The 57,671-nt window shown below is 59.0% G+C and carries 29 protein-coding genes and 3 tRNA genes (1 of these 32 running past the window's edge); 13 read left to right on the top strand and 19 right to left on the bottom strand.

Features of this window, described 5'->3' with window-relative positions; translation table 11 throughout:
- From ACTNBB_RS02935 to ACTNBB_RS02905, 7 genes are all read right to left on the bottom strand, one after another.
- Positions 1-255: the start of a polysaccharide biosynthesis C-terminal domain-containing protein gene (locus ACTNBB_RS02935; protein WP_441056226.1), read on the bottom strand. The gene continues 942 nt to the left of window position 1, outside the view; the window shows 255 of its 1,197 coding nt (coding positions 1-255); its start codon is at positions 253-255; its stop codon lies off the left edge, out of view.
- The gene (locus ACTNBB_RS02930; RefSeq protein ID WP_441056225.1) at positions 255-1,316 is read right to left on the bottom strand and encodes a polysaccharide biosynthesis protein; all 1,062 of its coding nucleotides are present in this window, start codon (positions 1,314-1,316) and stop codon (positions 255-257) included. The genes ACTNBB_RS02935 and ACTNBB_RS02930 overlap by 1 nt, the downstream gene beginning before the upstream one ends.
- On the bottom strand, positions 1,309-3,756 hold the full coding sequence (locus tag ACTNBB_RS02925; RefSeq protein ID WP_441056224.1) for a glycosyltransferase: 2,448 nt from the start codon (positions 3,754-3,756) through the stop codon (positions 1,309-1,311). Before ACTNBB_RS02925 ends, ACTNBB_RS02930 begins: the two co-directional genes overlap by 8 nt.
- A 73-nt stretch (positions 3,757-3,829) precedes the next feature.
- Positions 3,830-4,375 (bottom strand): antiterminator LoaP, encoded by a 546-nt coding sequence (gene loaP / locus ACTNBB_RS02920; RefSeq protein ID WP_441056223.1) that lies wholly within the window; start codon positions 4,373-4,375, stop codon positions 3,830-3,832.
- A gap of 786 nt (positions 4,376-5,161) precedes the next feature.
- A tRNA-Ala gene (locus ACTNBB_RS02915) sits at positions 5,162-5,237 on the bottom strand.
- 212 nt (positions 5,238-5,449) lie between these two features.
- Entirely contained in the window at positions 5,450-6,118 is a 669-nt protein-coding gene (locus tag ACTNBB_RS02910) for a thiamine diphosphokinase (protein WP_441056222.1), read from the bottom strand.
- Between the two features lie 9 nt (positions 6,119-6,127).
- A complete protein-coding gene (locus ACTNBB_RS02905; RefSeq protein WP_441056221.1) occupies positions 6,128-6,817 on the bottom strand; it encodes an HAD family hydrolase in 690 nt (229 codons plus the stop codon).
- 332 nt (positions 6,818-7,149) lie between these two features.
- On the opposite strand from ACTNBB_RS02905, the gene glgB reads away from it, so the two are divergent.
- From glgB to ACTNBB_RS02870, 7 genes are all read left to right on the top strand, one after another.
- Positions 7,150-9,408, top strand: a complete 2,259-nt coding sequence (gene glgB, locus ACTNBB_RS02900; protein WP_441056220.1) for a 1,4-alpha-glucan branching protein GlgB — start codon at positions 7,150-7,152, stop codon at positions 9,406-9,408.
- Between the two features lie 115 nt (positions 9,409-9,523).
- Positions 9,524-11,950 (top strand): glycogen/starch/alpha-glucan phosphorylase, encoded by a 2,427-nt coding sequence (locus tag ACTNBB_RS02895; RefSeq protein WP_441056219.1) that lies wholly within the window; start codon positions 9,524-9,526, stop codon positions 11,948-11,950.
- Positions 11,951-12,055: 105 nt separating this feature from the next.
- A complete protein-coding gene (locus ACTNBB_RS02890; protein WP_441056218.1) occupies positions 12,056-13,204 on the top strand; it encodes a glucose-1-phosphate adenylyltransferase in 1,149 nt (382 codons plus the stop codon).
- 4 nt (positions 13,205-13,208) lie between these two features.
- A complete protein-coding gene (gene glgD / locus ACTNBB_RS02885; protein ID WP_441056217.1) occupies positions 13,209-14,336 on the top strand; it encodes a glucose-1-phosphate adenylyltransferase subunit GlgD in 1,128 nt (375 codons plus the stop codon).
- A 90-nt stretch (positions 14,337-14,426) separates the two neighbouring features.
- A complete protein-coding gene (gene glgA / locus ACTNBB_RS02880) occupies positions 14,427-16,829 on the top strand; it encodes a glycogen synthase GlgA (RefSeq protein ID WP_441056216.1) in 2,403 nt (800 codons plus the stop codon).
- Between the two features lie 219 nt (positions 16,830-17,048).
- Positions 17,049-20,345: a 4-alpha-glucanotransferase gene (locus ACTNBB_RS02875; protein WP_441056215.1), complete on the top strand. Its 3,297-nt coding sequence runs from the start codon at positions 17,049-17,051 to the stop codon at positions 20,343-20,345.
- 88 nt (positions 20,346-20,433) lie between these two features.
- Positions 20,434-20,670, top strand: a complete 237-nt coding sequence (locus ACTNBB_RS02870; protein WP_154518065.1) for an FmdB family zinc ribbon protein — start codon at positions 20,434-20,436, stop codon at positions 20,668-20,670.
- Positions 20,671-21,129: 459 nt separating this feature from the next.
- Here ACTNBB_RS02870 and ACTNBB_RS02865 read toward each other — a convergent pair whose 3' ends face one another.
- From ACTNBB_RS02865 to gltX, 5 genes are all read right to left on the bottom strand, one after another.
- The gene (locus ACTNBB_RS02865) at positions 21,130-22,530 is read right to left on the bottom strand and encodes an RsmB/NOP family class I SAM-dependent RNA methyltransferase (RefSeq protein ID WP_441056214.1); all 1,401 of its coding nucleotides are present in this window, start codon (positions 22,528-22,530) and stop codon (positions 21,130-21,132) included.
- A complete protein-coding gene (gene fmt, locus ACTNBB_RS02860) occupies positions 22,527-23,447 on the bottom strand; it encodes a methionyl-tRNA formyltransferase (protein ID WP_441056239.1) in 921 nt (306 codons plus the stop codon). The genes ACTNBB_RS02865 and fmt overlap by 4 nt, the downstream gene beginning before the upstream one ends.
- 327 nt (positions 23,448-23,774) lie before the next feature.
- A complete protein-coding gene (def, locus tag ACTNBB_RS02855; RefSeq protein WP_441056213.1) occupies positions 23,775-24,311 on the bottom strand; it encodes a peptide deformylase in 537 nt (178 codons plus the stop codon).
- Between the two features lie 18 nt (positions 24,312-24,329).
- Positions 24,330-26,801: a replication restart helicase PriA gene (priA, locus tag ACTNBB_RS02850; protein ID WP_441071022.1), complete on the bottom strand. Its 2,472-nt coding sequence runs from the start codon at positions 26,799-26,801 to the stop codon at positions 24,330-24,332.
- 70 nt (positions 26,802-26,871) lie between these two features.
- On the bottom strand, positions 26,872-28,347 hold the full coding sequence (gltX, locus tag ACTNBB_RS02845; protein WP_441056211.1) for a glutamate--tRNA ligase: 1,476 nt from the start codon (positions 28,345-28,347) through the stop codon (positions 26,872-26,874).
- Between the two features lie 338 nt (positions 28,348-28,685).
- Here gltX and metK point away from each other — a divergent pair, with 338 nt between their 5' ends.
- From metK to ACTNBB_RS02815, 6 genes are all read left to right on the top strand, one after another.
- Complete coding sequence (gene metK, locus ACTNBB_RS02840) at positions 28,686-29,966, top strand: methionine adenosyltransferase (protein ID WP_427728191.1); 1,281 nt, start codon at positions 28,686-28,688, stop codon at positions 29,964-29,966.
- A 342-nt stretch (positions 29,967-30,308) separates the two neighbouring features.
- A complete protein-coding gene (gene sdaAA, locus ACTNBB_RS02835) occupies positions 30,309-31,916 on the top strand; it encodes an L-serine ammonia-lyase, iron-sulfur-dependent, subunit alpha (RefSeq protein ID WP_441056210.1) in 1,608 nt (535 codons plus the stop codon).
- Positions 31,917-32,065: 149 nt separating this feature from the next.
- The gene (locus ACTNBB_RS02830) at positions 32,066-33,790 is read left to right on the top strand and encodes a L,D-transpeptidase (protein ID WP_441056209.1); all 1,725 of its coding nucleotides are present in this window, start codon (positions 32,066-32,068) and stop codon (positions 33,788-33,790) included.
- Positions 33,791-33,919: 129 nt separating this feature from the next.
- Positions 33,920-35,353 carry an efflux RND transporter periplasmic adaptor subunit gene (locus ACTNBB_RS02825; RefSeq protein ID WP_441048461.1) on the top strand — a complete coding sequence of 478 codons (1,434 nt, stop codon included), beginning with the start codon at positions 33,920-33,922 and terminating at the stop codon, positions 35,351-35,353.
- Positions 35,353-36,126: an ABC transporter ATP-binding protein gene (locus ACTNBB_RS02820; RefSeq protein ID WP_427717357.1), complete on the top strand. Its 774-nt coding sequence runs from the start codon at positions 35,353-35,355 to the stop codon at positions 36,124-36,126. The genes ACTNBB_RS02825 and ACTNBB_RS02820 overlap by 1 nt, the downstream gene beginning before the upstream one ends.
- Entirely contained in the window at positions 36,123-37,337 is a 1,215-nt protein-coding gene (locus ACTNBB_RS02815) for an ABC transporter permease (protein WP_441056208.1), read from the top strand. The genes ACTNBB_RS02820 and ACTNBB_RS02815 overlap by 4 nt, the downstream gene beginning before the upstream one ends.
- Positions 37,338-37,517: 180 nt before the next feature.
- Here ACTNBB_RS02815 and ACTNBB_RS02810 read toward each other — a convergent pair whose 3' ends face one another.
- From ACTNBB_RS02810 to ACTNBB_RS02780, 7 genes are all read right to left on the bottom strand, one after another.
- Positions 37,518-38,798 carry an IS256 family transposase gene (locus tag ACTNBB_RS02810; protein ID WP_441056207.1) on the bottom strand — a complete coding sequence of 427 codons (1,281 nt, stop codon included), beginning with the start codon at positions 38,796-38,798 and terminating at the stop codon, positions 37,518-37,520.
- 254 nt (positions 38,799-39,052) lie between these two features.
- Positions 39,053-52,993 carry a SpaA isopeptide-forming pilin-related protein gene (locus ACTNBB_RS02805; RefSeq protein ID WP_441056206.1) on the bottom strand — a complete coding sequence of 4,647 codons (13,941 nt, stop codon included), beginning with the start codon at positions 52,991-52,993 and terminating at the stop codon, positions 39,053-39,055.
- Between the two features lie 245 nt (positions 52,994-53,238).
- Entirely contained in the window at positions 53,239-54,900 is a 1,662-nt protein-coding gene (locus ACTNBB_RS02800) for a sensor domain-containing diguanylate cyclase (protein WP_441056205.1), read from the bottom strand.
- Positions 54,901-55,094: 194 nt separating this feature from the next.
- Entirely contained in the window at positions 55,095-55,706 is a 612-nt protein-coding gene (locus ACTNBB_RS02795; protein ID WP_154515566.1) for a TetR/AcrR family transcriptional regulator, read from the bottom strand.
- A 136-nt stretch (positions 55,707-55,842) separates the two neighbouring features.
- Positions 55,843-57,135, bottom strand: a complete 1,293-nt coding sequence (locus ACTNBB_RS02790) for a lysylphosphatidylglycerol synthase transmembrane domain-containing protein (RefSeq protein ID WP_441056204.1) — start codon at positions 57,133-57,135, stop codon at positions 55,843-55,845.
- A 151-nt stretch (positions 57,136-57,286) separates the two neighbouring features.
- A tRNA-Glu gene (locus ACTNBB_RS02785) sits at positions 57,287-57,363 on the bottom strand.
- A 22-nt stretch (positions 57,364-57,385) separates the two neighbouring features.
- A tRNA-Glu gene (locus ACTNBB_RS02780) sits at positions 57,386-57,462 on the bottom strand.
- Between the last annotated feature and the right edge of the window lie 209 nt (positions 57,463-57,671).

Here is a 57,671-nt window from a genome sequence, read left to right as displayed (position 1 = left end):
CGAGGCGAAGCCGAAGTTGCCGGCCATGAAGTCGGCCGGGTTCTTGGGGCGGTTGACGCCCGCGAGGTTGAACACGAAGTCCGCCTTGGAGCACCACTCGGCGAGCTCCTCGGAAGTTGACTCCATGTCGTACTCGAAGACCTCGCCCACCTGAAGGCCCGGGCGTGTGCGGTCCCTGCCCTGGCTGACGTTCCTCAGCGCGCGGCACAGGGCCGTGCCCACCATGCCCTTCGCGCCGGTCACCAGGATGTCCATTACTGCACCGCCTCGTGCTCGCGGCCCTCCAGGGCCAGCTGCACGTACTCGGCGGTCTTGATCTTGGCGATGGTGCCGGCCACGTCGAGCCTCTCGGTGTTGTGGGAGGTGTAGGACTCGTCTGCCTGGGTCTCCACCTCGCCGTCCACGACAAACTTGTCGTAGTTCAGGTCGCGCGAGTCGCAGGCCACGCGGTAGTAGCCGCCCATGTCCTCGGCCCGCAGGCGCTCCTCGCGGGTCATGAGGGTCTCGAAGAGCTTCTCGCCGTGGCGGGTGCCGATCACCTGGGTGCCCACGCGGCCGAAGACCTCCTGCACGGCCTCGGCGAGGTCGCCAATGGTGGAGGCGGGGGCCTTCTGGATGAACAGGTCGCCGGGGTTGGCGTGCTCGAAGGCGAACTGCACCAGGTCCACGGCCTCGTCGAGGTTCATGAGGAAGCGGGTCATGTTGGGGTCGGTGACCGTGAGCGGCTCGCCCTTGCGGATGCGGTCGATGAACAGCGGGATGACGCTGCCGCGCGAGCACATGACGTTGCCGTAGCGGGTGCAGCAGATGGTGGTGCGGCCGGCGCCGTTGCGGGCGTTGGCGTAGATGATGGACTCCATCATGGCCTTGGACTTGCCCATGGCGTTGATGGGGTATGCGGCCTTGTCGGTGGACAGGCACACGACGCGGTCGACGCCCTCCTCGATCGCGGCGTGGAGCACGTTGTCCGTGCCGATGACGTTGGTGCGCACGGCCTCCATGGGGAAGAACTCGCAGGAGGGCACCTGCTTGAGGGCGGCGGCGTGGAAGATGTAGTCCACGCCGTGCATGGCGTCGCGCACGCTCTGGGCGTTGCGGACGTCGCCGATGAAGAAGCGCACCTTGGAGGCGAGCTCGGGCGACCTCTCCTGCAGGCGGTGGCGCATGTCGTCCTGCTTCTTCTCGTCGCGGGAGAAGATGCGGATCTCGGCCAGGTCGGTGTTCATGAAGTGCTTGAGCACGGTGTTGCCGAACGAGCCGGTGCCGCCCGTGATCATGAGGGTCTTGCCAGTGAACGTACCGCCGCAGTTATTCATTTTTTCCATCCTTCATAGTCTGAAGCTCCTTCTCGAGAATCGTGTAGAAGCTGTCTTTTGCAAAATGCTCTTCGTAATATCGCCTGCCGCGCTTACCCATCTCTTCGCGCTGGCTGGGCGTCATATCGGCAAACTGCCTACAAATAGAGGCAAGACCCTCTGGATCCTCCGGATCGCAGCACAGACCACATCCAGCCTCTTCAATTACATGACGGGCCTCGCCGGTCACAGTGCCCAAAATGGGCCTTCCTGCTGCCATATAGGAAGTAACTTTTCTGGGAAGCGTATAACCAAGAATTGAATTGTTAGCAAAAGTAGCAACCATCGCGTCGCTTGAGCCGTAGAACGACGGCATTTCAGCCAACGGATGGCGACCATGAAATTCAACGCAAGAAGCTCCGATTTCACTCTTATATTTCTTAAGAGTCTCAAGTTCAGATCCCGAACCCACAACGTGCAGCGCAAATCTCGGGTCACCTTCAAGATAGTGACCGGCTTCTACAAACGTATTGACAGCCTGAGCAATACCGACGTTGCCGGCAAACGTTAGATTTACTTTTTCGGAATCATACTCTGAACGCTTAGGAGCATCTTCATTGAAGATATCCTCTGCATATTGCGGAAGATAGACTGTATCACGATTCATTTTTAGAACGGACTTAAAGTAGTCGCTAAAGTTTCTCGACGTAACAGCCAAAACGGTGGCAGCGTTGTAAATCTTGCGAGAAACCCGTGCATAGCCTTTAAAAATGAGGGACGTACGCTTGATGTTGCCAACAGTCAGACTTTCGGGCCAGAGATCTTGACACCACAAAAGAACAGGCACGTTATGCCTTTCGCCGTATGCAAGAGCGGGTCTTGCCATCATAACGGGTGAAGTCTGGAACGAAAGAACAACATCATACTCAGTATTCATCCTAAGAGCTTCTTTAGTAGCCCTAGAGCTAAAGCTGTAGTAATTGATCACTCGCTGCCAAATTTCACGTCCACGAGGAATGATTTCAACACGTCTAATATGAACGCCGTTGCGCTCCTGACTGCCGCGAGCACCGCGCTCATAACCAGGATAGATATCGCCATCAGGATAATTTGGGGTGCCAGTGAGTACCGTAACCTCATGGCCCATGGCGGCAAGTCCCTCACAGACATCGGCAATTGCAAACGGCTCAGGCCAATAATGCTGGCTAACGGCCAAAACGCGCAGGGGGCGCTCGGTCTTAAATGAGGGGCCAGCAGACACCTTATCGACATCGACCGCACCAACAAGTGCAGATGCAATTTCGTCCTTTGTATAATCCTCGGACTCGTCAACTTCATTGATGGGAACAACTTCGTTTTCACCGGTCTCGGGATCAAATCTCCTACGCACAACAGGAACGAACATCTGCAGATACACGCCCAAAAGAATGGCGAGCGCGGCCAAGACAACAAAGATAAGCAGCTTCCAGATGAGCGGGACCTGGGTAATGATGAATGCAAACATACACAGCAAGGCAGTAATGGCATAAATAATTGCAACTAGAGCCTTTTGCCCAAAGCCACGTTTGAGAAGTCGGTGGTGAATATGCCCCTTATCGGGCGTACCGATACTAACTCCGACTCGAGAGCGACGAACAATTGCAGCAAAGGTATCCAGAATGGGGACACCGACCATAACAATCGGAGCAAGGATCATCGAGAGGGAAGTATGGCCCGTATTAAGCAACATGACGGCCAAACCCAGGGAGAATCCAAGAAGTAGCGAACCCGAATCTCCAAGGAAAATTTTTGCAGGGTTAAAATTCCAGCGTAAAAAGCCAAGCGTTGCGCCGAAGAGGGCGACAGCTAAGGCGGCGGTTTCAAAACGGAAGGTCAAAACCGATAAAGCAAACAGTGCAGCACTACAAACAGCAGTAATACCTGACGCGAGGCCATCAACGCCATCAATTAAGTTAATGATATTGGCAAAGGAGACCAGAAAAATAACCGTGAGAGGATAGGAAAAGATACCAAGATCGAGATAGCCATCGGATAGTGGACTTGCAATTTCGCCAACGACAACGCCAGATGCAACCGCAATGCAAGCGGCAACAATCTGCCAGAAAAACTTATTGAGAGCAGTAAGTTGAATTGCGTCGTCGACAACGCCAACGGTAAACATTGCCGCTATAGCCACAGCAACTCCCAAAGGATTTACCCCATTGGAAGACAAAACTTGAATTGCAGAAGGCATACCAAGAGAAGGAGCAGCCAAGACCCAAATAAGGAAGGAAACTGCCAAGCCAAGCATTACAGCAATGCCGCCCATTCGCGGAGTGGGCTTGGTATTTACACGACGTCGGCTCGGATAATCAATCGAGCCGACCCTCCATGCAATCTTTGACGCAAGTGGCACCGTAAACAACGTCACCACCAGAGCGGTAATAAACAGCAATAGTGCAGCAGTTTTGATTTCGTCCATTAAATACATTCTCTCTTAGCCTACGTCCCCGCCCCCGGGGATCCTCCCTGTCCCGTTAAACAGTCGCCCGCACTTAGGCGATCGCCTTTTTAAGGTTTCGCATTGCGCGCTGCTCGGCAGAAAGCACGGCAAGGCCAACGCGCGTAGTCACGCGTCGGCCGCACAGGTCGAGCTCCAAATAAGCAGTGCTCTTGCGTCTGTTAATGGATTTGATAAGGCCTTCGTGGCCCAGCAGCGGACCTGCCGTCACTACGACCTGGTCGCCGTCTTTTAAGGCCTCGCTCATGGGCACTACGCGGTCTCCCGCATGAGTAAAGCGGCCAATAAGCTGGACCTCTTCTTTTGCCAGCGGCACAAACTGACCGTCCTGGGATAGCACCCGGGCAAAGTCGTCCATGCGCAGCAGATACTGTTGCACGGTGCGGGGATCTGCCGTGTCGCAGATAAGGTAACCGGGAAAGAGCGGCTTGGTCGTATTGACCCATTCGCCGTGTACTTTGATCTCGGTTTGAAATTGGGGATAAAAGAGCTCCTGCATGGCGCCAGCCGGCACCATGCGCTCAATGCGCTCGCGCATTACATTTTCGCGACCATTAATGACCTGGATCACATACCACACGAGCACCACCCCCTTGCTGTCTTACGTGTGGCTCACGGGGTTTAGGTATGGCTTCGCCAGGGCGCTTGTGCGCGAAGGCGCTCCATATTCAAACCCTGAGCCCAGTTAGACAAGCGCGTGGCTCTGCCCCACCGTGAACGGTATGTATAAGTGCAGTTGCTAGAGTCGCGGACGTGTATCGCAAAATGACCGCGACCCCAGCTGGCTGCGTGCGATCCAGTCAAGCGGGAACAAAACTGGATCGCACGCAAACAGCTGTAGGGCTGCTGCGATGAGTCATGGAATATCGAATCGAAAGAACAGCTTGTCCGTATACAAAAACAAAGCTTTTCGATGCGAAACGCATGACGACTATTGGAGCTCGTGGTTTTTCTGGCACCGCCGTTACAGCCGGATGCTGATCGACCCCGTGCTTTGCGGCTTGCTGGAGCCGTGAGCACAGTTGAACCCATGTAACGTTATTTATCCTAGCACAGCAGATAGCCCATACGTTTTGGGGTGTTTTGAGCAACATATTGGTTACTTGCCGTGGTTATGGGGGATATTGTGTCGCCTTGCACACATTGCCGCAGGTTTATGGGGGTGTGTGGGTTGGCGATCACTGCCTGAGCTGTATTGCTGGCGGCGTGAATTGCTCAAACTATTATGTTTGGCTAACAAACTTTGTACAAAACGGGGAGGTAATTGCGCAACTTTTTACAGGTTGATGCGAGCGTCACTTTGGTTTGCAGTGTGGACACGTATGGAAAAAGGCCTTCAGTTTCCCGAAGACCTTTGCATTCACGATGGTGGAGACGAGGGGGATCGAACCCCTGACCTCTTGACTGCCAGTCAAGCGCTCTCCCAGCTGAGCTACGCCCCCGTGACGAGGCAGTACTATAGGGGAAGATCCTTGGTTGTGCAAGAAGTTTTTTGGATTGATCTTCTTACTTACGGGTTTTCCTGGGACGGGGCTGAATTAGCTGGTTTTGGCTTAGCCAAAACCAGCTAATTAACCCACCGTCCCGATAAAACCCTCACGCGGCGATTGCCTGCTCGCCCGCCGTCCCGATAAAACCCTCACGCGGGGATTGCCTACTCGCCCACCGTCCCGATAAAACCCTCACGGTATAAATAACCGATCGCGATGCCTTGGTGGACTTGGATCTTGGCCGTTTTCCTTACGACATTAGAGATGCCCGTGTCAGCTAACAGGCCTAGAGGGCTGTGATCTAGTTCCCACTCTAGGCCGTGTTCGCTTACTACTGTCCTAGGGGCTATGGCGATGATGGAGAAAGTCTTGCCCTCGGCACCCTCGATGGTCCACGACTCGCCTGTGTGAAGGATGCGGGCAATCACCTTGTCCTCGGCAATCCAAATGGGGGCATCATCGTAGCCTGCCAGTAGCCCTAACACAGACAGGGCCATGTCCGGGCGACCGCCGGTGGCGCAGGTCGCAACCACTTCGGCACCCGGCCAGCGACGGCGGACCGAATCGAGCGCCAGCGCCAGATCGGTATAGTCCTTGTAGGGGTCATGGCGCTCAACCTCAAAGGCCTCGGCGGCATCCACCAACGCGCGACCGGTGTCGCTCACCGTGTCGGCATCTCCTACATACACGTCGCAACCCAGGTCAGCGCCTAGCAGCGCGTCGAGCCCGCGGTCCACGGCGACAACGTGGTCGCACTCCCCCGCTAGTCGACGCAACAGATCCGCGCTCGCCACCACCGGCGAGCCGCAAACAACTAATACTTTGCAAGCCACGGCCCTCGCCTAGCCCTCAAACGAAAGCACGCGGGCCAGATCCAGGTCCTCATAGCTGTCGATAAAGATGTCGCAGTTGTCGCGAACCTCGTCGCGCTCCATACGGCCGTGCGGGTCATAGATGCCCACGCGCTTAAAGCCTGCAGTGCCAGAGCTCTTAAGGCCAAAGACGGCGTCCTCAAACACCCACGCGCGCTCAAACTGGTGACCGCGGCGCTCTTCCAGGCGGCGCAGCGCCAGCTCGTACACGTCGGAGAATTGCTTGGAACGGCCCGCCTCGCCCGTCGTGGTAATAAACTCCATGTAGGAGTCGAGCCCCGCACCCGCGAGTGCGGACTGCACCAGCTCGGCCGGCGTGGACGTGGCCACGCACATAGCAATGCCGGCCAATTTCGCCTGCTCCAAAAACGCCAGGAGCCCCTCGCGCGGCGGCACCTTGGAGTAGCCATCGATCAGGATGTCGCTCAGCTCGCGATACAGCTCCTCGCCATTTTCGCCAATGCCCCACGTGTCGTGGTAGGCCTGGCACTCGTCCTCGAGCGACAAATGCTCAAACTGGGCAAAATCGTCAATCGTTACATCAATGCCGTGACGCCGCAATAGTTCGGGCGACGCATAGTCCCAAACGGGGGTGCTATTTACCAGTGTGCCGTCGCAATCAAAAATAAAAGCAACATTAGAGGCGGCTGTGTGGTTCATTCGCAAACCTTTCGATGTCAAATGGTAAACAACCTGCTAAAAACGTTTTACCAAACGTAAATCTAAATAACTTGAAAACCCTAATTGGTAAAACTGTCAAGAGTTTTACCATCGCAATTCTGTCAGTGGCATAAACATGGCGCTCACCGATTAAACGCCACCGTAAATCCACTTTCGTCCATAAAAGTAACGGACTGGTGTTATTGTGGTTTTTGCCGAAAGTTCCACCGAGCACGCGAGGTGGGACGAATCATAGAGCTATCGCCGTCCCTTCGATTCGTGCAGCCTTGGACCTTTCGCATCTAGTCACCAAGGCAACACGCTGCCGCGTCATGATGGGATCAAACGTGAGCGATACAAAGCTAAAGCCAGCAACCAAAAAGCCCGCTACCCGTAAAGCCGCCCCGCACGCACCGGAGCTCACCAAGGACGATGTCTATCTGTTTGGCATTGGAATGTGGGAGCGCAGCTGGGAAAAGATGGGCGCGCATCCCGACACGCAGCAGCGCACGCGCGGCTGGCGTTTTTGCGTATGGGCGCCCGACGTTAAGAGCGTCCACGTTATCGGTGAATTTAACAATTGGGACGAACAAGCCAATCCGCTGGTGCCCGTACACACGAGCGCTATCTGGGAAGGCTTTATTCCTGGCGCCGAGCAGGGCCAGCTCTATAAATACCTCATCGAGACCAACGAGGGCGAAAAGCTCTACAAGGCCGATCCGTACGCCTTTAAGGCCGAGTGCCCTCCGGGAACGGCGAGCGTGCTGTGGACCCTCGATGGCTACCAGTGGAACGACGCCGCGTGGCTCAAGCGCCGCGCCGGCCACAACCACATGTCGCAGCCGCTCAACATCTACGAGGTGCATATTGGCTCGTGGAAGCGCCACGGAGACGAGCCACAGGGCGAGCCGGACGAGTACGGCAACTACCCCGGTCCTATGGACCCCTTCCCTGCGCAGCGCGGCGAGTTTTACACCTACGACGACCTGTCGGTGGAGCTCGTGGACTACGTGCGCGATATGGGCTACACGCATATCGAGGTCATGCCGCTTATGGAGCACCCCTTCGATGGCTCCTGGGGCTACCAGACGACCGGCTACTTTGCCGCCACGTCACGCTACGGCAACCCGCAGCAGCTCATGCACTTTATCGATGCGTGCCACGAGGCGGGCATCGGCGTGATCATGGACTGGGTGCCCGGCGGTTTTTGCGCCGACTCCCACGGCCTTGCCACCTTTAACGGCCACATGCTGTTTGAGCACGAGATTCACCCCAACTGGGGCACGCACAAGTTTGACTTCGCCCGCGGCGAGGTCCGCTCCTTCTTGGTCTCCAACGTGCTGTACTGGATCGAGAACTTCCATGTGGACGGCATTCGTATGGACGGCGTGTCCAGCATGCTGTACCTCAACTTTGGCATTGACGATCCTGGCCAAAAGAAGTTCAACAAGTACGGTACCGAGGAGGACCTGGACGCCAGCGCGTTTATCCGTCAGGTCAACTGCGCTGTTGAGGCGCACTACCCCGACGTGATGATGATGGCCGAGGAGTCCACCGCGTGGCCGCTTGTGACCTATCCGCCGCAGGACGGCGGCCTGGGCTTCCACTACAAGTGGGACATGGGCTGGATGAACGACACCCTGCACTACATGCAGACCGATTTTCCGTGGCGCCCCGGCAACCATGGCTTGCTCACGTTCTCCATCATGTACGCCTTTACCGAGAACTTTATCTGCCCGCTGAGCCATGACGAGGTCGTGCACGGCAAGTGCTCGCTCATCGGCCGCATGCCGGGTGACTGGTGGCGCCAGTTTGCCGGCCTGCGCACGCTCGCCTTCTACCAGATGACGCACCCCGGTGCCAAGCTCAACTTTATGGGCAACGAGATCGGCCAGTTTATCGAGTGGCGCTACTACGAATCTATTCAGTGGTTCTTGACCGAGCAGTATGAGACCCATGCACACCATCAGGCGTTCATTAAGGCGCTCAACCACCTGTATACCGCCGAGCCCGCCCTGTACGAGCGCGGCTACAACGACGACGGCTTTACCTGGATTGACGCGGACAACTCCAAGCAGTCCATCGTGAGCTTTGTGCGTCAGGGCGAGGACGTCGATGACGACCTCGTGATCCTGATCAACTTTGACCCGGCGGCCTACGAGAGCTTCCGTGTGGGCGTGCCGCGTGAGGGCGACTGGGAGGTCATCTTTGACTCCGACCGTCCCGAGTTTGGCGGCAGCGGCTATGCTGGCGAGGAGCCCTACACCTGCTCGAGCGAGCCCTATCCCTGGAACGGGCAGATGGACTCCATCGAGATTAAGGTGCCCAGCCTGGCAGGCGTGGTGCTTAAGCGTCGCGGCCCCAGCAGCTATAAGCCGCCCGTGGTCGAGGCCCCCAAGGCCGCGCCCAAAAAGCGCACGTCCACGGTAAGGCCCAAGCCAGCGGCCGCCAAGAAGGCTCCGGCTAAGGCGAAGGCTACGACGACCAAGGCCAAGGCTAAGGCCGCCGCAAAGCCCGCTGCCAAGGCTACCGCGACCAAGAAGCCGGCTGCCAAAAAGGCCGCTACCAAAGCCAAGCCTGCTTCTGTTTAGTCGTCACCTAAGGATGCGTAACAAAGCCGTTACAGCTGTAATTACCCGTCCCAGCGGGGCGTAGGATACAAGTCACAACCGTTCCGGGAGAAACATCCCCGGGGGAAAGGAACGTATGAATAAGATCTTCGACAACAAGCAGGAGTTTACCGAGCTCTATCGCGATGCCGTCATGAGCATTAGCGGCAAGAGCGTCGAGGCCGCCAGCGACCTGGATCGCTTTAACGCCTTGGCCAAGCTCGTGGCCGAAAAGGCCCGCACCGTTGCCACCAAGAGCGACGCCCATGCGGCAGCCGAGGGCAAGAAGCGCGTGTACTACTTCTCGATCGAGTTTTTGATTGGCCGCCTGCTCGACAACTACCTGCTCAACTTTGGCGTGCGCGACATGGTCGCCGAGGCGCTCGACGATATGGGCCTTGACCTGTCCGTCATCGAGAGCCAGGAGCCCGATCCGGCGCTGGGCAACGGTGGCCTGGGTCGTCTGGCCGCATGCTTCCTGGATTCCATGGCAGCCGAGGGCATTGCCGGCTACGGCAACGGCATGCGCTACCGCTACGGCCTGTTTAAACAGGAGATCGTCAACGGCAGCCAGGTCGAAACCACCGACGAGTGGCTCACCAACGGCTATCCCTGGGAGGTCCGTCGTCAGGACAAGGCCGTGACCATTAAGTTTGGTGGCCGCGTCGAGGGCTTTGAGGAGAACGGCCGCACGTTCTATCGAACCGTGGACACGCAGGACATCCTGGCCGTCCCTTATGACATCCCCGTGGTGGGCTATGCCGGCGAGACCGTCAACAAGCTGCGCGTCTGGGCCGCTGAGCCGGTCGAGGAGCACTTCGATCTGGAGGCCTTCAACCGCGGCGACTACGCCCTGGCCGACGCCGAGCGCGCCGAGGCCGAGGCCATCAGCGCCATCCTCTACCCCAACGACGCCGGCGAGCACGGCCGTCTGCTGCGACTGAAGCAGGAATACCTGTTTGTCTCGGCCGGTATCTATAGCCTGCTCGACACCTTTGAGAAGGAACACGGCGCGAACTGGGAGCTGCTGCCGCAGTTTGTGGCCATCCACACCAACGATACGCACCCCGCCATGTGCGGCCCCGAGCTCATGCGCATCCTCATCGACGAGAAGAAGCTCGAGTGGGATGACGCCTGGAACATCGTGACGCAGGTCGTGAGTTACACCAACCACACCATCCTGCCCGAGGCCCTGGAGAAGTGGCCCATCGGCACGTTCTCCAAGCTCCTCCCCCGTGTGTACCAGATCATCGACGAAATCAGCCGTCGTTGGCATGAGTCGTTCGATACGACGCAGGAGGGCTGGCAGGAGCGTCTGCGCCAGACCGCCATCCTATGGGACGGCGAGGTTCGCATGGCCAACCTGTCCGTGATCTGCAGCCACAGCGTCAACGGCGTGGCCAAGATTCACTCCGATATCATCAAGAACAATGTGCTCAAGGACTTCTATGCCCTGACGCCCGAGAAGTTCAACAACAAGACCAACGGCATCTCGCACCGTCGCTTCTTTGCCGAGGCCAACCCCACCTACGCCAAGCTCGTGACCGAGGCCATTGGCGACGGCTGGCTGAAGGACGCCTTTGAGCTTGAGAAACTTAAAGGTTTTCAGAACGACACCGAGTTCCTGAAGGCCGTGGGTGCCTCCAAGCGCACCAATAAGGAGCGTCTTGCCGCCTACGTTAAGGCAGAGACCGGTCTGGTTATTGACCCCAACACCGTCTTTGATGTTCAGGTAAAGCGTTTTCATGCCTACAAGCGCCAGCTCATGAACATCATGAAGGTGATGGACATCTACAACCGTCGCATCGCCAATCCCAACTTCCACGTAACACCGACAACCTTTATCTTTAGCGGCAAGGCTGCCTCGAGCTACACCTTTGCCAAGGAGACCATCCGCCTGATCAACTCGGTGGCCGAGGTCATCAACAACGACCCGCGCGTCAACGAAGTCATGAAGGTCTGCTTTATCCCCAACTTCCGCGTGAGCAACGCCCAGCTCATCTACCCTGCCGCCGAGATTTCGGAGCAGATTTCCACAGCTGGCAAGGAGGCCTCGGGCACGTCCAACATGAAGCTCATGATGAACGGCGCCATTACGCTGGGCACCCTCGACGGTGCCAACATCGAAATCGCCGATTTGGCCGGCCGCGAGAACGAGGCGATCTTTGGCCTGACCGCTCCCGAGGTCGAGCAGCTCTGGGCATCGAACAGCTACTTTGCGTGGGATACGCTCAACAATGATCGCGAACGTCTGGGCCGCGTGATGGATGAACTCAAGGACAACACGTTTGCCGGCCTTTCGGGCAACTTTGAGAGCATCTACAACGAGCTTATGAACAACAACGACCCCGACCTGGTCATGGCAGACTTCCGCAGCTACGTGGATGCATGGGAGAAGCTCACGGGCAGCTATGGCGACCAGGAGACCTGGAACCGCAAGGCGCTGCTCAACACCGCCTCGAGCGGCTGGTTCTCGAGCGACCGCACCATTCGCGAGTACCGCGACGAGATCTGGCACGCTTAAAGGCCGCGAGTTCCCTTTGCCGCACGGCATTACTCGACGGGCGCGACCGAGCGCCACGCCCGTCGCTAATGGGTTTAGGAACATCGATGACAGAAGGAGAAACCGATGAGTAAGAAAGAATGCATCGCGATGCTCCTCGCAGGAGGACAGGGCAGTCGATTGGGGGCACTCACCCAAAAGATCGCTAAGCCGGCGGTTAGCTTTGGTGGCAAGTTCCGCATTATCGACTTTTCGCTGTCTAACTGCTCCAATTCGGGCATCGACACGGTGGGCGTTCTGACGCAGTATCGTCCCTATCTGCTGCATGCCTACGTGGGCTCTGGCGAGGCGTGGGATCTGGACAGCCGCGACGGTGGCGTGTCGATCCTGCCGCCGTACGAAACGCAAACCGGTGGCGCATGGTATGCGGGCACGGCCGACGCCATCACGCAGAACCTCAACTACATCAAGTCCAACGACCCCAAGTACGTCCTGATTCTTTCGGGCGATCATCTGTATCGCATGGACTACCGCAAGATGCTCAAGACGCACATTGAGAACAACGCCGACCTCACGGTGAGCGTTATGCCCGTGCCGTGGGAGGAGGCCAGCCGCTTTGGCATCCTGACCACCGACCCCGAGGACGGCCGCATCACCAAGTTCACGGAGAAGCCCGAGAAGCCCGATTCGAACCTCGCGTCCATGGGCATCTACATCTTCTCGGCCGACGTGCTGATCAAGGCGCTCGAGGAGGACGCTCTGGACCAGCGCTCGAGCCACGACTTTGGCAAGGACATCATCCCCAAGCTGCTCGGCGAGGACAAGCGCCTGTACAGCTACGAGTTCCACGGCTTTTGGAAGGATGTTGGCACCATCGCCAGCTTCCACGAGACCTCGATGGACCTGCTGGGCAACAACCCCGAGTTCGATCTGTTTGACAAGAGCTTCCCCATCATGTCCAACATCACCACGCGTCCGCCGCACTACATTGGGCAGGACGGTCGCCTGGACGACTGCCTGGTCTCCAATGGCTGCAAGATCTACGGCACCGCTCGCCACTCGATCCTTTCGACCGATGTCATCATCGAGGAGCGCGCCGTGGTCGAGGACTCCGTGCTGCTGCCGGGTGCGCACGTTAAGAGCGGCGCGCACATTTGCCGCGCTATTTTGGGCGAGAACTCCACGGTCGAAGAGGGCGTGAAGCTCGGCTCTGTCGATACCACCAAGGATACGGCCGTCGTTGGAAATGACGTCGTTGTCGGGAAGGGGGAATGATCCGATGATCAATCGCAAGGCCATCGGCTATATCACCGCTAACTACTCTTCGACCTACGGCAGCGTGCTGCTCAAGGATCGCCCCATCGCGTCCGTTCCGTTTTTGGGCCGCTACCGCCTGATCGACTTTCCGCTGTCCAACATGATGAATGCCGGCATTAAGACCGTCGGCGTTGTCATGCCGGGCAACTACCGCTCGCTGATCGACCACGTGGGCTCGGGCAAGGACTGGGGCCTGGACCGCAAGAACGGCGGCCTGTTCATGGTGCCCGGCAACGCGTATGGCACCACCAAGGGCGGCATGCGCTTCTTGCTCCGCGACATCATCTCCAACAAGACGCTGTTCCAGCGCTCGGACAAGCCCTATGTTGTGATGATGGGCACCAACGTCATCTTTAACATGGACCTCAACACCATCATCGAGGCGCACGAGAAATCCGGTGCCCAGATGACCGTGGTGTACTGCAAGGCCACGCACAACGTCGAAGACGAGACCAAGCTCGATATCAACGAGAACGGCCGCCTGACGGGCGTAAGCGCCGGCGTCGCGTACGGCGACAACGCCTCTATGGACTGCTGCATCGTCAACCGCGAGACGCTGCTCGAGATTATCGACCACTACCAAGCCGCCGACTATCTGGACCTGCTCGAGGCGCTCCAGGGCGACTTTGGCAACATCGACGTGTGCAGCTACAAGTACAAGGGCGAGGTCGTGGGCGTGTTTAGCGAGAAGTCGCTGTATCGTCGCAGCATGGACCTGCTCGACCAGACCGTGGCCGATCAGCTCTTTGACCCCGAGCGCCCGATCCTGACCAAGGCCCACGACGTGCCGCCTTCGCGTTACGCGACCGGCAGCCACGCCTGCAACTCGATCATCTCGGCCGGCTGCATCATCAAGGGCACCGTGCGCAACTCGATCCTGTCGCGCGGCGTTGTGATCGAGGAAGGCGCCTCGGTGACCAACTCGATCATCAACCAGAGCTGCATCATCAAGAGCGGCGCCCGTGTTGAGAACGCCATCCTGGACAAGAACAACGTGGTTCCCACCAACACCGAGCTTCGCGGTACGCCCGAGAATATCCTGGTGCTGGGCAAGGCTCCGTTAACTTCCGATACCACCATCGCTCGTTAACGTTGGCACCACATAATCGCACGTAACTTGTAGAATAGTCGCCCGGTTAGCGCCAGGCGGCTATTCTCGAATTGCAACATGGGAGACATAATGGCACAAACCAGCAAAAAGATGCAGATCGTGTTTGCCTCGGCCGAGTGCGCACCGTTTGTTAAGACCGGTGGCTTGGGTGACGTGGCGGGCTCGCTGCCTGCGGCACTCGTGCGCGCTGGCGCCGAAGTCATTGTGATGGTGCCCAAGTACGCCACCATCAAGGACGAGTACAAGGCGCAGATGGAGCACTTTGCCGACTTTTACGTGAGCCTGAGCTGGCGCAACGAGTACTGCGGGTTGGAGAAGCTCGAGCACGACGGCGTCACCTATATGTTCGTGGACAACGAGCACTACTTTGCGCGCGACTATCCCTACGGCTTCTTTGACGATGGCGAGCGCTTCGCGTTTTTCTCCAAGGCCATCACCGAGAGCCTGCAGCACCTGCCCGAAGGCTTTGAGTGCGACATCCTGCACTGCAACGACTGGCAGACGGCGCTGGCGCCCGTGTTCTTGCGAGAGTTCTACCAAGGCCTGCCGCTGTACGACCGCGTCAAGACCGTGTTCTCGATCCACAATGTGGCGTTCCAGGGCCAGTTTAGCGACACCGTGATGGAAGACATACTGGGTATGGCGCATATTCCGGCAGCCGCCACGCAGTTGCGCTGTGACGCCTGCAGCATTAACTATATGCTGGGCGCGCTGCACTATGCCGATGCCATCACCACGGTGAGCCCCACCTATGCGAGCGAGATCCAGACGCCCGAGTTTGGCGAGGGCCTGGACGGCGTGCTGCGCGAGCGTTCGTACGCTCTGCAGGGTATCCTCAACGGCATTGACGTTGTGGGTTTTGATCCGGCGACCGACAAGTGCATTGCCGCCAACTACACGGTTGATGACCGTGCGGGGAAGGCCGTATGCAAGGCCAAGCTGCAGGAGGAGTTGGGGCTCGAGATTCGCGACGACCGCCCGCTTATGGTGATGGTCACGCGCCTGACGCGACAGAAGGGCATGGACCTGGTCATGTACGCGCTCGACCGCATCCTGTCCGGTGGCGTTCAGGTGGCCGTGCTGGGTACCGGCGACCGCGACTACGAGGACGGCCTGCGCTACTTCCAGGGCAAATACCCCGGCACCATGGCGGCGCGTATCGAGTTTGATCCGGCACTTTCGCAGCGCATGTACGCCGCCGCCGATATGTTCCTGATGCCTTCGAAGTTTGAGCCCTGTGGCCTGTCGCAGATCATCGCCATGCGCTACGGCACCCTGCCCATTGTGCGCGAGACCGGTGGCCTGAAGGACACCGTGCAACCGTACAACGAGTTTACCGGCGAGGGCACGGGCTTCTCATTTAGTCACTTTAACGGCGACGAGATGGGCGACGCGGTGTTCCGCGCGGCTCGCCTGTTCTGGGATAACCGCAAGGCCTGGGATCAGCTGGTCACGCAGGCCATGAGCCAGGACTTTAGCTGGACACGTTCGGCCGATAAGTATCTGGACCTGTACTTCTTTATGCACCCAGAGATTGAGAGGCCGGTGGCAGTGGAGGCTGCTGCGGCTGTGGAGGAGCCCGCTGCTGCCGAGGCCGAGCCTGCGGCACCCGTTAAGGAGCCCGCTGCTGCCGAGGCCGAGCCTGCGGCACCCGTTAAGGAGTCCGCTGCTGCTGAGGCCGAGCCTGCGGCACCCGTTAAGGAGCCGGTTGCTGCCGAGGAGCCCAAGGCCGAGGAGAAGCCGGCTGACGACGGCGAGGTAAAGCCCACGGCGAAGCCTGCCGCCAAGAAGACGACGACCCGCAAGACGACGGCTAAGAAGGCCACGACCACGAAGGCCGCTACGAGCAAGACCACCACTGCCAAGGCAACCACCACGCGTAAGCGTACGACCGCCGCTGCCAAGAAGGCCGTCGAAGCCGAGGCCGCTCCCGAGGTAAAGGCCGAGGCCACTGCTGAGGCTACCACTGCCGAGGCTAAGACCGTGGCAAAGACCGCGACCAAGACCGCGACCAAGACCGCGACCAAGACCGCGACCGCCAAGAAGGCCACGGTTACGAAGTCGCCGGCGACCAAGGCTGCTACGACGAAGGCCGCTGCGAAGACGGCCCCGAAGGCTGCTGCAAAGCCCGCCGTCAAGGTCGAGGAGGCACCCTCCGAGCCCAAGGCCGAGGCAGCTGTCGAGGCAAAGCCGGCCGCCAAGACCACCACACGCAAGCGCGCCACGACAACGGCCAAAAAGGCTACGACCAAGACAGCCGCTCCCAAGGCAGAGGCTAAAGCCAAGGACAAACCCGCAGTAAAGGCCGAACCGGAACCGAAGGCCGCCGAGGTCAAGACCGCTCCAAAGGCTACGGCAAAAACCGAACCCGCCAAGAAGGCCCCGGTCTCCCCCGCCGCTCCAGCCGAGGAAAAGGCTCCGACCAAGAAGACCTCCGTCCGCAAGGCAACGGCCACCCGCAAGCGCCGCTAGCCCACAGACGATCTAAAACCTAATCAAAACCCTAAACAAGGGGCGCTCAAACCGGGCGCCCCTTCTCTGTAGATAGTTGGTAAAACGATTTTCTAGGACAACCGTTCGCCGATAGTGAGCGACTGTAGTTTATACAACTAAAGTGCAACGGATATACTTATGCACTGTGCGTTAAGCCCATGACCCGCTGGCCATGATTGTATAGAACTGGACCGTACTATGAGATTGATACACAACAGCCGCCTGACGCAGTTTCGCACTCCTTTTGGCGCTGTGACCACTGGAACTTCCGTTTCGCTTTCGGTGATTTTGGAGGATGCCGACCCCAACCAGGCAACGCTCACCCTGCGCACCTGGGTCGACGGCATCGGAGAGACCTTGATCCCCATGGAGCACAAGGGCGATGGCATCTTTACCGGTAAGCTCAACTGCGACGAGCCCTGTCTTGTATGGTACAGCTTTATATGCAATATCGAAGGCCAGTCCGAGGTCCGCTTGGGTGCGCCGCAGGGTCGCACCGGCGGCGAGGGCGTTGTATACAACTACGCCGAGGTTCCGTCCTTCCAGATTACCGTCTACAAGCACCGCGAGAACCGTCCCACCTGGTACGAGCACGGCATGGTCTACCAGATCTTCCCCGACCGCTACGCCCGCGACGAAAACTGGCGCGAACGCACGCTGGCCGAGGTCGAAAAACCGCGTAAGGGAATCCAGCGTCGCATGGTCGAGGACTGGAACGAGCCGCCCGTGTACGAGCGTGCCGAGGACGGATCCATCAAGACCTGGGATTTTTACGGCGGCTCGCTCAAGGGTATCCAAAATGACCTGCCCCGCATCGCCGAGCTGGGCTTTACGGCCATCTACCTCAACCCGATCTTTGAGGCCGCGAGCAACCACCGCTACGACACGGCCGATTACACCAAGATCGACCCGATTCTGGGAACCGAGCAGGACTTTACGGAGCTATGCGAGGCGGCCGAGAAGCTCGGCATTTCCATCATCCTGGACGGCGTCTTCAACCATACGGGCGACGACTCGATCTACTTTAACCGCTACGGCAACTATCCCGGCGTCGGCGCGTGGCAGAGCGAGGACTCCCCGTGGCGCGATGCGTTTACCTTCCACGAGGACGGCACGTATGACTGCTGGTGGGGCGTGAGCAACATGCCCGCCCTCAACGAGAATTCCGAGCTCGTGCGTAAAAAGCTTCTGGGCAAGGACGGCGTCATTCGCAAATGGCTGCGCGCCGGTGCCCACGGCTGGCGACTCGATGTGGCCGACGAGCTTTCCGATGACTTCCTGGCCGATATCAAGGCCGCCGTGCTCGAAGAGAAGCCCGATGCGCTGCTGCTCGGCGAAGTCTGGGAGGACGCCTCCAACAAGATCAGCTATGGCCATCTGCGCCGTTATCTGCAGGGCTCCGAACTCGATTCCGCCATGGACTACCCCTTCCGCGACATGGTCATCGGCTTTTTGATGGGCTACAGAGATGCCTATCAGGCTGCCGAGGACATCGAGACACTGCGCGAGAACTACCCGCGCGAGGCACTGGCCTGCGCACTCAATCTGCTTTCGAGCCACGACCGTCCGCGTATTATCTCGGTGCTCGGCGGTGGTCCCGATGAGTCGCAGATACCCGAGAGCGAGCGTAGCAAATGGCGCTTGGACGAGAACTCCATGGACCTGGCCAAGAGGCGCTTTTGGTTGGCGACGCTCATGCAGATGACCTTCCCCGGCGTGCCCTCGATCTATTATGGCGATGAGTACGGCCTGGAGGGCCTCACCGATCCGGGCAACCGCCGTACCCTGCCGACAAAGGACCAGCTCCACGATTTCGATACGTTGGCCATCGTTAAGAACGCATCCGCCCTGCGCCGCGCGTTGCCTTTTATGGTTGACGGCGAGATCAAGGCCTTCGCGCTTAACGACGACGTCCTAGCCTACACCCGCACGGGCAAAGACGGCGAGGCTGCGACTGTTATCGTCAATCGCAGCCTGCGCAATTCGCACCGCGTGACGATTCCGGCGCTCGGTGAATGCGCGAGTGACGTGATCAGCGGCCACGAGTGCGATATCCACAGCGGCACGGTTACGCTCGACCTGTACCCGCTGGGCTCTTCGATCATCTATCACCATGCCGAGAGGCGCCTGCAAGAGCCGCTCGATCATGGCGCGGGCGTCGTATGCCACATTACCTCGGTGCCGACTGACGATGGCAAGCCGGGTACGATCGGCGCACCCACGCGCCGCTTTATCGACCACCTGGCCGCCATGGGCATGCGCTACTGGCAGGTCCTGCCCGTCAACCCGACGGATTTCTTCCGCTCCCCCTATGCCGGACCCTCGGCTTTTGCGGGTAACATCGACCTGCTGCCCGAGAGTCACGAGGAGCTGGCCGCCGACTTCGCTTCTTGGAAGGCCCATGGTGGCGAAGATGCCGACCCGCTGTACACCGCGTTTAAACATCGCAATGCCGATTGGCTCGAGAAGTACTGCGTCTACATGGCCGTTAAGAAATACTTTGAGGGCGAGTCGCGCCACAATTGGCCGGCAGATGTCGCGCGCTACAACGAGCATCTGATCGACGACAAGCGCTTTCACGACGAGGCCGAGCTTCAGGCGTACATGCAGTACCGCTTTGACCTGGCTTGGTGCGAGCTCATGAACTATGCGCACAAGAAGGGCATCGAGGTCATCGGCGATATCCCGATGTATGTGTCGGACGATTCGGCAGATGCGTGGAGCGAGCCCGAGAACTTCTGGCTGTCCGATACCGGCAAGGCAATCGAAATCTCCGGTGCGCCGCCCGACAACTTTGCACCCGAAGGTCAGGTGTGGGGAAACCCCACCTTCCGCTGGGATCACATGAAGGAGAGCGGCTATCGCTGGTGGCTCGATCGCCTGCGCCGAGCGTTCGCGCTCTACGACCGCGTGCGCCTGGACCACTTCCTGGGCTTCCACAACTACTTTAGCATTCCCGCTGGCAAAGCCTGTGCCGACGGCCGCTGGCTTGCTGGTCCGGGCAAGGACCTGTTCCAGACCGCCTACGACGAGCTGGGTCCGCTCAATTTTATTGCCGAGGATCTGGGCTATCTGACGCCTGGCGTTCGCGCTATGGCTTCGACCTGCGGTTTTCCCGGCATGGACGTACTGGAGTTTAGTGACTACGACGTTCGCTGCGGAATTCATCCCACGCCGGACAAAATCCTGTACACCTCGACGCACGACACTTCGACGCTCGCTGGCTGGTGCACGCGCTCCTTTGCAGGCGGCGACGAGACGAGCGGTGCTGAGGTAGCAAGCGAGCTCATGGGCAATGCCCTGGCAAGCGATGCTCCGCTCGTTATGATGCCACTACAGGATGTACTGGGGCTGGGCGATGACGCACGTATGAACGTGCCGGGTGTAGCCACAGGCAACTGGACGTGGCAGGCACAAGAGGCAGACGTTGCGGAGGCCGAAGAGAAAACTGCGAAGCTCCTGCGCAGCACCCATAGATTCTGGGGCGAAGCGTGATAAAACCCCCGATATGGGGTACAGTTACAGCTGTTTGAATTTTTGCGGGCAGAGCGATCTGCCCGCTTTGTGCTGAAAAGGAAGTATTATGGCGCGCTACGAATACAAGTGCACGAGCTGCGGCAACGTTTTTGAGGTTGAGCACCCCATGTCCGAGACTCCCGAGGTTGTATGCCCCAGCTGCGGCGCCCCGGCATCCAAGACGTTCTCGGCCAGCGGCATTAAGTTCGACGGCAGCGGTTTCTACAACACCGACCAGCGCAGTGGCGGGTCCAGCACCAGCGCCACCAGTGGCTGCTGCGCCGACTGCCCGCATAATCACTAGCGACAAGCGGTCCCGACACCCAGGCTTCCTGATGAGTTGCGGTGAAATAGTTCCTGAATCAGCCCTTCAACGGCCAAACAGGATCCATTTCACCGCAACTTTTCTTTAGATCGGATTTCGGGCTGATGCTAAGTTTGTAACATTTCAAAACCCTGCCGGATTACGGGGCCGAATTGGCAACCTCTATCCATTCCGGTAATTTGCAAATTTCAACAAACCATCTACCTGCGGTTTTGTTTAGGCCATTTTTGCTGTGATCAGGCATCACCAATCTTGCCCCGTAATCCGCTCTACTTTTGATAGCAGCAAGTATGAAACGGGGCTATTTTTCCCACTCTTTAGCTAATTTGGGACGGGGCTTTTTTAGCTGCCCCAGCTGATAACGCAAATGTTTGGCCGACTGGCGGCCAGGGCAGCTAAAAAAGCCCCGTCCCAAATTAGCTACCCTTGGAATCCGTTTTACTTGCGGACCAGTCTGGCGCAGAAGTGGCCGTCGTAGGAATCGGCGTTTGCGGGGACGCTCTGGAAAAGTCCACGGTCGTTCTGGCGTACGGAGACAAGCTTCTTGGCCTGCGCGAAATCGGGGAGCTGCAAAATCTGGGCTTCGGAGAGCGGCGCCACGGAAAAGCCGGCGCCCTCGGGAGAGGCTAGGAAGGCATCAACGACCTGCGTGTTCTCCTCGTCGAAGACCGAGCAGGTGGCATAGATAAGCTCACCGCCGGCAGCCACGCGCGCGGCTGCTTCCTTGAGCATCGTCAGCTGCAGGCGGGGCAGCTCAGTCGTAACGTCGCCCTCGGCAAGGCGCCAGGGAATCTCGGGATGACGGCGCATGGTGCCGGTGCCCGAGCACGGAGCATCGATAAACACCGTGTCGAACAGGGCAGGCTCGCCAAGCATCGCGTCAAAGGACGTGAGCACCTCATTGAGCTCGCAGGCATCGCCCGACACCGTACGAACACCCGTAATACCCGCCTTATGCAGACGTGCGAGATTCTGGTCGCACTTGCGGTCGTGCAAATCGAGTGCGGTGTGCTGGCGGTCATAACCGGCACGTTTGGCCTGGCACATCATCACATAGGTCTTGGTGCCACGACCGGCGCCAATCTCTAGACAACGCCCGGGACGGGTCGCCGCGGTAGCGATGAGCTGGGCGTTAAGGTCCGAGGCCACGGCAGCTGCGCGCTCAAACACACCCGACGCAACCGTGGCCTGCGCGTCGACCGGCGCATGGCAACCCGGGAACACGGGTGCCACAAGCTGCGAAATGTACGGATCGGGTTTGGTGGCAAAGGCATTCTCGTGCAAAGCCAGCGGCGCGGGCGCCAGATTGCCGGCAAAGCCGAGCGCGCCCTCGGGTGTATCGAACGACGCCATAATGCGGGCGCACAGCCAGCGCGGCATGCCCATCAGGCGAGATAGGCGAACCAAACGGCGCTCGGACTCATCGGCATCCGCCGCAGTGGCAAAGTCCTCGACGTTGTTCGCAACCTTATGCAGCACGGCGTTTGCCAGACCGGCGGCAGACTTAGCACCGCTGCGCACGAGCTCAACGCCCTGACTCACCGCAACGCGACCCGGGGTATGCAGGTATAGCATCTCGAAGGCCGAGATACGAAGTGCCATGCGCACACGGGGCGCGACCTTGTTGGGCTTATCGAGAAACTGGTCGAGCAGCTCATCCAAAATGCCCTGGGTGGCTGCAACGCCCAGTGCCAAACGAGCGGCAAAAGCAGAATCGCGCTGGTCAATGGCCTTGGCCGAAGCACGGGACGAGAGCACGTCACGCGCGTACATGCTGCGGCGATCGGCCTCCATCAAAACATCAAGCGCGAGCTTGCGCGCGGGGGAAAGCTTACTCATGACAAAACACCCCACGAAAGATCCGCACCCTGCAGGCCGGCAGCCCAGGCAGAAGCAGCCATAGCACGCTTACCATCGGGCTTAACCTCGAGCAGTTCGACCGCGCCATCGGACAGGCCCAGGTAGACGCGCTTGGCCCGAACGGCGACGAGCCCCTCGCCAAGCGATACATCTGCCGGCGCGGCATCGAGCACGCGCACGGTCTTGCCGGCAATCACGCAGCGAGCGGGAGCGGTGTCGGAAGAGGCAAGCACATGACGCAAGCAATCAAGCGTCCCCATCTGCGGATCCAGACGCATCTCCTGCTTGGAAATCTTGGCAGCATGCGTGACAAGGAACTCATCCTGCTCAGTCCAAACAGCCGAGCCATCGGCAAGCGAGGGAAGCGTATCGGCAAGCAACTTACCGCCCAGCTCACCAAGCTCCATCGTGAGCGCCTCGGCATGTCTACCGGCAACCGAGGTCGACGCCTGGGCGCAATAAGCGCCCGTATCCACGCCATGCCCAATGCGCATAATGGAAACGCCAGCAACCTCGTCACCAGCAAGAATGGCACGCTGAATGGGAGCAGCGCCACGCCAACGGGGCAGCAGCGAAGCATGAACATTCACAATACCGAGCGGCGCCATATGCAGTACCTCATCGGGCAAAATGCAGCCATAGGCAGCCACACAGAAAATATCGGCATCAGCAGCCTTAAGCCGATCAATAACATCCGGCGTCATACGATTTGCCTCAACAACGGGCAGACCAAGCTCAAGCGCCTTGGCCTTAACAGGAGACGGCTCCAGCTTTTTACCACGCCCGCGAACAGCATCGGGACGCGTAATTACCAGCGTAATCTCATTCCCAGCCTCAACAAGCGAAGTCAGCGACGGCACCGCGAAATCGGGCGTACCCATAAACACAATACGCATCAAGAACGTCTCCCCTCAAACAAAACCGAGACGGCTACAAATAACAGCGGAAAGCCAAGTGGCCAGCCCATCCGCAATAACATTTCAACAAGAACAAATATACCCAAAACCAAAGAAAGAGCCGCAATAAAAGCAGCTCTTCCAACAAAGCAATTATCAGCGAAGACGCCCCTCCCTGGCCCGACGGCACCCGGGCGAACCGAGCCAAGAACTAGTAGTCCCTGGGGCTGGCCGCCTATATATCATCCCGTGCTCAAACATTCTCGCTGCGCTGCGAAACTGCGCGCGGGACGATATATAGGCGGCCAGCCCCAGGGACGGACGACCTTATTCAGTCTCGCCCGGTCGAGCGCCGCGGGACAGGGCGTCCTGGTACTCCTTGACGGCCTTGATGCGCTGCATCGGCTTGAGTCGCTCGAACATGGTGTTGCCGTGCAAGTGATCGATCTCGTGCTGCAGGCACACGCAGAACAGGTCGCCCGAGGCCTCATAGCGAATCAGGTTGGCGTCCAGATCGTATGCCTCGACAACGACATGGTCGGGACGCTCGATCTCGCAGCTAATGCCAGGGATAGAAAGGCAGCCCTCGTTAAACGGCACCAGATGGTCGCTCTGCTCAACAATGACAGGGTTGATGAGCACGTACGGGTCATAGTCGTTCTTGTCGGTGTAGTCGCAGTCGATGGTGACGAGCTGGATGAGCTCGCCGATCTGCGGGGCAGCCAGGCCGCAACCGCCGTTGTCGAACATCATCTTCTTCATCTTCTCGGCAAGCGCCTCAATCGCCGGGGTGATCTCCTCGATGACGGCGCACTCCTGACGCAAACGAGGGTCGGGCGAAAGTACGATTCCGTTGGCTTCCATGGCCATCCTTTCGGGTTGTTACATCAAATCATAGGCGTCGACATCAACGCTCACGCTCACGCCGCGCACGGAGCCCACCTCTTTGAGGCAGGCGTCGATATCATCAGAGACATGGTACCCTACCGGCGACTTTACAAGCAGATGGAAGCGATAACGGCCCTTGGCTCTCTCGATTACACACGAAGCCGGGCCCAGCACCTGCGGCACGGCGCTCCCCGCTCGCAAAAAGTCGGGCGCGGCGGCATGCCAGCGGCGCTTGAGGAGCTTTGCGATGCGCCCAATGTAGTCCTGCGCATTATCACGATTCGCCGACCACACCAAAACGTTGACAAGACGCACGAAAGGCGGGTACAGCGCGTCTCGGCGCTGGTCCAGGTCGTAGTCGGTAAAGATCGAACGATCGTGCTCGGCGACGGCGCGAATGACCGGGTCCTCGGGCAGATACGTCTGGATGATAACCTCGCCGGGACGATCGCCGCGACCGGCGCGGCCGGCGACCTGTTCCAGCAAATCGTAGGCGCGCTCCCCCGCCCTAAAATCGGGCAGCTTTAACGCAAAGTCGGCATTGACCACGCCCACGAGCGTGACCTCGGGAAAATCGAGGCCCTTGGCAATCATCTGGGTACCCAGCAGCACCGCGCAATCGGCGGCATCGAACTGCTCGAGTAGTTTTTTGTGCGCGTCCTTGCCGCGCGTGGAATCGGCGTCCATGCGAATGATGGCGACATCCTCGGGCAGTATCTGGTGTAGGGCGTCCTCGATCTGCTGCGTACCCAGGCCCATTTTTGCCAGGTAACGGCTGCCGCACTTGGGACAACGACTCGTGGGCGCCGGATAGGGCTGCACGCGCCAGGAAGATCCGCAGGTGTGGCACTGCAGCGTGTGCGTGCGCTCGTGGTACGTGAGCGCGGTAGAACAGTGGTTGCAGGTGGGGACGCAGCCGCACTCACGGCACATCAAAAATGGCGCAAAACCGCGGCGGTTGTGCAGCAGTACGGCCTTCTCGCGGCGCTCGACCACGCGTTCCAAGCCCTCCATCAGCGGTTTTGAGAACATGGAGCGACTGCCGTGCGCGAACTCGCGGCGCAGATCGGCAATGCGGACCGTAGGCAGCACGGCGTGTCCCGGGCGCTCGGGCATCTCGACACGCGTCCAGGTGGCACCGTTGTACATACCGCGGCGACAGCGGTCGAGGGCCTCGGCCGAGGGCGTGGCGGAGCCCAACACGAGCGGGCACCGATAGCGGCGCGCCATTTCGGCAGCCACCTCGCGCGCATGGTAGCGTGGGCTGGAGCCCTGCTTGTAGCTGGTCTCGTGCTCCTCGTCGATGATGATGAGGCCAAGATCGCTGAGCGGGCAAAAGAGCGCCGAGCGGGCGCCCACGACCACACGCGCGGCACCGCTGGCAACCATATCCCACTGGTCCAGACGCTCGCCGGCCGAAAGACGCGAGTGGAAGACCGCGACCGTCTCGCCAAAGCGCGAGCGGAAGCGGCCGACGGTCTGTGCTGTCAGCGAGATCTCGGGCACGAGCACACAGGCCGAACGGCCAGCCGCCAGCACGCGCTCAATCGCCGAGAGGTAAACCTCGGTTTTGCCGGAACCGGTAACGCCATCGACAAGGACCACGTCGCCATGGGCATCAAGGCGGGCGCGTTCAATCTGGGCGAGCGCCTGCTGCTGGCCGTTGGTGAGAGAGACCGGCGCCTTGCCGCTTGCCGAGGACAACGTGGTCTGCTCGCTACACCCACGCCAGGCGCGGCGCTCCTCCACCACCACGACGCCGCGTTTTTCGAGCGCTTTAATGGTCGCCGACATGCTGTTGTAGAGCAGGTTGAGGTCGCGCGTCGTGACCGGGCCGCATTGGAGCGCGTCGATGAGCTGACGCTGACGGACCGCTGTCTTGGGCGGCGTGTAGTCGAAACCCTCGGGCGTGAGCATGACCCAACGGTTTTGGATGGGTTTTACGGCGGGGCGCTCAACGGTCCACACGCCGTCATCGCCCTTCACGACACGCGGACTGCCGCCCGGAGGCAAGAACAGACGAAGGCACTCGGAAAGCGTCGCGACGTACTCGCGGCTCATCCAGCGCGCAATGCGTGCAGCCTCGGCGGTAAAGAGCGGCTTGCTGAGGATAGCCTCGATGGGCTTGATGCGCAAGGGGTCGAGGGCGTCGTTGCCTTGCAAGTCGCCCAGCTCGGGCGCGATATCGACGATATAGCCCGCGGCCGCACGGTTGCCAAAGTGGACCAGGACCGTGGATCCAATCTGGGCATCGTTGGCAAGGGACTGTGGGATGCCGTAGTCGAAGGGCTCGGAGAGCGCACGGGTCGGGATGTCGAGGACCACGCTCGCGTAGGCGAGGACGGGTTCGGGTGCGAGCTCGGGCTGCGCCGGGGCGGCGGCAGGGGCCGCGGACTTCGGAGCTTCCTTAGGTTCCGGCGAACCAAACAGCGACAGTTGCTCGGCCATGGTCTCTGTACCTCCCATCCCATACGTCTTTAGAAACAAGAGCCCCGCTCGGGTGAACGGGGCTCGGATACATGCGTTTACGCAGCTGCTACAGCGCCATCGTGCGGGCGCGGTCGATACGCGCCAGGCAGTCGTCGCGGCCGACGAGCGCCATGGTCTCGCCCAGCGGGGGGCTCACCATGTTACCGCAGACGGCGACGCGCACAGCTTGGAACACCACGCGCTTCTTGAGGTCCATCTGCTCGGGCAGCGGCTCAAGCGCGGCGTCGATGTTGGCAGCCGTCCACTCGTCCACGCCCTCGAGCGCGGCCTTGGCGGCATCCAGAATGGCGCCCATGCCTTCCTTGGCCAGACCCTTGTTGACAGACTTCTCGTCATACTCGAGCGTCTCGGCCGTGGCAAAGATGGGGGCGGCGACGGTCACGGCGTCGACCGGCATCTTGGTGCGCGGCTTGACGATGGCGGCAAGCGCATCGATCCAGTCCTCGCCGTACTCGATGTTACCTTCGATCATACCGGCCTCGTGCAGCTCGGGGATCATGATCTCGTCGGCAAACTGGGCGTCGGACATGTTATTGATGTACTCGGCATTGACCCAGTCGAGCTTTTTGGGGTCGAAGGTCGCCGGGTTCTTGGAAATGCGGTCGAGCGAGAACTTGCTGGCCAGGACATCGCGCGGGATAATCGTGGTCTCGCCGTCGAGCGACCAGCCGAGCAGCGCCAGGTAGTTAACGAACGCGTCGGACAGGTAGCCGGCGTCGCGGTACTCCTCCACCGAGGTGGCGCCGTGGCGTTTGGAGAGCTTTTTGCCGTCGGCACCCAAGATCATGGAGATGTGGGCGAACGTGGGAACGGGGGCGCCGAGGGCCTCGTAAACCATGACCTGGCGCGGGGTGTTGGACAGATGGTCGTCGCCGCGGATGACATGGGTGATCTTCATCATGGCGTCGTCGACGACGGTCGCGAAGTTATACGTGGGCGTGCCATCGGAGCGGAAGATGACGAAGTCGTCGAGCTCCTTGGCGTCGAAGGTCACCTCGCCGTGGACGGCGTCGTGGATGACGACATCGCCGCGGTCCTCGGGCACCTTGATGCGAAGGACGTAGGGCTCGCCGGCCTCGATGCGGCGGCGTGCCTCCTCGGGATCGAGATCGCGACAGCGGCGCTGATAGCCCTGGAAGGGGTCTTTACGCTCCTGGGCGGCCTTACGGTCGGCCTCGAGCTGCTCCTTGGTGCAGAAGCAGGGATATGCCTTGCCCTCGTCCCAAAGCTTCTGGGCGGCCTGCTTGTACAGGTCCAGGCGCTCGGTCTGGGCATAGGGGCCATAGTCGCCGCCGACCTCGGGGCCCTCGTCCCAGTCCAGGCCCAGCCAACGCATAGCGCGCAGAATGATCTGCGTGTTCTCGTCGGTAGAGCGGGTGGGGTCGGTGTCGTCGATGCGCAGGATGAACGTGCCGCCGTTTGCGCGGGCAAAAGCCCAGTTATAGATAGCGGTGCGGGCGCCGCCGATGTGCAGCTTGCCCGTCGGTGAGGGTGCAAAGCGGACGCGAACGTCTGATGCCATGGAAATCTCCTCGATTGCAGGATGGATGTCTAACCGCACCAGTATAAAACAACAACGCCCACCTCCGCACAAAGGGCACCGACCCAGTCATCGAAGCCGGGTAGCTAATATGGTAGCTAATTTGGGACGGGGCTTTTTTAGCTACCCCGGCAGGCTATCGGCTAAACCAGCAAACAATCAGCCGGGGCAGCTAAAAAAGCCCCGTCCCAAATTAGCTACCTCATAAGTAGGTGCGGAAAGGGTGTGAATGTTGGATTTACGCGCTATGATGTGCCCCTGCATACAGAGCCCGGCGGAATGGTAACGGTCGCTGGGACACGTTATTCGAAAGGACAATCATGTCAGAAGAGCTTCGTTCCATCCCGCCCCAGCAGGGGTCTTTTGTGTTTACGTCGGAGTCGGTGACCGAAGGCCATCCCGATAAGATCGCCGACCAGATCAGCGATGCCGTCCTCGACGCAATCCTCGCCAAAGAAATAGAGCTGCAGGAGCAGGGCTATATTGCGCCCAACGGCGTGCCCGCCAATGTGGAAAACGTCCGCTGCGCCTGCGAGACCCTCGTGACCACCGGCACCGTCATCGTCGCTGGAGAGATTCGCACCCAGGCATACGTCGACGTGCAGGAAATCGCCCGTGGCGTCATCCGCCGCATCGGCTACAACCGCGCCAAGTTTGGCTTTGACTGCGATACCTGCGGCGTCATGAGCCTCATCCACGAGCAGTCCCCCGATATCGCCCAGGGCGTCGACGAGTCATTTGAGACCCAGACCGGCGCCACCACCGACCCGATCGACCTGATCGGTGCCGGCGACCAGGGCATGATGTTTGGCTACGCCTCCAACGAGACCAAGACCCTCATGCCCATGCCGCACTACCTGGCAAGCCGCCTGGCGGAACGCCTGTCCGCCGTGCGCCACGACGGCACCCTGCCCTATCTGCGCCCCGACGGCAAGACCCAGGTCACCGTGCGCTACGAGGACGGAAAGCCCGTGGAGGTCACAACCATCGTCATCTCCACGCAGCACGCTGCCGAAGTTGAGGACATGGGCAAGATCAAGGCCGACCTCATCGAGCATGTCATCGCACCCGTCATGGATGCCGAGAACATGCCGTGGGATGGCGCCGATATCTATGTGAACCCCACCGGTCGCTTTGTCGTGGGCGGCCCCATGGGCGACACGGGCCTGACCGGCCGCAAGATCATCGTCGACACCTACGGCGGCTACGGCCGTCACGGCGGCGGCGCCTTTAGCGGCAAGGACTGCACCAAGGTCGACCGCTCTGCCGCGTACGCCGCTCGCTGGGTCGCCAAGAACGTAGTCGCCGCTGGCCTGGCCGATCGCTGCGAGGTCGAGCTGGCCTACGCCATCGGCGTGTCCAAGCCGCTGTCGATCATGGTCGACACCTTTGGCACCGCGCATATTGCCGAGGACAAGATCGTCGAGGCCGTGGAGAAGACCTTTGACCTGCGCCCGGGCGCAATCATCCGCGACCTGGACCTGCGTCGCCCCATCTATGAAAAGACGGCAGCCTACGGTCACTTTGGCCGCGAAGACGCCGACTTTACCTGGGAGAAAACGGACCGCATCGACGAACTCAAAGCAGCCTGCGGCCTGTAAGCTAACGAGAAAAGCCACAGCCAAATAAAAACGCACCAAAAGAGGTACCGGAACAACCGGTACCTCTTTTTTATTTAAAGGTGGTGAAGATGGGCCGACCTGGGACATGGAATAGGTCACAGGCCGATAAATTTTGCAGCAGAGCGACTCCAACCATGTATCCTAAGTTCCGAGGACTTTAGTATTTGGTCGATCGCGAGTTCCGTACGAGCCGGAGAGCACTTAATGTGCTCTCCGTGCGAGCAGGACTGTCCGAGCAGGCGACCAAATACTAAAGCCCTCGGAACGGCGGGGCAGCGTGTGCCCCGCCCCTCGGGACGACGGGATAGAGAAGGAGCAGCCATGGCAGGCAAGCCGCAAACACTAGCTACGACCTCGGCATTCGAGATCTTGGGCCCCATCATGGTCGGCCCCAGCTCATCGCACACCGCCGGCGCGCTGCGTTGCGCCCAAGTTGCCGCCAGTCTGCTGGAAGGCCGCATCACCAAGGTCACCTTTGGCCTGTGGAACTCCTTTGCCCACACCTACCGCGGCCATGGCACCGACCGCGCACTCGTCGCGGGCATCTTGGGCCTCGACACCGACGACGAAAACATCAAGCAGGCCTTTGACCTCGCGCGCGAGCAGGGCCTCAGCTATCACTTTGACATTAAGGGCGACGACGCCTCCATCCATCCCAACACCGTCGACATCGACATGGTCGATGACACGGGCGCCACGGCGCAGGTCCGCGGCGAGAGCCTTGGCGGCGGCAAGATGCGCATCAGCCGCATCAACGGCGTCGGCGTCGATATCTCGGGCATGTATTCCACCCTGTTTGTGGCGCACCAAGACGTCCCCGGCGTTCTCGCCGCGCTCACGAACCAGCTCGCCTACGCACACGTAAACATTGCCTTCTGCCGCACCTACCGCACCGAGGTAGGCGGCCAAGCTTATTCCGTCTTTGAGACCGACGGCACCCCCGATGACATCGTCGTTCCCATGCTACGCATGCTCGACCATGTCGATTACGCCACCTTCATTGAGCTTCCCGGCTCGGCCTCATCGCTCTCCCCCGGCGTTTCCGCCAAGGAAATCTTCGACGATGGCGAACAGCTCCTCGACGCCTGCGCCGAACTGGGCCTCAACATTGGCGCCGTCATGGCCGTACGCGAAGCCCGCCTGACCGGCGAGCAGCACGCCGTCGCCGCCATGCGCCGCGTACTCGAGGTCATGCGCGAGGAGACAACGGCGCCCATCGCCGCACCGCAGCGCTCGCTCGGCGGGCTTATCGGCGGCGAGGCAAAACTCGTCGACGCCACATGCCGCAACGATCTGAGCACAAACCTGATGGGCGCCGTCCAAACCGAAGCCGTAGCCCGCGCCATGGCTGTGCTTGAGCGCTCTGCCACCATGGGCGTCATCGTCGCCGCCCCCACGGCCGGCTCTGCGGGCGTCGTGCCCGGCTGCGTGTTGGCGCTCGCCGACCATCTACAGCTCGATGACGAACAGGTCATGGACGCACTCTACTGCTCTGCCGCGATTGGTCTCAACCTCACCACAAGTGCCTGCGTCGCCGGTGCCGAAGGCGGATGTCAGGCTGAGGTGGGCAGCGCCGCCGCCATGGCCGCTGCCGCGCTAGTCCAGATGCTGGGCGGCACGCCCGAGCAGGCACTCGACGCTAGCTCTATCGCACTGAGCAATCTGCTTGGTCTTGTATGCGATCCCGTGGGCGGCCTTGTCGAAGTGCCATGCCAAAACCGCAACGCGATCGGCGTGGCGACCGCATTTAGCTCGGCGCAGCTCGCCCTTGCCGGCATTAAGAGCCTTGTGCCCTTCGACCAGATGGCACATGTCATGCTCTCGGTGGGCCACGCGTTGCCGGCCACGCTGCGCGAGACGGCAAAGGGTGGCATCGCACAAGCTCCCGCAGCACTTTCGGCTTGCGCTAAATGCGGCGTGTGCGGATAAAGACCCGACCAAAACAAGAGGTGGGACAAATGTCCAACCTCTTGCCAATGCCACCGTTTCAATACCACAAACAACTAGGTAATCGCTATAATGCAAGCCCAGTAAAAACACGATGAGCCGCAAGGCGAAACTCGAAGGATATGCATACGATGTCGCACAACGATCGAACTCAACTGATTCCCGATCCGCAGCAGCCGAGCAGGCACACCGGCGGCGTTCAGCCGCCGCGTCCTATCGGGCCGAGCCGCGATCAGCAGCGTGGTGCGGCAAACGCTTCCCAACGCCCGAACCAGCAGCGTCAGCAACGTCAGCAGCGCCAGGCAAACGGCAATGCGCCCAAGCAGCCCCCCACGCACGCTCGAGGCGATCGCGGCCCCGCGCGCAAACCCGCCGAAAACAATAAGTCGGGCAAAAAGACGACGCTCTTTGTCGTCCTGGGTCTTATTGTCATTGTCTATATTGTAGGCATCGTAGCATTTTCGCAGGTAGCCTACCCCAACACCACCATTGCCGGCGTCGACGTCTCGTTCTCCAACGCTTCGTCTGCTGCCACTAAGGTCAACTCGGCATGGAAGCACTATAAGCTCACGGTGACAGGCGATGACTTTAACTGGACCTATCAGCCCGAGTCCGATGAACCCATCGTCGATGGCGAAGCTGCCGCAAAAGAAATCATCAGCCGCAACGAAGCCTTTATATGGCCGGTCCGCCTTGTGGAATCCTTAAGCGGCAAGACCAAAACAATCGCTACCTCCAACGAAGTCGATCTCGAACAAGACGTCGACCTGTCCATGCTCTCTGACACCTTTGACCAAAAGAAGTTTGAAGAGGATCTGGGCGCCGCCATTGACGAGTTTAACGAGGGCCGTTCGGGTACGTTCGAGGCCAATAGCTCCTATGACGAGCAAGCCGGCAAGTTTACCGTCGAGAAGGCGCGCTCCAACGAAAAACTCAACCGCGAGCATGTCATTAAGTATGCCGAGCTCGAGCTTGCCTCGCTGGCCGAGACCGTAGATCTTTCCAAGCTCGGCAACGATGCCTATGAGCCGCTCAATGAAACGCTGACCAATGATCAGATTCAGGCCGCATGCGATGCCGCCAACAACTTCTTGGGCGTCAACGTGACCCTCAAGCTCAACGGTGAGGATGCCGGCAAGGTCGACGGCAGCTCCGTGTTGCAGTGGATCAGCTTTGCCGATCCGGCCAACCCCACACTCGATACGTCGCAGATCGGTAGCTGGGCAGCCGAGCTCGCCAACGGCTTTAATACCGTGGGCACCACCCGCTGGTGGACGCGTGCCGACGGCAAAGAATGTGCCGTCGAGGGCGGTGACTTTGGCTGGTCCGTCGATAGCGACGCGCTTGCCAAGCAGGTCGAGGACGCCATTAACAACAAGCAGACCGGCGAAATCGAGATTAAGTACTCCCAGAAGGCCGACACCTATACCGCAAAGGGAGAGCCCGACTGGAAGGCGTATATCGACGTCGACCTGTCCGAGCAGCACGCGCGCTACTATGACGAGAACGGTAATATCGTTTGGGAAGCCAACTTTATCTCGGGCAAACCGGGAGAGGATGCCACTCCCGAGGGCGTTTGGCAGATCAATAGCAATGACGGCGCAAGCAAGCTCATCGGTGCCAAAGACCCAAAGACCGGAAAACCAAAATACGAAAGCCCCGTGTCATATTGGATGCCGTTTGAAGGCAACATGGTTGGTTTCCATGATGCAACATGGCAAAACGATCAGAGCTTTGACGACCCAAATTCGTACAAATGGTGCGGCAGCCACGGTTGCATCAACTTGCGTCTGGCCGATGCCAAGGCACTCCACGATTGCATCAACGTAGGCCTATGCGTGGTCGTGCACTCGTAGGGAAACACGCCTTCGCACAACGGGGAACTGACGCTCCAATCTAACAGTTCCGAAAGAATCCGCCATATGCGCCCGCTTCTCGCGACGGGCGCATATACTTATCGAAGAACTTTCTATAAAGGAGACGCCATGTCGAATGTCCCCACCATCACCCCGGGACCGAATGATACCGAGCGAGCGCCCGAGGGTGCCACCGAAACGCTTCCCCTCATAACAAACATGCGCGCCACACAGCAAAACGGCAGCACAAGCGATGCAACCGAGATTTCTGACGAAGAGGCCTACGCCAAGCTCAAGGCGAAGCGTGCCGAGCGTCGGCGCAAAAAGCTCATCCGACGCGGCATTGCGGCCGGCGTCGTGGCCGCCATTGTGCTCATCGCCGTTGTCGTAACCTTCGTCATTAACGCACGGCCCGCAGGTACCAACGGGCCGGTGACCGACATGGTCACCGAGGGTACATTTACGACCACCGTCGAGGCTAAAGGCCAGCTCAAGCCTATCTCGGCTTCGGTGGTCTCCCCTTCTGTCGACGGCACGGTGGCATCGATCAACGTATCAGCCGGCCAGTCCGTTAACGAGGGCGATGTGCTCATGACCATTAAAAATGACGAGCTCGATCGCAACGTTGCCGAGGCGCAGCGCGCGGTGGCGGCGGCACAGGAAGACCTCGCCAACGCGCAGAAAGCGGTAGCTGCCGCCCAAGCCGCTCCGGCGACTGACACAGATGCGGCAGGCGCAAGTGGCGCCAGCGGTAGCACCGGCACGAGTGCCGACACGAGCGCCATCTCGAGCGCCCAACGTAACCTGGCCTCGGCCCAGGCGACCCTGGACCAGGCCAACGCCAAAGCCGCCGAGCGCACTGTGACCGCGCCCAGCTCGGGCAGCATCGTCGAGCTCAACGCCAAGGTCGGCGCCACGGTGACGGGCGGCATGATTATGGGCGAAGGCGATACGACCGGCGGCAAGCAGTGCATGCAGATCGCTGACCTCTCCAAGATGAAGGTCACCGTTCAGGTGGGCGAAAAGGATATCGCCAAGATCGCAGTGGGCCAGAGCGCCAACGTTACCTATCCGGCCTTTCCCGATATCGTGAGCCAGGGAACGGTCACGACAATCGCTTCGGTGGCAAACTCCGACTCCACCTACGGTGGCGGCGGTAGCGTGACCTATAACGTCGATATTTTGATTGACGCGCCCGACGCGCGCCTCAAGCCGGGCATGACCGCCGAGGTCTCGGTGGTAACCGAGCAGCTCGACGATGTGGTGATGGTGCCGACCATGGCGCTCATGACCGAGGATGGCGAGCACTATTACGTCAACGTGGCAACCGACGGTGAAGGCAAGGAGATGCGCCGCGTGAAGGTGACCATTGTGACGCAAAACGATAACGACGCCGTGGTCGGCAAGACGCAGGTCAAGCGCGACGACCAGGGCAATGAGATCAACGCAGACGTACCGGTTACCAAGCTGCGCGACGGCGACACCCTCATCGTGGACACCGGCGCAGGCATGACGGCCGACGGCGACGACTCTGGCAGCATGTCTGCCGACGAGGGCTTGTAATGCGTCCCGTCATCAACATCCGCAACGTGCATCGCATTTTTGAGAGCGAGGCCGGCTGCGCCCATATCCTGCATAACGTGAGCCTGGCAGTGAATCCCGGCGAATTCGTGGCCATTACCGGCCCTTCTGGCTCGGGCAAGTCAACGCTCATGAACATCCTGGGCTGCCTGGACAAGCCAACGGCAGGCGATTATTACCTGCAGGGCCTCAACGTGGCGGAGCTCGACGATGACGAGCTCACCGAAGTCCGCGCCCTGAGCATCGGCTTTGTCTTTCAGAGCTTTAACCTGCTGCCGCGCCTATCGGTCATCGAAAACGTCATGCTGCCGCTGTCGTACACCAACGTGCCGCGGGCTCAGCGTGAGATGCGCGCCGTTCATGCGCTGCAAGCCGTCACGCTGCCGGTCGACCACTGGGACCACCGCATCTCCGAGCTCTCAGGCGGACAGATGCAGAGGGTTGCCATCGCGCGCGCCCTCGTCAACGACCCGCCCATCATCCTGGCGGACGAGCCGACGGGAAACCTGGACTCCGCCACCGGAGCGCTCGTGATGGAGACCTTCCACAAACTCCAGGAACGTGGCAAGACCATTGTGCTCATCACGCATGATCCCGGTATCGCCGCCGAGGCCGACCGTGCCGTAACCATTCGCGACGGCCGAATCCACGACGGCGCGTACATCGCGCACGCACCGCAGACCCTGCACGGCGCCATTGATAACCTGCCCATGATTTCCGCACACGCCAATCCGACGAAAGGAGTGAAGGCATGAGCACGTGCGACCTTATCCAAGAAGCCCTTCACTCCCTCGAGGCCAACAAGGGACGCAGCCTACTCACCATCCTGGGCATTGTTATTGGCATCGCCTCCGTCATTGCCATGACCTCGCTTATCGGCGGTATCCAAAACAGCCTGGTCAACAGCCTGGGCCTCAACGCCGCGCGTATGGTGCAGATTTATTCGTCGCAAGAGCTCACCGAGTCGGACGTTGAGAAGCTTCGCAAGATGGTGCCGCAGATCGAGCAGATCGGTATCGTGGACAGTGCCTATACCGAGTACAAGGCCGGTGACAAAAGCTATAACGTCATGGCGCAGGGCGTCGATAGCGACATGCTCGACGCAGTGGGAGCCAGCAAGCTCGTCGCGGGGCGCACCTATACCCAGGCTGAGTCCCAATCTGGCGCACGCGTGGCGCTCATCAGCCGCGGCGGCGCGGACCAGCTGTACGGCAACGAACAGGACGCGCTCGGCAAGACCATCAAGGTGTCGAACGGCGAGGTGCAGATTATCGGCGTTATCGACGGCGGCAGCGACTCCATGGGCTCACTCACGCTCTACATGCCGCGCGAGACCATCTCGGGCCTCTTTGGCGACGAGAACCCGTCTTTTCCCAGCGTAACGGCGCTCGCCGCCGAGGGTACGGACATGGATGAGCTGTGCAAGATGATTGAATCCAAGGTGCGCAGCATGAAGGACATCGCGGATGACGACGAATATGACAGCGTGTCGGCGACCTCAATGAAAAGCGCCATCGACGCCCTCAACTCCTTTATGGGCGCGTTTTCGCTCATCATGGGCGCCGTTGCCAGCATTTCGCTGCTCGTGGGCGGTATCGGCATCATGAACATGATGCTCACCAATGTGACCGAACGCATCCGCGAGATCGGTATTCGTCGAGCCTTGGGTGCCAGCCGTCGCGATATCACCGCACAGTTTTTGGCCGAGTCTTCGGCGCTGTGCATCACCGGCGGTCTGCTAGGTGTCCTGATTGGCTACCTGCTTGCCTGGGGCCTAGCGATGTTCGCCGCGGGTTCCGGCGTGCTTGGCGAACTCGGTGCCATCGGTACCATAACGCCGAGTTTTTCGATCGCCACGGTGCTGCTGGCCTTTGCGGTCTCCGTCGGCATCGGCGTAATCTTTGGCTTCTACCCCGCCCGCCGGGCCGCAAAACTCGACCCCGTGGAGTGCCTGCGCTACCAGTAATGCAATCCCCCCCCTGAGTTGCGGTGAAATAGGGAGTGTTTTAGCCGTTAAAAGGCCTATTCAGTCCTTATTTCACCGCAACTCGGAGGGGATAAGGCGGTAGTGTCGAGAAAGTTGGTGTAGTGCCCGATCCGAAGCGAGTCGGCCCGGCGTCCCAGAATCTGGAATACGGTTGATATCCTATGCCGCCTCGACCCTGTCCGCAAGCTCGAGGTCCCATTTGATCATCTTCTTGGCCTCCGCCTCCAGCCGCGCCCAGTCGACCGTCCCGTCAATCCCGCGTGTGCGGCCCTCGTCGTAGAGCTCGTTCATCCTCGCCTCCGAGAAGTACCTGGACTCCTGCCATATCTCGTCCTGCTCGCACATGACCGCGCCCGCGAGCCGCACCAGCGAGCCCGTGGAGGGGAACACCTGCACGACGCGCGACCTGCGCTTTATCTCTCGGTTGGTCCTCTCCTGCACGTTGTTGGTGCGCAGGCGCTTCCAGTGGGTCGGCGGGAAGTCGAGGTAGGCCAGCGCGTCGGGCTCGGCCTCCTCCAGCACCGCCGCCGCCCTGGGGCAGCACCCCGCCAGCATGTCGCACGCCGCGTGGTACATGGCCGTCACGGTGGCGGCGTCGCGCCCGCGGAACACCTGCGACACGATCCTGCCCACGCGGCGCCTGAGCTGCCAGGAGCCGGCCTCGCGCATGCAGTCGCGCATGAGGTGGACCGCGCAGCGCTGCCACGCGGCGCCCTGGAAGACCTCGCCGAGCGCCCGGACGAGCCCCGGGTGGGCGTCCGAGACGACGAGCCGCACGCCCGCCGCCCCGCGCGAGCGGATAGCCCGCAGGAAGGCGAGCCACGAGTCGTAAGACTCGGTGTCAACCACGTCGACACCGAGGACGCGCCTCCAGCCGCCCGCATCGCAGCCGATGGCGGTGACCACGGCGGTGGAGGCGACGCGCCCCTCGCGGCGGCACTTGACGTAGGTCGCGTCGAGCCAGACGCAGGGCACCGGCGAGCCGTCGAGCGGCCTTCCGCACAGATCCTCGATGTCTGCGTCCAGGCTCGAGGCGATTGCGCTCACCTGGTCCTTCGAGAGCCTGGAGACGCCCATCTTCTCGGCCACCCTCTGCACCTTGCGGGTGCTCGTGCCCGTGGCGTACATCTCGGCGACGGCGGCAACGAGGGCGCGGTCGACGCGCTGGTAGCGCTCGAGCACGTCCTCCGGGAAGAAGCTGCCGGAGCGCAGCTTGGGGATGCGCAGCGTCAGCGTGCCGACGCAGGTGGCGAGCGACCTCTCGCGGTAGCCGTTTCGGCTGTTCGCCCCGCCACCGCAGAGCTGGTCGGCCTCGGCGTCCATCACGGCGTTCACGACCTGCTCGGCGAGTCTGCGAAGCAGCTCCTGCATATCGATGGCGCCGTCGTCGAAACGGGGCATAGCGAGCATGTCCGGCGTCGGGTCTGATAAGATTTCCATAGCGGTCTTCGTCCTTTCCTAGAACCTGTTGTTGTGGTGATTTCAGATTCTAGGACGAAGGCCGTTCTTCGTTAAACGAGCGCTAGGGTGTCACCCTTACACCAACATTTTCGACGCGATCGGCGGCACGATCATGGGCGAAAGCGATACGAGCGGCAAAGGGCAGCTGCTAACGCGGGATGACGCATCAGACAAGAAAGGCGGGGCGTACGGTGATGAACCGTATGCCCCGCCTTGGCGTAATTAATAACCGCCTAGCTGCGTCGACGCGTGCGACGCAAGCCAATGGCAAGCGCCATGAGACCAAGCGTTGCGAGCGCGTCAGAGACAGCAAACAGACTGTCGCCCGTGCCGGGCATGCCGTCCTTGGAACGCGAGACCGTATGGGCCTTATCGGTCACAGCAAGCTCAAGCGAGCCCGTGCCACTCATGGACCAGACGGCGGGGTTGCTCTCACCCACAGCGGACCAAGATCCGTCCGCGGCAACCGAGAAGGAGAACGACGCGCTCGAGGCGGTGCCGTCGCCGATCATGTAACCGGCAGGCGCCGCAGTCTCCGTCACGGTATAGGTCTCCCCGGCCACGAGCTGGGCCGAGCCAAGCGAGGCGATGCCATCGTCGCCGCTGGTAAGTTCAACGACAGATGAGCCGTCGGCAAACCGGCCTTCAACAGTAAAGACCGCACCGGGCAGCGCATCGCCGGACCCATTACGCTTGAGGAGCTTTAGGGCAAAAGCCGTATTGGTCACTGTGCCGCAGTCGAGCGGTAACTCGATGGAACCGGCCACATTATCTGCCGTAACGGTCAGTTCGTTTGTAGCGACTTCCTCGCGATCGAGGTAATAGCCAGCCGCGGGGGCGACTTCGACAAAGCGATAGGTGCCCCACGCGAGACCCGTCACCACGATGGAGCCATCCGTATCGGTTGCGCGGCCATCGCCCACATCGACCCAGTCCGAACCGCTCTTGAGCTGCAGCTTAAACGTTGCGCCGGCAATGGGCTGTCCGCCCTCGTCGACTTTGCGCATCGACACGCTACCCAGCAGCGGCTCGTTGGTAACGACGGGAGCCGAGCCGTCTGCCGTGGCGAGCACGTTGCCGACCCCATTAGCGGCATCGAGCACATCGAACGAGCTCACGAGCGAGCCGCCCGGCGCAACCGGCGCATAGCCGGTTGCGGAAACCGTCTCGATAAGCCGATAGCCGCCCTTCTTGAGGCCCGTCACCTTAAGGCAGCCGTCCGCATTTGAGGAATGCGCCGCCACTTGCGTGCCCGTCGCGTCGAGCACATATGAACAGCCGGTCTTAAGCCCGGAGATCGTCACGGAGTCAGCCTTGCCAAGCGGCGTGTAGACGAGCTCGAAGCCCGCACCGTTGACCGGAGATCCGGTCGCGGCATCGCGTTTCTCAATGGCGAGCCCCGCGTTGAACTCGTCGTTCTCGACCTTGACGGCCTTCGTCGTTCCCCTATCGCTGCCACCCAGCGTGAACTCGGTCACCGCGCCGGCCGCGCCGGGCTTCTTGGTGAGCGCGGACTCGCCCGTCTCCACCAGGTAGTAGTCGCCCGCGGGCAGGCCGTCGGACTGCCTGACAAAGTAGCCGGCGAGCGAGCCGAAGGCGCCATCGCGGTTGAGCCACTCGACGGAGCCGTCCGCACTCCACTTGCCATCGGCATCAGTCACGATCGCGGCGATTTTCACGCCGCCGCCGTCAACGGAGGAGGCATGGTAGGTGCCGCGGTAGAGGTCGAACGTCATGCCCGCGACCGGCAGCTCGGAAGAACCGTGCCTGTAGACCTTCTCCAGCGAGAACGCAGAGCGGTAGAGCGGATCGGCCACCGTGATCTTGGCGGCGGAAGCGTTGAGCTCGACGCCCTCGTGCGCGCCCCCGAGCGTCACGACGCCCTCGGCATCGATCTTAACCGTGAAGTCCGCCACGGCGACATGGCCCGCGGGCACCACGGACTCGTGGACCCGGTACGTGCCGGCGGGAAGGCCCACGAGCCAGCCCGCGTCAGCGCCGGAGCCGGACTCGCCATAGCCAGACGCAACGGTCGTGGAGACCACGCCTTCATCGGAGCGCGCCCACGTGGCCACCACATCGGAGCCGCTCGAGAGCTCGAAGGCAACGCCGTTGAGGGCGGAGCCCGCAACGGCGCCCGTGCCCGAGCCGCCCTCCACCTTATCGAACGTCAGGCGGTTGCGCACGTTGTTGGCGACGATCGCACGACCGTCAGCCACGTCCCAGCCCTCGGGGGCCCGCGAGAGCGCCGCGCCGCGCTTATCGACCACAACAAGGCGCTCGCCACGGTCGTCGAAGCGAACGTAGAGCGGCGCGTCCAGGCGCCCGTAGCCAGCCGGTGCGGCAGTCTCCTCGACACGGTAGACCTCGCCGTTGATGAGGCCGCGCAGCTCGACGGCACCGCCCACGGGGCTGACGGTCTTTGAGCCGTCGGCGCTATCGGAGAAGCGCCCGGTGACGGTAAAGGTCGCACCGGCCACGAAATCGCCCGTCGCGGCGTCCGCCTTGGAGAGAGAGACGCTGTTGGCCCGGTCCTTCATGGCGAGCGATAGCCTGCCCGTGCCGGAGAGCGACCAGATGCCGTGCTTGTAATCGCCAACGGCGGTAAAGGAACCGTCGGAGCCCACCCTGAAGGAGACGGAGGCGCTCGCAGCGGATCCGTCGCCGATCTTGTAGCCCTCGGGCGCCGCAGTCTCCGTCACGGTATAGGTCTCCCCCGCCACGAGCAGGCCATCGGGCAGCGAAGCCGTGCCGTCGGCGGCGGTCACGAGATCGTGCGCGGCCGAGCCGTCGGAGAACTCGCCCGTCACCGTAAAGCGCGCGCCCGAGAGGTGCTCGCCGTCGTCGTTTAACTTGACGAGACCGAAGCCGAGCCTCTTGTTGGTCACCGTGCCGCAATCGAGGGGCGAAACGATGGAGCCCGCCACGTTATCGGCCCCAACGGTAACGCTCTTGGTGGTGACGCTGCCGCTCATGTAGAAGCCTGCGGCAGGCGCGACCTCGGCAAAGCGATAGGTACCCCAAGCGAGACCCGTCACGGTGATGCGCCCGTCAGCGTCGGTCGTATAGAGGCCGCCCGCAACATCCGTCCAGTCGCCGCCGACAAGTCGCTGCAACTTGAACTGCGCGGACTCGATACCGCTGCCGTCGACATCGACCTTGCGCATCGACACGCTGCCGAGCAACGGCGCGTTGTCGACAACCGGGTCGGAGATAACGTTGGCGAGAGCGTCAGAGCCACCAAGGACCTTAAACTCGCGCACCACCGTGTCATCGGCCCCAATGGAGCCATAGCCAATCGCAGGCGCGGTCTCGACAAGCTGATAATTGCCCTTCTTGAGGCCCGTCACCCTGAGCGCGCCCGGCGTGGCGGGAACAGGGGCCAGGCAACCCGTGCCCGCGGCGTTAAGCGCGTACGAATAGCCGGACTTGAGCCCGCCGATAGCCACAGCATCAGTGGAGCCCAGGGGCGTGTAGCGCAGCTCGAACGCGGCGCCGTTAACGGGAGCCCGCGTGAGAGCGTCCTGCTTATGGATCTCGAGCTGAGCGTTGAACTCGCCGTTCGTAACCTTGACGGCCTTCACCGCGCCCCTGTCGTTGTCGCCAAGCGTGAACTCGGTCACCGCCCCGGCCCCATCGGGCTTCTTGGTGAGCGCGGACTCGCCCGTCTCGACCAGGTAGTACTCGCCCGCGGGCAGGCCGTCGGACTGCCTGACAAAGTAGCCGGCGAGCACGCCAAAGGCGTTCTCGTGGTTCATCCACGGAACGGAGCCATCGGCAGACCACTTGCCGTTGGCGTCCGTCATAATGTCGGCGATCTTGATGCCGCCGCCGTTGGCAGCGGAGGAATAGTACGCACCGCGATAAAGCTCAAAGCTCATACCCGCAACCGGAAGCTCGGAGGAACCGTGCCTGTAGACCTTCTTCAGCGAGAAGGCGGAGCGGTAGAGCGGGTCGGCCACCGTGACGGTCACACCGTGATCGTCAAGCGAGACGCCCTCGGGAGCGTCCACCAAAGAGACCTTGCCCTCGTCATCGATCTTGACCTTAAAGTCGCTAACGGCAAGGTGTCCAGCAGGCACACGGGGCTCGCGCACCGTATAGACACCGGCGGACAAGCCAAAGATTACACCAGCATCGGCATCGCTGCCGGCCTCGCCATAACCGCTCTTAACGGAAACGCTCACGTTTCCGTTCTCATCACGAGACCAGCTTGCAACAACGCTAGAACCCTTCAACAGCTCAAGCGTAACACCGTTAAGCGAATTCGAGGTACCGGTACCGTTACCCGCGGCGTCAACCTTGTTAAAGCTCAAACGCGTCTTGCTGTCGAGCGCGGCAATCGCCTCGTTTTCGGCGATTTCCCAGCCGCTCGGAACACTCTCGAGCGCGTTGCCTTGGGCGTCCACCACGGAAAGCTTGCTACCGGCAGCATCAAACTTGACGTACAGGCTGGAGCTCAGGCGCCCGTAGCCAGCCGGTGCGACAGACTCTTCGATACGGTAGATCTCGCCGCCAATGAGACCACTCAGCGTAACCGCACCGCTGGTGGGCTGCACCGTCTTGGCATCCTCACCCGTATCGGAGAACTTACCATACACGGTAAACGTCGCACCCGAAACAAACACGTGCGAGCTCGCGTCGGCCTTGGAGAGCGAAACGGCATTGGCCGTGTCCTTCATGGTGAGCTCAAGCGTGCCCGTGCCCGCCGCAGACCACACGGTGTCGGTATAGGTGCCGTCAGCCGCAAAGGTGCCGTCAGCCTTGACGGTAAAGCGGCAGGACGCGCTTGCCGCAGAGCCGTCGCCGATCTTGTAGCCCGCAGGGGCCTCGGTCTCGGTCACGGTATAGGTGTTACCCACGATCAGTTGCGCAGACCCCAGCGAGGCCAGGCCGTTCGCATCGGTTACGAGCTCCTTGGAAGTCGTGCGATCGGCAAACTCGCCCCTAACGACAAAGCGCGCGCCCGGCAAATCGTCATGGGAATAGTTAACCTTGCGAATCTTAAGCCCGAGCACATGATTGGTAACGGTTCCGCAGCTCAAAGGCGTAGTAACGGAGCCCTCAACATTGCTTGCAGAGATGGTGATCTCATTGGTTGCAACAGTGCCAGAACCCACGTAGTAACCGTCCGCGGGGGCAACCTCCACAAAGCGGTAGGTACCCCAAGCGAGATCGGATACCGTAATGGCACCATTGCTAACGGTCACAAGAACATCACCGTCAACATCGATCCAATTATCACCGTCACGGCGCTGCAGCTTGAACTTTGCACCCGGAACGGCGGTGCCGTTGTCGTCGACCTTGTTCATCGACACGCTACCCAGATACGGTTCGTTGGTAACAACCGGGGCCTCTCCGCCGTTGGGTGCCAGGACGTTGGACGAGCCGTTTTGGTCGTCCGCAACGTCAAACGTAGCCACGACGGCCTCACCGTCGCCACGCGCCTTATAGCCTGTAGCCGGCGCGACCTCGACAAGCTGGTAGCTGCCCTTCTTGAGTCCGGAGACTTTAAGGTCACCATCGGAGGCATAGGACGTCTTGCTCGAATCGAGCGCCGTACCCGTGCCATCAAGAGCATAAGATTGGCCGCTCTTGAGTCCCGTGATCTCAACGGGAGAGGTCGTATTCATCGGCGTATAGACCAGCTTAAACGTTGCCCCGCTAATGGCCGCATTGGTCTTGGAATCGCGCTTGGCAATGGCGAGCCCCGCGTTGAACTCATCGTTCTTGACATCGAACGAAAAAGTATTGCCGCTGTCGCCCAGCGTGAACTTTTTCACCGCGCCGGCCGCGCCGGGCTTCTTGGTAAGCGCGGACTCGCCCGTCTCGACCAGGTAGTATTTGCCCGCGGGCAGGCCGTCGGACTGCCTGACAAAGTAGCCGGCGAGCACGCCAAAGGCGTCATCGTGGTTCATCCACGGAACGGAGCCATCGGCAGACCACTTGCCGTCGGCGTCCGTCACGATCTCGGCGATCTTCACACCGCCGCCGTCAACGGAGGAGGCATCGTAGGTGCCGCGGTAGAGGTCGAACGTCATGCCCGAGACCGGCAGCTCGGAATCTCCGTGCCTGTAGACCTTCTCCAGCGAGAAGGCGGAGCGGTAGAGCGGGTCGGCCACCGTGATCTTGGCGGCGGAAGCGTCGAGCTCCACGCCCTTGTGCGTCACGACGCCATCGACGCCGATCTTGACCGTGAAGTCCGCCACGGCGACATGGCCCACAGGAACAGCAGCCTCGTGAACCTTGTACTCCCCTGCCGGCAAACCCACAATCCAGCCAGCGTTTTCGCCGGCGCCAGCCTTGCCATAACCGTCCTCCACAGTAACGGAGACAGCGCCATTCTCATCGCGCGACCACGTAGCGACCTTCTTGCCAGTGCTATCCAGGACCTCCAACTTCACGCCGTTGAGCTTCGTATCGGCGGCAATGCCCGTACCGCTTCCGCCCTCGACCTTGTCAAACGTCAAGCGCGTCGCAGCGTTGGTAAGCGAGCCATTATTATTTTGAGCGTTATACCAACCGGCAACGGACCCGTCGACCTCTTTCACGCTGTAGGAATACACCTTGCCGTTCTGGTCGGTCTGGGGCAATCCCGTAAACTCGTAGGTCCAGGTGCCATCTTCATTCTTGGTCCACTTAGGCGCCGCATCACGCAGGGCGCCAGTGGCATCGGCAACCTTGACTAGTTCCTCGCTGCCACCCTCAACCTTTCGATACAAATTGAGCTCAATACCGCAGGTAGAAGGATCAAGCGTCGAAGCAAGCCCCGAGCCCCAGTCATTCCAAGTCTTAGTACCGCTGACGGAAGTCGTCACCAGCTTGTTTACATAATTCTGGGTTCCGCCATCGGCCGTAGCCGGCACAAGCTCAAGACGCATCGACCCGTCGGCGCTCGTGGCCAGAACATCACTCGGAGCGGTCGTAGCCAGATAGCTACCCTTAACCAGCTCCACAGCGCGATACTGATATGTCGCGTCCGCACCAACGCCCTTAGCAGGTAAATTGTCAAACGAAACGTCGGTATCGGCAGTTCTAACAACCTTCGTAAGCAGGTTGCCGTTAAGGACCGAGTCGTCGTTGAACGGGCTACTTACAACGGACCCGTACTTGGTAAACCACTTCCACGTATCCCCGCCATCAGAAGAGCGCTGCAGAACAAACGTCGTAGCCCAGGAGTCATTTGGAGAAGACGTGCCCGGACGTGTTACCCAAGCGTTGTCGCCATCATCCCAAGTCTTGCGAACCTTTATCGAAGTCGTTGTACCCTTCAACTCGTTGGTAATGTTCGATTTCCAGGTTGAGCTTCCAGATGCATGCTCTTCAGTCTGAGAGGGCAGGTAGATGCTCGCCCCGCTATCCCTTACTGAGTAGTTTCCGTTCTTATCGCAGTCAAGATAGACCTTGACCTTAGACTCCCGCTGCTGCTCATAGACCAGAAGGCTTTCGACAACGCGATATTCAACGTTAACCGCAGAAGAACCGGTACCGAGAGAGAGCGGGAGCATGGTCCAATGGCTTTTGAAGTTGTAGGGACCCTTGCCGTCATTTTCCATTGGCGTCAGCTGATCGACCGTTTTAGGAACGCCAGAACCATTAGAAAGCGTATAGCACGTCAGGCCGGTATCTATGTTGTTGACCGTGTCTATATAGCTCGACGCGGTACCCACGTTAACACCATGAGCGGTAAAGAACGTGCCCGCTTCCATCCAATCAGAGTCGGTGCCAGCCTCTCGCGCCTGGAGTGTAAAGTACTGGATCGGCCGTTGCTTCCAATCATCAAGAGCATCCCACTGCTTGGAAAAACCAACCTGGCCATTCAGGACGTTGGTGATATTGGGGAGCAAGCCTGGATCGGAGAGGCACGAGCCGCCGTTACCGTTTATGCAATATTGATACGGCGTCACCGTCTCACGAACGTCATATCGCCACAGGGTACCATCGGGCGCCCATTTTTCGAGGTTCTTGATGGTATAGGTCCAAGAACCTGTATCAGAAGATTTGTCCCAGGAGATATAGTTCTCCAGATCAGGATTATCGCACTGGAGATTGACCAGGCCAGCATCAAGGTCCTCATCCAAGGTGCCGTTCTGGTATTTACGCGTCAACTCGATCGTGATCGAATCAGGCCGCGTGCTAAACACGTTATTACGGTCTTGCCAGATCTTTTTACCCGTAAGCGTCGCTGTAGCAGGCTCATAGGCGTTCTTAAACGTCACGTCGGGTTCAGTGCCAGCTTCTTTAAGCACGACGGTGGGGCCCATGGAGAGGGCACCGGTCACGTCCGTGGGAAGCGACACGCCGTTGGCGGTCGCCCACTCATCCGAAGACTTAAAACCGGAAGCATCGGCGGCAAGCTCGCCCTTGCCGCTCGTGGCGGTGTAGCCGTTGGGCACAACCTCAACGGCAACGTATCGCCACTTGGCACCTGAGGGCGCGTAGATGTCGAGGTTGTCAAACGTGACAGCACCGGACTCGGTGCCATGATTGACGTCCTCGCCCTTGAGCGTCTGCTCAGCCACAAAGGTCAGAGCGCTCTTGGAGTCATCATCCTTGACGTAGTAGCGGTACAGTCTAAACGTCGAGTCGGGATACTTGGTGTCAACGTCGGCACGCCCCGTAAAGACCTTGTGCAGCGTGAGCTTGCTCTGCTTAGACTTATAGGTATTCCTGATCGAGAAGTCCGTATATCTAATATCGTAGACCTTGTCAAAGGCCTTATCGAGTTCGCTTTCGGGCTTGAGGTCCCAGCCAGGCTTACCAACAATGCCATCGATGACCTCGCGCACACGGTACTCAATGCGACGTCCCTCGGCATCATAGGCCGCGAGCTTATTATCGCTCGGCAGAGCGTTGCTATTGGAATTGTCCCCGTACTGGCCGATGCTGAACGTCCAGTTGTTGCCGTCTTTCTCAAGGCTGTCCGTCCAGGCCACAGCAGTCTTGCCGTCAAGGATCTCCTGACCAGAGTCGGTCTTACCCGTATTAGAGCTGGCCACGGTATAGCCCTTTGCCTGCGTATCATCCACATTCAGTGCAAGGCCAGACCAAGGCAAAGCAGCGCCATCGGTCCAGTTGCCGTTAGCTCCGTACGAACCCGCAAGCAGGCGGCGCTGCACGTAGATAGAAATCGCCGGCAGGTCGTCTTTGGAGTAACCGACAGGGACGTTCTCCCACAGCTTCTCACCCGAGACCGTTACCGAGCCGTGGATATGGAAATTGAACGTCGAGTCCTCACGGTAAACGAGCTGCTGGTCGTTGTCTGCAAGGAGGCAATCGGCAAACGATCCAACCTCGTCATCTGCCTTATCCCACGAGCCGGGGTCCTTTGTATAGGAATCCTTCGAAACCGTATCGTCATCATAGTAGTCGAGCGCGCCCTTGGTGTCATCCAGGACATTCATATCCACACGCGCGTAATAGACGTACTGTCCGCCGTTGCCGTCGTACTTGGGAAGGTTCTTGAACGTGGCGTATTGGGTAAAGTCACCCTTGGTGTCGTTGCGCAGGCGATCGGCTGGGTCGGACGACACCCACTCAAAGTGGCCGTCGTACTCGGAAGGAGAAACCGACGAGAGCGTAATTACGGGATTTCCATTGCCATCTTTAATGATATTGCCGTTATCGTCATACGTATAAGCCGCACGATACAGCACCAGCTTAACGTCAGGGCGCTGGTTGAGGACGTCCTTGACGTAGTGGTCAAACCACTTGGTATGGAACGTCACGTCCTTGGTGCCCGTACGCTTGTTAGTAAACGAATAGTTGAGCTGGTCTTCCTGATGCCAGGGCGAACCGAAGTCTGTGCTCGAAAGTCCGCCGACGGATCGATAGTCACCGGCATTGACGATATTCTCCTCGACCTTCCAATCAACGATGGCGCCGGAAAGATCGTACTTAGGAAGTCCCACGACGGAGAAGAAGGATGAGGCCTTGTTCACATCGACCGTAAAGGTAATGGACTTTGAATCCTCTGAAACAATCACATCGGTGTTTTCGGAGGCGTCAGCAGACCCAGTTAGCGAGCTAAAGTTGCCCTCCGAATCTTTTTTCTTTAGAGGCTGGTCGATTTTACCGGCAACCCTAACGAACAGCTCCCGACTGTTGTCACAGACAAACGTAAACTCGGAGCTCGATGCGGGCGCAGAGATTGTTATCTGAGCCTTGGGGCGCTTGCTCTCAGCAGATCCAGCGTCAGCCCAGGTCTTATCGATAGAGATATCCACCGAACCAACGCGGCGATTCGTGACCTCGAGAGAATTTTTATCGCGATTTTCCCCATACGATACCTCATACGAAAAGCCCTGCGAAAGGTTCTTGGAGATCATGCGAGTAGAGGTATCTGTCTCAGGCCAATTTCTAAGCAGCGAACCATAGGCCGCAATCTCCTCGGAAGAGCCGTATGTAGCCCTGCGAACAGCAGTATCGCGATCGATGACCTCATATTCTAGGTCGTCTGGTGTATCGCTGCTATTAAGCGTAGACAGCTCTCTGATAGAGACGTCATCCTTGGAAAGCCCGCCAACTGGGACATTTAATTCGTCGTACCAAGAGTTCTCTTCGTTAAGGGTGACCTTATTAATCAGTTCACCCTCTCTATAGGCCAACTGTTCATCCCTTTGAGAAACGATATCGTGCTTCGCATACAGGCCAATCTCAACAGGCACGCGGGAGGCAGCGTTGCCGCTATCAAGCCATTTCTTGGAGACAGCAAATTTCGAACTGGAGGCATTGCCTTCAATCACGGGCCGGTTATAAAACTTGGTATAGATTTTGCGAGACTCGGGGTCGATACCGCGAACCGTATGGTCTAGGTTAAAGCCATCCACCGATTCCTCAAGAAAGAGGTAGTCGTACTTAGACCCGTTGTCGTCATATTTGGGTAGACGGATAAACTCAACATGCCAAGGACTCGTCTCCCACCAGCCAAGCTCCCAGGAAGAGCCAGGAATCGTCTGAAGATTGGGCGTGGGATCAACGCGACCGTCCAGCTCAATCGTTGTAAGCAGCGAATCGTTGCGGATTACCTTGACCGTTACCTTTGGAGCAACGCCATTACCACATTGTTTGGCATCCTGTGTCCAAATAGGATTGCCCTCGGCATCAAGGGCCTGCCAATACTTATCAACGGTCGCATCAACTGTATCCACGTAGCTGTTGACAAAACATTTCTCTTTAGCATCATATTCGCCATAACAGAAAAGGAGATTCTGGTTGCCGTTAGCATCAGTAAACGTGCCATAAAACTGAAACGGGCCGTCCGGTGTGGTAGGCAAGGCAGAGAACCGGTCAGGATCCTGCGTGTCCAGCACCTCAACCTCTTGCCAGCGGTAAACGTACTCGTTGCCCAGCTCGTCATATCGGGGCAGGCCGCTCTTCGAGAAGGACTGCTCAGAATTCTCGGCGCTCCAGCCGTTAAGCGTGACGCGACCGTCAGCGACGTCGTTCCAGGTATAGGTGCCGATAAGCGAGCCATCAGCTCCATACATGGGATCTTCGTTAGAGAACCACTGTCCGTTGTTGTATGTAGCATGCTCTTTAAGGATGCGCTGGAGCTGAAAGCTCACCTCGACGGTACCGAGCTGATCTTGATAGGCGCCGATATCCCAGCGCTTCTTGGCGCTAACGGTTACGGTCTCAGCACGACGATTGGTGAGCGTACCGCCGTTGTAGACGCCAAAGTTGTCGGAATCGGAGCGCATCCATCCATCAAGCAAATACTCGGTGTATGTATCGCTTGCACTGAAATAGTTGGGACCGAGATCGCCCGACGTGTTGCCCTCGTTGTCGACCTTGCCGAACACATGCTCATAACCCGCGAGGGTCGACTCGCGGAGCTGGTAGATATAGGGGTAGCCCTCGGGATCGTACTTGGCAAACTGCGTGAAGCCATCGGTGCCGTACTTATTGAGCAACATCTTCCCAAGGTCCATCTTAGCGTTGTTGATGGAACCGTCTTCACTGTTGTAGCTCGCGCCCAGCTTATTATTCTGCTCGGCCGTGACCTCGAGCTTTACGAACTCGCCTTTGCGATCACCCGTCATCACGACCACCTGCGCCGCGCTCCGCGCATCGTTGCCGGGCCTTGCGGAATAGCGCCACAGGGTATAGGTGGCCGCAGGGCGCGAAATCTCGTTGCCATTGGAATCGGTCGAACCGGGCACGTAGTCGTCGAGCCAGACCTTGGTAGCCTCAAACCGCGTGGTGCCCGTATGGCGCACCGTCATAGTACCGCCGCTGTAGCACGCGGAGATATCGCTCGCATAGTCGGGAACAACCTTGTTGTCGTAGGAGACCTCGTAGGCATCGCGATAGCCGGAGGTGCCGGAGTTATCTATTGTCTGCTGGATCAGGCGGTACTTCATCGACACGCCGGATGGATGGTAGGCCGGCATGCGACCGCTTATAACATAGTTGTTGGAAGCATTGTCATTCCAGGTAACACTAAAGAGCTGGTGTTCGATGAGCTGCAGAAGACCGTCCCCGTTGATATTGCTTACATCCTTGTCGTCAGACGCACCCATATGCCGCGCAGCCGTAAGGGTCAGGTACTTACCCCATCTCGAATACCAGCCATTATCGCCGGAAAGGTTGTGATCTACCATATCGTTGCCGATGTGGACATCGACGTTGAAGCTAACGTTTTTGAGCATCATCAGACATTCTTTGGCATAGGGCTCCACATAGTCCGTACGGTCACTCAGCATGGAGGAGTCGGGCACGATGTAGTCGCCAGACTCAGAGCTCTGCGAAGGGTCGGCGTTGGAGTTAGGATAGAGCGTCGAGCCAGTTTTGACTTCCACGGCCCCACCGCCAGCCGTCACGTGGGAAATTGCATACGTGATGGGCTGTTCTTGCGCCGTGCCGTCGTCCGTTCGCGTCACGACCTTGGCGGGAAGCTTGCCTGCGAGTACCACAGACGCCTCGTATTCGGAGACCGTGGACGCTGCAACGCTTACCAAGTGGCCATCGGTCTTGGCGGCATCGAGGGTCTCCTGGGTAAATCCGAGCTGCGTGGCCGCTTCATCGGACAGGTTATCTCCGTCCTTGGTGAGCGCCACATAGGTCTTACCGCCATCAAGAGAATAGAACACACGGTATTCGTTTCGATTCTGGAGAGCCTCCGCGGACGGGCGGTTGGCGTTGTTGTTATCGGCCCAAAACGTGGTGAACGTGATCTTGCTGCCGTAAGAATCCACAGGAGTCACCGCAGAAACCGGATCCTGGGAGGTGCCCGCCACAGTGACGGCAACCGTTGAGGAAGCATCGGCCCTATCAATCCCAAGAAGCCCCTCAACATGGGAGCGCGCGGGAATAGTGAGCTCGCAAGTGCGCACGCCCTCGGTCTGCGTCTGTTGTATCGCCCAGTCAAGCGTTGACTCCTCGTCTTTAAGGAGCGCGGAATCGAGCAGTACATCGGCATCGACGGCAAAGGACTCTTGAGCCTCAAAGGAAAGGTCGGCATCGGTCTGCTCGTCATGCGGAGTAGCGAAAGCCACAGTAAGCTTAGAGGCAGTGAGCTGTGCATACCCAAGGCGGATGCGCGTGGTATTGCCCTCAGCGTCCAAGCGATAGAGGGCAATGCGCTTGATGCCATCATGGTCCTGGAGCTTGGCCGAATCGAGGTCGAAAGTGAGCCCGGCGGGAAGATCGACGGTAAAGGTGTCGCCTTCAAGCAGCGCCGTGTTGAGAACACACTTGATGTTGAGCGAGGCAGGCAGCTGCACAGGAATTTCCTCGATGGGGCCTGCTCCAGCAAGCTCTCCCAGGCGCTTGTCAAAGGCAAGGCCCTCGGAGGATACCGTGAGCGCGCTGGCATCGTGCGACCAGTCGCGCGGGACCACGTCAACGGCATCCTGGTTGCCAGAAGTGTCCTCGTTGGAGGCGGTGGTGTTGTTGGAAGTGTTTGAGTCAGACTTGTCGTCGTTCGAAGCACTCGCGCTAGCCTCATCCGAACTATCGCTCGACGAGACGCCCGATGCGGCGTCCGAGCCGGTCTTGTCATCCGACTCCCTCGCCGCATCGGTCTCGGTAAACGGTTGGACAATGTCCTGCCACGACTGGGCGTCCTCAAGCGTAAGGGCAACCGCGCTGGCAACGCCGTTACCCAAAAGGGCCTCGACGCACATGATAAAAGTGAGGGCAAAAGCCAAAGCACGCTTAATCTGCCTCATCCCAACCTACTTTCGGTATTAGTGTCCTAGAACTCATATTTTACCGAAACAACAACCGGAGAAAAATAGGATTAAAGAAAGGCGGAGCACTACTTGCCCAGGCGAAATGCTCGTCTGGGCATTTTCAGACTGATTAAATGCAACATCCATCTGCTTGAAAGCGACATCACGAACCGTGCTGCCCTGTGCGGTCAAAGTCGTGAACTACCGTGCAGTTTTACGTTTATATGCGCAGCTTTTCCCTCTCACAAGCTGTGTTTTCTCCGATCATTCCCTGCCGAGATGTAGTATTGCTTCTTGTTTTCATACATTTGCGCATCTGCGGCTTTCAGAAGCGACTCAAAATCCGTGTCCTTTGTGCCGCTTATCGTCGTACCGAGGGACGCGGTAGCCCCCAGTTGGCTTTTTGCCGTTTCCAGTAGTTTCTGAAACGCCGGATGTGTGATGTTTGGCAGAACCGCAATGAACTCATCTCCGCCAAGCCGATACACATGACGCTTTCCGAACACAGATTTCAGCGTCTGTGCGGCCTGCACAATGGCTTTATCACCGGCGTCATGTCCCTTTTGGTCATTTATTTCCTTTAGGCCATTTAGGTCGCACATGACAACCGCCAGGGGAAAATACTTCTCCAGCTTTTCTGCGTACGCCCAATCCAGTGCTTTTCTGTTTTTACAATCTGTGAGCTGGTCATATAACGCACTGTGCTCCAGTGCATTCGCATTATCGCGCAGTCTTATCATAAAAGAGACCATAAACTCGATCATATCCATCTCATTCGAGATCTCGTGCAGTTTCTCTTTGGGAGGATTGTCCACACCGTAGAATCCGACCATCTTGCCGTTGATTTTGATTGGCCCTGTCACAAGGGTATTGACACCCTGAGGTTTCAGCCGTTCATAGATGGCTTCGTTTGTTTTTTTGCATTCTTCAATGTCATAGATGATGGCATTGTTAGATTCTTGATATTGTGCAAACCATGTTTCAATGATGCCTTCATACGGCACATCCTGCAGGTTATCTTTTTCTTTGGGTACGCCCGCTTTGCACCACTCGTAGGTGTTGTCAAACGTTCCGCGGTCATTCTGTTCAAAGATGTACGCTCGATCGGCGGTCACACGCTGTCCGATATACTCCACCAGTTGATTCAGTACTTTGTCCGGAGTTGCTTCTGAAGCGGCATACCGAACCATGTCCGTGAGGAATCTCTCGTAATTCAGGAGTCGTTCCTGCGATTCGCGCTTGCTGACTTCCAACGCTTCCATTTCCTTATGGTACAGAATTATCTGGAGCTTGCTTCGCATCATCGTGGCAGTCAGAAACATGCTCAGCACCCCGTACAAAATAACATTCACGAGGTTTTTGGATAGAATTGGGTTGTGCTGCGCAAAGAAAGCAAGTCCGATATAGAGCAGCATGCTGCTCAGAATCAGCCCGTTCATGACCGCCGCTCTAGCGGTAAACAGCAGCGGCGCTACCATCATGAACACAATGTAGTTGACCGTGAGCTCCTCCGGCGTAATCAGCGTTCCCGTAATAATGCCAAACAGCAGCAGCGCGGCAAAAAAGCTGTATACAACCAGCTCTTTCCCCAAGAAGCTTCTAAGTTGACAACGAGAAATGCAAAAATAGAGCAAAGAAAGGAACGTATAGGCCAGATACACCCATTTATATTTTCCGATACTCAGAGAAACCGCACTCAGCAGCGTTATGACTCCAAAGGCAACAAGCGCCACAACAGAATACAGCCGCATGGCTTTCCAGTTTTCTTCCCATGCATTCTGTTTTACTTTCTCATAATCACAACGACTAAACATAAACAAGGAAACGATATTATTCATACGTGTATTTTCAATCTCTGTTTTATTGCTACTTTGCCTGTCCATAACAAACATCTGAATATCCATCAGAATCAGGCCATAGTCACCGGGTTCAAAACAACCTAAATTAGGTTTTATCACTCTCCCGCAATAATTCAAGAAAACCGATACCGATCTTTCGGGTATCGCCGGGCGTATTTACTCAGATCCATCCCAATCAATCGAACATCACACTACGGATAGACGACCTGAGCGGCAAGGGAGCCCCAGGGGATGCCGCACTAAGACAAACGGGTCTCTAGGCTCGAAAGGCCGTTCAGGGTCAGGTCGTTGGCGACCGCCGAGACGCGCTCGATGGGAACCGATCCGTCGGACAATGCCCACGTGCGATAGATACCGATAATACCGGACAGCAGAAACGCCAGGTAGTAATCGAACATCTCGTCCTTGAGACCTTGGGGCAGCAGATCGCGCTCGGCAATCTCATGTTCGAGCGGCGCACGAAGACGAGCCATAAAGTCGTCGAGCGGAATGTTTTCAATCAGCTGGCGATTGAGCACCAAATTGTTGCACAGCGCCTCGTTAACGGTTTTGAAGAAGGTCGCCGCCGCTCCGAGTGCGCGCTCGTTGGTGTTACCGCCCATAGAGGAAAGCGTCTTCTCGACTGAGTCGACAATCATCTCGACCACATCCACGGCAATGGCATCGAGCAAGCCGTCCACCGTGCCAAAGTGCACATAGAAGGTCTTACGGTCGACATTTGCCTCGCGCGCGATGGCGCTCACCGTAATATCGGCGAGGGGCTTTTCCATCAGCAGTCGCTCGAATGCCGAAAGAATCGCATTGCGACTGCGAACGATGCGGCGGTCAAGGCGCGGTTTAGTGGTGGCCATAGACGTGTCCCCTTCATGTCAACTGCCCACCTATAGCTCCTGTACAAGTGGGAGATAATCAACGTAAGAGGATTATCCTACATCTAGCATCGCAATGACGAGCATCATTAAGAACGCACGACTCACCATCTGGGCTCTAGGGCCGCTTCATTTTATTGAGCGCCGCAGGGGAAACGCGGATACCGTCGCCAGTCTGACGAACATAGGTCTTCCGTGCCGGTTTAGAGGCCACAGTAGTCTTTTGAGCATGCTGATTGGGGTCCACGGTAACCTGAGAGGCTGGATGTGCCTTAACGGACGCAGAAGGCTTCTGAGGAGTGCGCCCGAGCTTGCACATCATACGGTCCCAGCGCGCATGGATACTCTCGTTATGAGCGCTCTTAAGGCCCAAAAGAGGGGCGGCCAAAATGGTCGGAGCGATAAAGGTGATCAGACGCCAAAGCAGATAGCCGGCAGTCGCTGCCGTGCCAAAAAAGTGACCCAGGAACAGCGCGAAGCCGCCCTCGGCACCACCGGTGCCGCCAGGCAGCGGGACGGCGGAGCTCAACAGCTGTACAAAAGCACTCGCCGCCATGACCGAGAAAAAGTCAACGTCGTACTGACCAAAGGCAAGCATCAAAAAATACGGAACCAGGTAGAAAAACGCCAGCTGCAACATGGTGATGACGACCGTGAGCAGCATGGACGAAAAATGGCCGGCAGAGAGTTTGAATTTCTCGGAGAACGAGTAGATCTCGCCATCGACAAAGGTACGCCAGCCCTCGATCTTAGTAGCGGAAACGCCCATGCGCTCGAGCCAATTGATAATACAATGTGCGACGCGCGTGACGGTCTTGGGCATCAACGCCACGGCAAAGATGCCGAGAAGAATGCAGCAGTGGCCGCCAAAACTAAAGACGCAAAGCAGCGTCATGTCGCCATAGCGCTCGGCGAAAAACGGCATGCGGGCGAGCAGCAGAATGGCACCCCATGCCACCAAACCAAACTGGTACACGATAAAGCGGGTGAACTGCGTGGCACCCGCTTCGCCCACATTTTGGCCGGCTTTGGTCAGGCGATAAATCTGGGCAGGCGTGGAGCCCATCATCATGGGCGTCAGGTTGCCAAAGAAGATGCCGCTCGCCTCGACCGAAATGAGGTCGCGGATGCCGACAGGCGAATTGGGATCGAGCCATACGGCAATCGCGTACGCCACGATGCCAAAAAACAAGTATAGGAACATGCAGAAGCACGCGGCAGCGAGCCACGGCGCCTGAACGCTAGCCATGGCGGCCCAGAACTGACCCATCTGACCGGTCACGACCAAATAGACGATATAGCCCACCAGCACAATGCCAATAAAGATGGCACCACGACGTGCGCTCTTGTTGTCATCGCCGCCCGAAACATCGACTTGAGGCTTTGGGGTATGCTGAGAGGACTCCGTCATGAGGCTCCTTCTGACCGTCAATGTATCTGGCCTATTGTACCCGTCTGGGAGATAAGCAAAACGTAAAGCTATGGGGCAAATGGGATTAACAGACAAGCCCGCAGGTAATAAAAAACCCGCCCTTCGAAAAGAAGGCCGGGTATCCAAAACTTGGTAGCCCGTACCAGATTCGAACTGGTGATCTCCGCCTTGAGAGGGCGGCGTCCTAAACCGCTAGACGAACGGGCCATAAGCCTCAGCAGAAAAGAAGTGGTAGCCCGTACCAGATTCGAACTGGTGATCTCCGCCTTGAGAGGGCGGCGTCCTAAACCGCTAGACGAACGGGCCACATGACATCTGCACTGCCGTGCTGCGAGGATATATATTACGGGACAAAAAACGCGAGCGCAAGAAGAAATTCCAAATTGGCCAAATTTTGTCGTGAGGTTATGGAACACACAGGTCAACCTGGGGTAGCTAATTTGGGACGGGGCTTTTTTAGCTACCCCTGCCAAAATCACGATTTTTAGTCCTATTGACAGCGGGGTAGCTAAAAA

It is taken from the genome of Collinsella sp. HCP28S3_B9 (assembly GCF_052066095.1).
In the GTDB taxonomy this organism is placed as follows: Bacteria; Actinomycetota; Coriobacteriia; order Coriobacteriales; family Coriobacteriaceae; genus Collinsella.
The sequence above is the reverse complement of the archived record's forward strand: the minus strand, read 5'-3'. Positions and strand labels throughout refer to the sequence as shown.

What these genes read in the sequence shown, in the direction of transcription:
- ACTNBB_RS02930 (WP_441056225.1), bottom strand. Translation starts at nt 1,316, where the DNA reads ATGAATAACTGCGGCGGTACGTTCACTGGCAAGACCCTCATGATCACG.
- ACTNBB_RS02925 (WP_441056224.1), bottom strand. Translation starts at nt 3,756, where the DNA reads ATGGACGAAATCAAAACTGCTGCACTATTGCTGTTTATTACCGCTCTG.
- ACTNBB_RS02905 (WP_441056221.1), bottom strand. Translation starts at nt 6,817, where the DNA reads ATGAACCACACAGCCGCCTCTAATGTTGCTTTTATTTTTGATTGCGAC.
- glgB (WP_441056220.1), top strand. Translation starts at nt 7,150, where the DNA reads ATGATGGGATCAAACGTGAGCGATACAAAGCTAAAGCCAGCAACCAAA.
- ACTNBB_RS02895 (WP_441056219.1), top strand. Translation starts at nt 9,524, where the DNA reads ATGAATAAGATCTTCGACAACAAGCAGGAGTTTACCGAGCTCTATCGC.
- ACTNBB_RS02890 (WP_441056218.1), top strand. Translation starts at nt 12,056, where the DNA reads ATGAGTAAGAAAGAATGCATCGCGATGCTCCTCGCAGGAGGACAGGGC.
- glgD (WP_441056217.1), top strand. Translation starts at nt 13,209, where the DNA reads ATGATCAATCGCAAGGCCATCGGCTATATCACCGCTAACTACTCTTCG.
- glgA (WP_441056216.1), top strand. Translation starts at nt 14,427, where the DNA reads ATGGCACAAACCAGCAAAAAGATGCAGATCGTGTTTGCCTCGGCCGAG.
- ACTNBB_RS02875 (WP_441056215.1), top strand. Translation starts at nt 17,049, where the DNA reads ATGAGATTGATACACAACAGCCGCCTGACGCAGTTTCGCACTCCTTTT.
- ACTNBB_RS02870 (WP_154518065.1), top strand. Translation starts at nt 20,434, where the DNA reads ATGGCGCGCTACGAATACAAGTGCACGAGCTGCGGCAACGTTTTTGAG.
- ACTNBB_RS02865 (WP_441056214.1), bottom strand. Translation starts at nt 22,530, where the DNA reads ATGAGTAAGCTTTCCCCCGCGCGCAAGCTCGCGCTTGATGTTTTGATG.
- fmt (WP_441056239.1), bottom strand. Translation starts at nt 23,447, where the DNA reads ATGCGTATTGTGTTTATGGGTACGCCCGATTTCGCGGTGCCGTCGCTG.
- def (WP_441056213.1), bottom strand. Translation starts at nt 24,311, where the DNA reads ATGGAAGCCAACGGAATCGTACTTTCGCCCGACCCTCGTTTGCGTCAG.
- priA (WP_441071022.1), bottom strand. Translation starts at nt 26,801, where the DNA reads ATGGGAGGTACAGAGACCATGGCCGAGCAACTGTCGCTGTTTGGTTCG.
- gltX (WP_441056211.1), bottom strand. Translation starts at nt 28,347, where the DNA reads ATGGCATCAGACGTTCGCGTCCGCTTTGCACCCTCACCGACGGGCAAG.
- metK (WP_427728191.1), top strand. Translation starts at nt 28,686, where the DNA reads ATGTCAGAAGAGCTTCGTTCCATCCCGCCCCAGCAGGGGTCTTTTGTG.
- sdaAA (WP_441056210.1), top strand. Translation starts at nt 30,309, where the DNA reads ATGGCAGGCAAGCCGCAAACACTAGCTACGACCTCGGCATTCGAGATC.
- ACTNBB_RS02830 (WP_441056209.1), top strand. Translation starts at nt 32,066, where the DNA reads ATGTCGCACAACGATCGAACTCAACTGATTCCCGATCCGCAGCAGCCG.
- ACTNBB_RS02825 (WP_441048461.1), top strand. Translation starts at nt 33,920, where the DNA reads ATGTCGAATGTCCCCACCATCACCCCGGGACCGAATGATACCGAGCGA.
- ACTNBB_RS02820 (WP_427717357.1), top strand. Translation starts at nt 35,353, where the DNA reads ATGCGTCCCGTCATCAACATCCGCAACGTGCATCGCATTTTTGAGAGC.
- ACTNBB_RS02815 (WP_441056208.1), top strand. Translation starts at nt 36,123, where the DNA reads ATGAGCACGTGCGACCTTATCCAAGAAGCCCTTCACTCCCTCGAGGCC.
- ACTNBB_RS02810 (WP_441056207.1), bottom strand. Translation starts at nt 38,798, where the DNA reads ATGGAAATCTTATCAGACCCGACGCCGGACATGCTCGCTATGCCCCGT.
- ACTNBB_RS02805 (WP_441056206.1), bottom strand. Translation starts at nt 52,993, where the DNA reads ATGAGGCAGATTAAGCGTGCTTTGGCTTTTGCCCTCACTTTTATCATG.
- ACTNBB_RS02800 (WP_441056205.1), bottom strand. Translation starts at nt 54,900, where the DNA reads ATGGATATTCAGATGTTTGTTATGGACAGGCAAAGTAGCAATAAAACA.
- ACTNBB_RS02795 (WP_154515566.1), bottom strand. Translation starts at nt 55,706, where the DNA reads ATGGCCACCACTAAACCGCGCCTTGACCGCCGCATCGTTCGCAGTCGC.
- ACTNBB_RS02790 (WP_441056204.1), bottom strand. Translation starts at nt 57,135, where the DNA reads ATGACGGAGTCCTCTCAGCATACCCCAAAGCCTCAAGTCGATGTTTCG.